This window comes from Sanguibacter sp. HDW7 (assembly GCF_011300875.1).
Taxonomy (GTDB): domain Bacteria; phylum Actinomycetota; class Actinomycetes; order Actinomycetales; family Cellulomonadaceae; genus Flavimobilis.
This window is the reverse complement of record NZ_CP049862.1, coordinates 567,740-623,667: the sequence shown is the minus strand read 5'-3', so window position 1 is coordinate 623,667 and position 55,928 is coordinate 567,740. Positions and strand designations below refer to the sequence as shown.

Below are 55,928 nucleotides of genomic sequence, written 5' to 3'. Positions count from 1 at the left end.
GAACAGCGCGGACTTGCCCTCCTTGAGCTTCATGACCTTCTCCTCGATCGTGTCCGTCGCGACCATCCGGTAGACCATGACCTGCTTCGTCTGCCCGATGCGGTGCGCGCGGTCGACCGCCTGCGCCTCCGCCGCCGGGTTCCACCACGGGTCGAGAAGGATGCAGTAGTCCGCCGCCGTGAGGTTGAGGCCGAAGCCGCCCGCCTTGAGCGAGATGAGGAACACCTGCGTCTCGCCGCGCGTGAAAGCGTCGATCTGCTCCTGGCGTCGGCGCGTGCGCCCGTCGAGGTAGGAGTGCTGGACGCTGCGCGCCTCGAGCCCGTCGCGCACGCGCCCGAGGAACTGCGTGAACTGGCTGAAGATCAGCACCGAGTGCCCCTCGGCGAGGATGTCCTCGAGCATCTCGAAGAGCACCTCGAGCTTCGAGGACGGCACCGGCCGCGCGACCCCGCCGGGAGGCACGGACGTCGAGCCCGGGTCGTCCGCCCCGACGAGCGAGACGTCGAGCGCCGCCTGCCGCAGCACCGTGAGCGAGCGCAGCACCTCGAAGCGATGCCCGTCGAGGTCCTCGACGAGCCCGAGCACCCGGGTGCGCTCACGCGCGAGCAGCCGGTCGTACACCGCGCGGTGGCGCGGCAGCAGCTCGACGTCGAGGACCTGCTCGATCTTCTCGGGAAGGTCGGCCGCGACCGACTCCTTGGTGCGGCGCACCATGAACGGCGCGACGCGGCGGCGCAGCAGCGCGAGCCGCTCCGAGTCGCCGTCGCGCTCGACAGGCTTCTGGTAAAACTCCGCGAACCGCCCCGGGTGCCCGAGCAGGCCCGGGCAGACGACCGAGAGGATCGACCACAGCTCCATGAGGTTGTTCTCGAGGGGCGTGCCCGTGAGCGCGATCTTCGTCGGCGCGTCGATCTCGCGCACCGCCCGGTAGCCGACGGACTTGTGGTTCTTGACGAACTGGGCCTCGTCGAGGACGAGCGCCGACCACGCACGGTCCGCGAACGCCTCGGTGTCGAGGCGCAGGACCGCGTACGACGTCACGACGATCTCCGCGTCGCCGATCTCTGCCGCGAGCGATGTGCCGCGGCCCGACGACGTGCGCGCGACGACGGCGCAGCGCAGGTCCGTGAACCGTGCGACCTCGGCCGCCCAGTTGCCGACGACCGACGTCGGCGCGACGACGAGCATGGGTGCGGGACGCGAGCCGTCGGACGCCGGGCGCCGCAGCACGTGGAGCGCGAACGCGAGCGCCTGCACCGTCTTGCCGAGACCCATGTCGTCCGCGAGGACGCCGCCGAGCCCGTGCTCCTCGAGGAAGCACAGCCAGTCGACGCCCTCCTGCTGGTAGGGCCTCAGCTCGGCACGCAGGCCGCTGGGCGCGCCGACCGGCTCGGGGCGCGCACCGTCCGCGAGCGCCGCGAGCGAGGACCGCCAGGCTGTCGCCTGCACGCCGTCGACGTCGAGCCCCTCGAGGTCGTCGAACAACCCCGACTGGTAGCGCGAGACGCGCAGGCCGCCGCCGCGAGTGTCCTGCATGGCGCGGGCCTCGGCGATGAGCTCGCGCAGGCGTGCGAAGCGCGGGTCCTCGAGCGCGAAGTACGTGCCGTCGTCGAGCAGCAGGTACTCGTCGCCCGCGGCGATCGCGCGGAACACCTGCTCGTACGGGACGGTACGGCCGCCGACCTCGACGGTGACGGCGAGGTCGAACCAGTCGCGGTCGCCCTCACGCGCGGTCGTCGACAGGGCGACGCGGACGTCGTCCTCGAGGTGGTACGTGACCGTGCTGCCGTGCTCGTCGACGGCGAAGGCCTCGACCTCGCCCGCAAGCTCGCGCAGGCGCGGGATCTCCCCGGTGAGGAGGCGAGCCGCCTCGATGCCGCGGACGACGCGTGCGCCGACCGGGCCGGCCTCCGGGTCGCGCGCGAGGTCGCCACCCGCCGCCTCGTGCGCACGCAGCGCCGCATCGAGCGCCGCGATGTGCGGCCGCACGCGCGCGAGCACCGCGCGCTCGGCCTCGCGGTCCCGCAGCGGGCTGCGCGACGGCGTGCCGAGCGGCACGGTGAGCGCCGGAACGCCCGGCCCGTCGGTCTCGAGGCCCCGCGAGAGGTAGCGCCACTCCCAGCGCAGCACGACCTCGTGCCCGCCACGGTGCTCGACGTCGCACACGAGCGTCGGCGCGGGGGCCTCGGGCAGCTCGACGCCCGACGCCCGCACCTCGTCGACACGCCCCCGCAGGCCGGGCAGCACACGCCCGAGGAACAGCGGGACGTCCGCCGCCGGCACGGCGAGCGGCTCCGGCCGGTCGAGCAGGTCGCGCACGGTCGCGTCGAGCGCGCGCGTGAAGATCGCGAGCCGCAGCCCGTCGTCGCGCGCGGGGCGTTCACCGCCCGTCCGGGCGAGCACGCCGGCGGCGGGCGAGCCGAGCGGCAGGTGCACGTCGTGCCCACCCCAGCCACCCTCGGGCTCGAGCGTCACCCGCACCCGCAGCGACCCGCCACGCACGCGGTCGAGATGGAGGACGACGAGCGCCGGCTGCTCGTCGAACGGCACGGGCGAACGGTCCGGGTGGAGGAACGGCACACCGAGCGCGTACGCGTCGCGCAGCGCCGCCCACAGCGCAGGGCCCGGGAGCGAGTCGAGGTAGACACCCATCGCGGAGGAGTGCCGCGCGTCCGTCTCGCCGAGCGCACCGAGCGCGCGCAGCGCCGCCAGCTGTGGCGTCGGCAGCGCGACCGGCGGGAACCCGTGCCGGAAGTCCGACCACGACACGCCCTGCCGCACCCACGCGCCCGTGCGACCACGCACGAGCGGACGGAGCGTCACCGACTCGGCCGCACGGTCGTCGCGCCGCGCGGACGCGAGGACCTCGACCATGAGCGCAACCTCGGCCGGGACCTCGGGCACGAGCGCCGGGGCGTCGTCGACCGGGAGCGTGTCGAGGCCCGCGTCCGTGAGCATGCCCTCGAACGTGCGCTGCCACTCGGGGGTGCGCGCATAGTCCTTGGCACGGCGCGGCTCAGGGCGCGCAGGCGCCGCGAGCGCGGTCCGCGCCGCGCGCTCGTCGCGCTCGATGAGCGCGAGCAGCGTCGCCGCGCAGTGCTTGCACGCGAGGCGCACGGGGCACGTGCACCTTCCGAGCGTCGGCCGGGCGTCCGCCGAGGCCGAGCTCAGCGTGATCGTCACGACGTAGTTCTCGTCGCGCGTCCCCAGGACGTGCCCGACGACCTTCGCGCCGTTGCGCGCGACCGACACGACTCTCTCGGCCTCGAGCACCTGCTCGCCCCGCGCATAGACGGTGCGCCCGACGAACGTCGAGACCTGTGCGCGGGTGAGCATCCGATCATTGTCCCACCGTCCGTGACCCCGTGTGCACAGGCCGCTACGCTCGGCGCGTGACCATCGAGCCGTCCGACTCGTCCCCGACGCCTTCTGGCCGCGCACGACCCGGCGCAGACCTGCGCCGCACGGTGAGCCTGCTGCGCTCCGCAGGTCCCCGCTGGGTGCTCGTCGCCGCGGCGGTCGGCGCCGCTGGGCTCGTCGTCGTCCCCCTCGTGGGGCTGCTGCTCGCTCTCGCGGTGAGCGCCGCCGGGCTGCCGGCGCTCACTCACCTCGACCTCGGCACGCTCCTCACGACACCTGCGTCGGTCGCGCTCGTCGCGCTCGGGATCGTGCTCGTCGCGGTCACGGTGCTCGTGCAGCAGGGCGTGCTCGTCCGGCTCGTCGCGGACGCGCTCGCGGGTCGTCCGGCGCGGCTTCGCGACGCGGTCGGCGGCCTGCGCGGACCCGTGCGACGCCTGCTCGGCCCGGGAGCGCTGCTCCTGCTGCTCTACGCGATGGTGCTCGTGCCCCTCGGCGCGGTCGGCGTTGGAGCGGCGCTCGCGCGCGACGTCGACGTGCCCGAGTTCATCACCGGTGAGCTGCTGCGGAACGACGGCGGGTGGGTGCTGCTCGCGGTCACGGTCGCGCTCGTCACGTGGGTCGACCTGCGGCTCGCGCTCACGGTGCCGACGCTCGTCCTCACAGGCCGGGGCGTGGGGGCGTCGCTCGCCGCGAGCTGGCGTGCGACCCGACGCACGTGGTGGCGGATCGGGCTCACGCTCGGAGCCGTCGGCCTCACCGTCTCTGCGCTCGCGGCTCTCGTCGCCGCGACCGTTCTCGTGCCGACGCGGCTCGCGGACGCGTACGCACCCGCGATCGCGACGGTCGTCGCGGGCACGTCGCTCGCGCTCACGTCGTGCGTCGGGGTGCTGCTCGCTGCGGTCGCGACGACCGCGACCGCGACCGTCACGACGGCCGGGACGCTCGCGTCGGTGCCGGGGGCGGCCGACGACGTGCCCGACGCTCCTGTGACTGGCGCTGCCACGGCCGACGGGGATCCGGCCGGCGCTGCCCCGGCGGGCCGGCGGTCCGACCGCGTGTCCGGCCGACGCGCCGTCGTCGTCGCCGTCGTCGCCGTCGTCGGGCTCTCCGCGGCCGGGACCGCGGCCGTCGCGGCCGTCACCGAACCCCGCGCGTCGCTCGTCGCCGCGCACCGCGGGGAGTACTCCCGCGCCGTCGAGAACACGATCGAGGCCCTCGAGGCCGCTGCCGCCGCAGGCGCGGACCTCGTCGAGCTCGACGTCCTGCAGACCGCCGACGGCGGGCTCGTCGTCTTCCACGACCTCACGCTGCGCCGCCTCGCGGGCGACGGCCGCGCCATCGCCACGACGACGGCCGCCGAGCTCGAGGATGTCCTCCTGCGCCAGGCTGGCAGCACGGGCCGCATCCCGACGTTCGAGGCGTTCGTGCAGCGCGCGGCCGAGCTCGACGTCGACCTGCTCGTCGAGCTCAAGGCGCACGGCGACGAGACGCCGTCGTACGTCCCCGACGTCCTCGAGGTGCTGCGCACCGCGGGCGCCGGGCGGGAGGTGTGGGTCCAGTCGATCTACCCAGGGCTCGCCGACGAGGTCGAGCGCCTGGCGCCCGAGATCCGCACGGGCTACGTCGTCGCGTTCGCGCGCGGCGTCCGGGCTCGACCGCCCGTCGACTTCGTCGCGCTCGAGCAGTCCTCGGCGACGCCGTCCGTCCGGGCGCGTGCCCGCGCCGCGGGGCTCGACGTGCTCGTGTGGACCGTCGAGCGCCCCGAGGCGATGCGGTCGCTGTTCCGCGCGGGCGTCGACGGGATCATCACCGGGGACGCGCCGACGGCCGCACGGATCCGCGACGAGGTCGCCGCCGAGGACGGGGTCGCTCCGCGGCTCGAGGAGCTCGTCCGTCAGCAGCTGCGGCGCTGACCGGCGCTCACAGCTCCTCGTAGACCGCCGGGTCCTGGCCCTTGAGGCGGCCGTCGGCCCGGCCGAGCGCCGTGATCGCCGCGACCTCGTCGTCCGTGAGCGTGAAACCGTAGACGTCGAGGTTCTCTCGCTGCCGGCCCGGGTCCGACGAACGCGGCAGGGGCACGACGCCCCGCAGCGTGTGCCAGCGCAGGACGACCTGGACGGGCGTGACGCCGTGCGCCGCAGCCGCGGCCTGGACCGTGGGCTCGGTGAGGCACGCGTTCGCGCGCCCGATGGGGCTCCACGCCTCGGTGACGACGCCGAGCCGCGCGTGCGCCTCGAGCGCGTCCGCCTGCGGGAAGTAGGGGTGGAGCTCGATCTGGTTGACAGCCGGCATGACGCCCGTCGCCTGCGCGACCGCCTCGAGGTGCTCAGGCAGGAAGTTGCTCACGCCGACGGTGCGGATGAGCCCTTCCTTCTGGAGGTCGACGAGCGCGCGGAAGCACTCGACGTAGAGCCCGCGGCCCGGGTTGGGCCAGTGGATGAGGTAGAGGTCCCAGCGGTCGAGGCCCGCGCGGTAGAGGCCCTCGTGGACGGTGCGGACGGTGGCCTCGTACTCCTGATGGCGGCCGGGAACCTTCGACGTGAGGACGAGCTCGTCGCGCGGGACGCCGCTGTCGCGGACGGCCCGGCCGACGGCACCCTCGTTCTCGTAGCTGAACGCCGTGTCGAGCAGGCGGTAGCCCTGCCGGATCGCCGAGGTCATTGCGGTGACTCCTCCCGGCCCGTCGAGCTTGTACGTGCCAAGCGCGATCGCCGGCAGCGTCGTGCCGTCGTTGAGCGTGAGCAGCGGTGCCGTCGTCATGCTTCGATCGTAGGCACCCGGTCGCCGCCATGGCCCATCCACAACGTACCGTTGTGACATGAGCGTCCCCCCGCCGCCCGACCTCGTCGCTCTCCGGCTCCTCGTCGACGTCGCCGACGGCGCGAGCCTCACGACCGCCGCCCGCAGCCAGGGCTTCACGCAGCAGGCCGCGTCCGCGCGCGTCGCAGCGCTCGAGCGCCGCCTCGGCGTCACGCTCCTCGAGCGTTCGACGCGCGGAGCGACGCCCACGTCGACGGGCCGCGTCGTCGCCGGCTGGGCGCTCGACGCCCTCGGCGCGGCCGACCGCCTCACCGCCTCGCTCGCGACGCTGCGGGCCGACGCCCAGCTCGCGGTGCGCATCGCGGCGAGCATGACGGTCGCCGAGCACCTCGTCCCCCGCTGGCTCGTCTCGTGGCGCGCCGAGCGCGCGGCGGCCGGGGACCTCGCGCCCGACGTCACGCTCACCGCGACGAACTCCGCCGGGGTCGTCGACGCGGTGCGGCGCGGCGACGCCGACCTCGGGGTCCTCGAGACGCCGAGCGTCCCCGCCGACCTCGATGCGCGGACCATCGGGCACGACGAGCTCGTGCTCGTCGTCGCCCCGGAGCACCCGTGGGCCACCCTGCGGGGGCCCCTGCCCGCGGCCGAGCTCGCCGCGACGCCCCTCACGAGCCGCGAGCGCGGCTCCGGGACGCGCCTCGCCTACGAGCAGGCCCTCGCGCGGCTCGACCCGCCGCTCACGGCGAGCGTGCCCGCCGCCGAGCTGCCGACGGGCGCAGCGATCCGCCTCACGGTCGCGACGGGCGGCGCGCCCGCGGTGCTCAGCAGGCTCGCGACGGCCGACGACCTCGAGGCCGGACGGCTCGTCGAGGTGCCCGTCGCCGACGTCGACCTCGTGCGGCCGCTCACCCTGGTGCGGCGGCGCGGGACCGCCCTCACGGGGGCCGCGCGCGAGTGGGCGCTGCACGTCATGCGCGTCCAGGGGACGCTGCCCGGGGTGTGAGCGCTTCGTCCGCGGGACAGCGTCGGGCGTCGGGCGGCCGTCGAGCAGTCGTCGGGTGTCGAGCGGGTCGTCGGGTGTCGAGCGGTCGCGGCCGTCAGGCGGTCGCGGCCGTCAGGCGGCGGGCGCGACCCGTGTGAGGAAGGCCGAGACGTCCGCAAGCATCTCCGCGCTCACGCCGTGCGCGAGGCCCGCATAGGTGCGTTCCTCGAGCTCGACGTGCGTGGCGAGCCATACGGCGGTGCGCTCGACCGTCGCGGGCGTGATGACCGCGTCGGCGTCGCCGCGCGCGTAGAGAACAGGCGTCGCCGCGAGCGCGTCGTCGCCGGGGAGCTCGGCCGCGAGCGTGAAGCCCGCGAGGACGACGCCTGCGGGGAAGCGTGCGGGCTGGGTGCGCAGGAGCTGGGTGACCATGAGGCCGCCCTGCGAGAAGCCGACGGGGACGACGGTGCGCCCGGGGAGCTCGGCGTCGATCCAGGCGACGAGCGCGTCGGTCGCGTCCGTCACTGCGGCCGCGTCGGGCAGGCCGGGCGCGGCGAGCGGGAACCAGGCGAACGCCGTCGGTCCCATCTGCAGGGGCGCGCGGAGCGAGACTGCGTCGTACCCGGCCGGCAGGTGCGGGGCGAGCCCGACGAGGTCCCGCTCGTGGGAGCCGTACCCGTGGAGGAGCAGCAGGACGGGCGTGCCCGGCTCGGCGGGGGACGCGTCGGGTCCGGTCGTGGTGCGGACGGCGGTCGTGAGACGCATGAGGCTCCTTCGTCAGTTGTATCTACAACTGTACGCTCACGCCGACGCCCGCGCCCCACCCGGACTAGGCGCCTCGTCCAACGAGCGCCTCGCCCACCGGGCACCTCACTCACCGAGCGTCGTGGCCCCGCAACCCGAGCCCCCGGACGAACTTGTCACCCGGCCACCCCTCGTCAGGCTCGGCAGACTGCTCGCCGGGCACAGCCTCGTCGCCGGCGGTCCCGCCAGCGGTCTCGCCGCGCCCGTCACCGAGCTCGCGCGACGCCCTGGACGGCGCGTCAGAGGCCGGCACGTCCGGCGTCGGCGCAGGAGACGGCGCGACGACGCTCGGCGCGGACGACGCGGCGTCGTCGCACGCCGCGAGCACGAGCGTCCCGGCGCAGGCCGTCAGCATGAGCGAGAGAGCCACGGCGCGCCGCGGCAGCCAGCGGACTCCGGGAGCAACAGTGCGGATAGGCTTCTTCGGCGAATTCATCATCATGCCCCCATGAAGCCACGCCGCGCATCGCGCTGCAGTCCCTTGAGGAGATCTGTGGACAACTCCCGCGAGCGACCTCAGCCCCTGTCGCCCGACGCTCTGACGTGCCACTGTGGTCCCACGATCGCAACGAAGGGATCACCATGACCGAGCACGACCTCCACATCGTCGACGCGCTCGCCGACGACGCCGTCCGCCGCATCGCCCGCGCCTACGGCGAACGCGCACGCGCCCGCGACATCGACGCGTTCTGCGCGCTCTACGACCGCGACGTCACGCTCTTCGACACGTTCGCCGAGGCCCCCATCGTCGGGCTCGACGCCTGGCGCGCACAGGTCACGGGGTGGTTCGGCGGCGTCGAGGAGTCCGACACCAACATCGCCGACGTCACCGACGTCGTCGTCATCGGCGACGGCGTCCACGCCTCGGCGCACGCGCTCGTCCGCTACGCCGTCATCGAGCCGGACGGCTCCGAGCGCTACGGCATGACGAACCGCCTCACGTGGGTCGTCCACCGCGACGACCGCGACGTGTGGCGCATCGTCCACGAGCACACCTCGCTCTCCGTCGACGAGGCGACGGGCAAGGCCCGCCTGGGCTGACCCCGTGGGACGACGACGGACAGCGCTGACAGCACTCGTCGTCGTCGGCGCGTTCGGGCTCGGCGCCGCGACGGGCGTCGTCGTCGGGCGCGACGACGACGCAGCTCCGGCTGCTCCGCCGACCTCCGCACCCTCCGTGACAGCCCCGCCACCGGCAGCGCCATCACCGACAGCGGACGTGCCTCGGCGCCCGCGCAACGTCGTGCTCATCGTCGGCGACGGCACGGGTGACTCGGAGATCACGGCCGCCCGCGCCTACGCGTACGGCGCCGGCGGGCGCCTGCCGGGCATCGACGCGATCGACCGGACCGCGTCCGTGACGACCTGGTCGCGACTTCCCGGCTCGGGACTGCCCGACCTCGTCCCCGACTCGGCCGCGACCGCGACCGGGTGGGCGACAGGAGTGCGGACGTACGACGGCGCGATCGGAGTCGACCTCGACGGCAAGGCACGGCCGAGCCTCCTCGAGCTCGCGCAGGCCGACGGCCTGCGCTCGGGCATCGTCACGACGGCACGCGTCCAGGACGCCACCCCCGCCGCGCAGCTCGCGCACGTCGCGCGCCGCGAGTGCCGCGGTCCCGAGGCCACGACGCAGCAGTGCCCCGACGACGCCCTCGAGAACGGCGGCGCCGGATCGATCACCGAGCAGATCCTCACGCGCCGCGCCGACGTCGTGCTCGGCGGCGGGGACGGGCACCTCGACGAACGCGCGACGGCCGGGGCGTGGAAGGGTGCGACGCTCCGCGAACGCGCGAAGGACGAGGGCTTCCGTCTGCCCACGGACACCGACGGTCTCGCCGCGCTCGTCCCCGCGTCGTCTCCCGTGCTCGGCCTGTTCGCCGACGCCGACCTCGCCACCCGCTGGTCAGGACCGCCCTCAACACGCACCGGCGGCGCCGACGAACCCGTCCGCTGCACGCCGAACGACGCGCTGCCGGACACGCAGCCGACGCTGCGCGACATGACGACCGCAGCGCTGCGGCTCCTCGACGACCCCGCCGCACCCGAGGGGTTCTTCCTCCAGGTCGAGGGCGCGAGCATCGACAAGTCCGCGCACGGGGCCGACCCGTGCGCACAGATCGGCGAGACCGTCGACCTCGACGAGGCCGTCCGCGCCGTCCTCGACTTCGCGCGGGACGACGGGTCGACGCTCGTCGTCCTCACGGCCGACCACGGGCAGGCTGGGCAGATCATCGAGGCGGGCACGACGACACCTGGCCTCACGCGGTCGCTCCTGACCGCCGACGACGCGGTGCTCACACTCTCCTACGGGACGTCTCCGGCCGAGGTGAAGCAGCGGCACACGGGCGTGCAGGTGCCGCTCGCCGCGACCGGTCCGGGCGCCGAGGGACTCGTCGGGGTGCTCGACCAGACGGAGATCTTCACGATCCTGCGGGACGCGCTCGAGCTCGACGGGCCGTAGAGGACGGGTGGCGCGTCGCGCCTCGTGCGGCATTGTCCGTGGCTCCTGCCACACTCGGCGCATGCGGATCCTCGACGATGCCCTCGTGCTCAGCGCGAGCGACGTGACGCTCGGTGCGACGTGCGAGCTGGCTCTGTGCGACCTGCTCGACCGGCGGCTCGGACGCGCGCCCGCGCTTCCGGGCTCGGAGCCTGCCGACGCGGACGCGATGATGGCGCGCGCTGCCGTGCTCGGTGAGGCGCACGAGCAGCGTCAGCTCGAGCGGCTGCGCGCCGAGCACGGGGCGTTCGACGCGGCGACGGGGCGCGGGGTCGTCGAGCTGCCGGGCATGCCCGGGCGCACGGCCGCGGAGCTCACCGAGCGGCGCGAGGCGTCGTTCGGCGCGCTCGCCGGGGGCGCCGACGTCGTCTTCCAGGCGGAGATGTTCGACGGCACGTTCTCGGGCCGCGCCGACTTCCTCGTCGCGTCGCAGGACGGCTGGGTCGTCGTCGACACCAAGCTCGCCCGGCGCGCCAAGGTGACGGCCGTCCTCCAGCTCGCGGCGTACGCGCACGCGCTGCAGACGGCGGGCGTGCGCGTCGCGCCCGAGGCCGTGCTGCTGCTCGGCGACGGCACGGAGTCGCGGCACCGCGTCGACGACGTCATTCCCGTCTACCTGCGCCGCCGCGCACGCGTCGAGGCGCTGCTCGCGGAGCACCGCGCAAGCGGCATCGCCGTGACGTGGCAGTCGCCCGGCCTCACGCGCTGCGGCGCGTGCGACGTGTGCGAGGCGTGGGTCGCGCACGAGCGTGACCTGCTGCTCGTCGCGGGCCTGCGCACGACGCAGCGTGCGCGGCTCGTCGCGGCGGGCATCACGACGATCGACGAGCTCGCGGCGTCCGACGGCCCCGTGCCCGGGCTCGCCGCAGGCATGCTCACGACCTTGCGCGCGCAGGCGCGCCTCCAGGTGCAGCAGACCCCGCCCGACGGCCCGGGACCCCTCCTGCCCGACGGCCGGCCAGCCGTCGTCGCCGAGGTCTTCGACCCAGCCGTCCTCGCCCAGATGCCGCCGCGCTCCGCAGGAGACCTCTACTTCGACTTCGAGGGTGACCCGCTGTGGGTCGGCGACGAGCCCGACGACTGGGGCCTCGAGTACCTCTGGGGCATGGTCGCCGAGCCCGCCACCGACGGCGAGGCGCCGCCGTTCACCGCCCTGTGGGCGCACGACCGCGCAAGCGAGAAGAAGGTGCTGATCGACTTCCTCGAGCTCGTCACCGCGCGCCGCGCCCAGTACCCCGACATGCACGTCTACCACTACGCGCCGTACGAGCCCGCCGCGCTCAAGCGCCTCGCCGGCCGCCACGGCGTCGGCGAGGACATGCTCGACGACCTGCTGCGCGCGGGCGTGCTCGTCGACCTCTTCGCGACCGTCCGTGGCGCACTGCGCATCTCCCAGCCGTCGTACTCCATCAAGAAGCTCGAGCCGCTCTACACCCCCGAGGGCCGCGAGGGCGTGACGAACGCAGCCGACTCGATCGTCGAGTACGCCGAGGCCTGCGCGCTGCGCGAGGCCGGCCAGACCGAGGCCTACGAGCACCGCCTCGACGCGATCGCCGAGTACAACGCCGACGACTGCGTCTCCACCCGCGACCTGCGCCTATGGCTCGACGCGCGCGCCGCCGAGCACGGCGTCGTCCCCTCCGGCGGACAGGTCGCCGCGCACGAGGGCGCGGAGCCCGTCGAGCCGACGCCCGAGGCCCTCCACCTCGCCGAGATCGAGGCGACGCTCCTGCGCGCGGCGGGCGACGACACCGCGCACCGCACCCCGGACGAGCAGGCGCTCGCGATGCTCGCCGCGGGCCTGCGCTTCCACAAGCGCGAGGTCCGTCCCGCCTGGTGGGAGCACTTCGACCGGCTCCTCACGCCCGTCGACGAGTGGACGTCACGCTCCGTCGTGCGCCCCGGCTCCTACGACGGCGCGCCCGCCGTCATCGCAGAGCCCTGGATCCCGCCGGAGGGACGCAAGCGGACCTCGACGCGCCAGGTCGTGCTGCGTGCCGAGCTCGAGCCCGGCTCCGACGTCCGCCCCGGCACGTCGCTCTGGGCCGTCTACCCTCCCGGCGTCGATGACTCCTTCGGCACCGCGGGCGACGGCACCCTCACCTGGCACACCAAGGTGAGCGTCGACGACGTCGAGACGCACGGCGCGATCTCGACAATCACCGTCACGGAGACGACGAAGGCGAACGTCGAGGGCTGGTCGGAGAACCCGCTCGCGCTCGTCCCCGAGGTCGTCGACCTCGGCAAGCAGCCCGCAGCCGCGATCCTCCGCCTCGCCGAACGCGTCGTCGCCGGCCTCGGCTCCACGGGCGACGCCCCTGTCCTGCCGCGCCTCGCGGTGCTCGACCTCCTGCGGCGCGTCCCCCCGCGCCTGCGCGCGGGCGCTTCCTTCCCGACCGCCGCCGAGCGCGAGGTCAACCTCGTCGACGCCATCACGCGCACCGTCCTCGCGCTCGAAGACTCCCACCTCGCCGTCCAGGGCCCGCCCGGCACCGGCAAGACGTACACGGGGTCCCGCGTCGTCGCACGGCTCGTCGCCGAGGGATGGAAGGTCGGCGTCGTCGGCCAGTCGCACGCCGTCGTCGAGAACATGCTCGCCGGCATCGTCAAAGCCGGTGTCCCGCGCGAGGACGTCGGCAAGAAGAACGCGACCGGCGACTCGGACGAGCACCCGTGGACGCGCCTCACCGACTCCGCGTCAGCGTCCGTCGAGGCGTTCCTCGCCGACCACGAGGGACGCGGCTACGTCGTCGGCGGCACGCAGTGGACGTTCTGCGCCGAGAAGAACGTGCCCCACGGCGGCTACGACCTGCTCGTCGTCGACGAGGCCGGACAGTTCGCGCTCGCCGGGACGCTCGCCGTCGCGGGCGCCGCCCGCAACGTCATGCTGCTCGGCGACCCCCAGCAGCTGCCCCAGGTCACGCAGGGCACGCACCCCGAGCCGGTCGACACCTCCGCGCTCGGCTGGCTCATGGACGGGCACGCGACGCTGCCCGACCACCTCGGGTTCTTCCTCGCCGAGTCGTGGCGCATGCACCCGGCTGTGTGCGGGCCCGTCTCGCGACTCTCGTACGAACGGCGGCTGCACTCGCGTCCGGACGTGCCCGAGCACCGCTCGCTCGTCGGGACAGCGCCCGGCGTGCACCTCGTCGAGGTCGAGCACTCGGGGCGCGCGACCGCGAGCCCTGAGGAGGCCGCGGCCGTCGTCGACGTCGTCCGTGACGTCGTCGGGGCCGTGTGGATCCCCGGCAAGGACGACGACGGGCGGGCGGCCACCGACGCCGACGTCATCGTCGTCGCCGCGTACAACGCCCAGGTGCAGCTCGTCCGCGAGGCCCTCGACGCTGCGGGGTTCTCCGGGACGCGCGTGGGCACTGTCGACAGGTTCCAGGGCCAGGAGGCACCCGTCGCGGTCGTGTCGTTCGCGACGTCGAGCGCCGAGGAGGCCGCGCGCGGCATGACGTTCCTGCTCGACCGGCACCGCGTCAACGTCGCCGTCTCTCGCGCGCAGCATCACGCGGTGCTCGTGCGCTCGCCCCACCTCGTCGACCACCTGCCGACGTCGCCCGCGGCACTCGCCGACCTCGGCGCGTTCCTCGGCCTCACCGACCCGCTCTGACCTGGGCCCGCGCGGGGACGACCGCGTGCTCCTGACCTCGGGTTATTACCGTCACACGCCGTCCGAACCGGGACCTACGTCCGGCGCTCGGCGCGGGTTGCCCTGCTTACGGTGGGTCTGACACCCCGGCCCCCCTCCGGGACGTCGCCCGCGTCGGAGACGACGCCACGGACGCGCGCGGGCTCGGGTTGCCATCCCCTCGGCGACCCCGGCCCGCGCGCTTCCTCTGTCTCCTGCCCCGAGGCCGCAGGTCAGGCCCGGACGCGTCAGAGCCAGGGCGCGTGTGACAGGTGATGCCGGCAGCGCGCGACGTACGACTCCGCGCCCCCGACGAGCTCGTGCTGCGCGTCCTCGGCACGACCCGTCACGGCCGGCGCGACCTCGACCCGCTCGTGAAACGCCGCGTCCGCGCCGCACACCCCGCACACCGCGGTGAGGCGCGTGACGCGCTCCGCGAGCGCGCACAGGCTCGGCAGCGGCTCGAAGGGCCGCGCCTCGAACGTCACGTCAAGCCCCGCGACCAGGACGACGAGCCCCACACCCGCGAGCCGCTGCACGGTCCCGACGAGGTCAGGACCGAAGAACTGCGCCTCGTCGACGGCCAGCACGTCGAGCCCACCGGACGCGCTCACGTCACGCACGTGCCGCTCGAGCGCCTCGACGTCCGCCGCGACGGCCGCCTGCAGCGCGAGCCCCGAGTGCGACGACACCGAACCCGTCCCCCGGCGGTCGTCGACCGCATGGCTGACGACCTCGGTCGAGAGCCCCGCGAAGCGCGCGCGACGCACCCGCCGCAAGAGCTCTTCGGACTTGCCGGCGAACATCGGACCGCACACGACCTCGACGTGGCCAGGCTGCTGCGGGGCGCGCGGCCCCCTCGTCGTGCTCATACGGCCCATCCAAGCACCGCGGACACCTCAGCCACCGCCCGCCCCGCGGCTCTGTGCGCCACCCGCGAGTCTGGACCTGCGGGTAGCGCACAGAGCTGCGAGCAGTGCGCTGAGCCGCGGGTAGCCGAGCGAGTGCCGCGAACGGTCAGAGGTCGAGCATGCCCGCGTCCGCGTCGACCGCGGCGCCCGTCACCTGCCCGACGACCTCGAGCACGCCCGCGCCGAACTTCTCGAGCTTGCTCGCTCCCACTCCGCCGACGGAGCCGAGGTCGGTGAGGTTCGTCGGGCGACGCTGCGCGATCTCGCGGAGCGTCGCGTCGTGGAAGACGACGTAGGCGGGCACGCCGAGCTCCTTCGAGGTCGCGCCGCGCCACTCACGAAGCTCCTCGAAGAGCGCGGTCGCGGCCTCGTCGAGGCCCTCGGTCGCGGCGGCCGCGCGCGCCGCACGTCCGCCCGAGGCCCCGCGCCCACCGGCGTCCGCACGCCGCCCGGTCCGCGGCTCCTCGTGCCGCATGAGCACGGTCCGCTCCCCCGTGAGCACACCCGCCGACAGGGGCGTGAGCTCGAGCGTCGAGTAGCCGCGCGTGTCGACGCCGACGAGCCCCTGAGCGAGGAGCTGACGCACGACGCCGCGCCACTCGGCCTCGGACGTGTCCTCGCCGATCCCGTACGTCGAGAGCGTCGTGTGCCCGAGCTCGCGCACGCGTGGCGTCTCCTTGCCGCGCAGGATGTCGATGACGTGGCCCGCTCCGAAGTGCTGGCCGCGCTCGCGCTCGAGGCGCACGACCGTCGAGAGCAGCTTCTGGGACGCGACCGTGCCGTCCCACGTGCGCGGCGGCTCGAGGCACGTGTCGCAGTTGCCGCACGGCTCCGACCCCTGGCCGAAGTAGCCGAGGAGCTGGACGCGGCGGCAGCCGACGGTCTCGCACAGCGCGAGCATCGCGTCGAGGTGCGCGGAGAGCTGACGGCGGTGCGCCGCGTCGCCCTCGGAGGAGTCGATCATGCGGCGCTGCTGGACGACATCCGCCAAGCCGTACGCGAGCCACGCGGTGGCGGGCGCCCCGTCACGGCCCGCACGCCCCGTCTCCTGGTAGTAGCCCTCGACGGACTTCGGCAGGTCGAGGTGCGCGACGAAGCGGACGTCAGGCTTGTCGATGCCCATGCCGAACGCGATCGTCGCGACCATGACGAGCCCGTCCTCGCGCAGGAACCGCGACTGGTTGCTCGCCCGCACGGAGGCGTCGAGCCCCGCGTGGTACGGCAGCGCGGGGATGCCGCGCTCGACGAGGTGCGCCGCGGTCTGCTCGACGGACGCCCGCGAGAGGCAGTAGACGATGCCCGCCTCACCTGCGTGCTCGGACGTCAGCAGGTCGACCAGCTGGGCGCGCGGGTTGTCCTTGCCGACGATGCGGTAGCGGATGTTCGGCCGGTCGAAGCTCGCGACGAAGTGCCGGGCGCCCGTGAGCTCGAGGCGCTCGGCGATCTCGGTGCGGGTCGCGGACGTCGCGGTCGCGGTGAGCGCGATGCGCGGGACGTCCGGCCAGCGCTCGTGGAGCACGGACAGACGGAGGTAGTCGGGCCGGAAGTCGTGCCCCCACTGGGAGACGCAGTGGGCCTCGTCGATCGCGAAGAGTGCGATCCGCGCGCGGCCGAGCAGATCGAGCGTCGAGGGGACGCCGAGCCGTTCGGGCGCGAGGTAGAGGAGGTCGAGCGTGCCGTCGAGCAGGGAGCGCTCGACGTCGCGGCGCTCGTCGGATGTCTGCGTCGAGTTGAGGAAGCCTGCACGGACGCCGAGAGCCGCGAGCGCGTCGACCTGGTCCTGCATGAGCGCGATGAGCGGGGAGACGACGACGCCCACGCCGTCGCGCACGAGCGCCGGCACCTGGTAGCAGAGGGACTTGCCGCCGCCCGTGGGCATGAGGACGAGCGCGTCCTCGCCCTGCACGAGCGTGTCGATGATCTCCGCCTGGTCGCCCCGGAACGCGTCGTAGCCCCAGACGCGACGCAGGACGTCGAGGGGGCGGGGATCGGCAGGGGTGTTCGCTGTCACCTGAGCCACTGTAGGCGGGACGGCGGACACCGGCGGGTCGTGCACAGGGTGCCGCCGGGACCCAGCGGCACCCTGTGGATCGGTCAGGCCTTCGAGCCGCGCAGCCGGAGGTAGACGGTGATGAAGAGGACCGAGAGCACGATCGAGATGACCCAGCGGATCCAGTCGATCCCCGAGGTGTCCTTGACGCCGAGGAGCCCCGCGACCCAGTAGCCAGCGAGCGCCCCGAGCACGCCGAGGATGATGGTCCACAGGACACCGATCCCCTGGTCGCCCTTCATGAAGAGCCGTGCGAGGGCACCGATGACGGCGCCGAAGATGATGAGACCGATGAGCTCACCCATGGCGATTCTCCTTCCGTTCCCTGGTCGCGCCACGCGGTGCGACCGCTCTCAGCCTGCCACCGCGCGACGGGATGCGCATCACAGCCTGGGCGGGGAGGTGGGAGGTTCCGCATGCGGTTGGACGTGGCCCGACGTCGTGCGGGACCATGCCGGAGGACGGCATCGACGCCGCGGCGACAGGGGTGAGGCATGACGCAGGGGACGGGACCGGCACGGCGAGACCTGTGGGGCGAGCAGGGCCTGCGCCCCACCCCGGTGGCGCCCGCACCGGTCGCGCCCACCCCCGGGCAGGCAGTCGCGCCGTCGACGTCGTCGTCATCGGCTCCGCACACCGCCACCGGCACCGCGCAGGCACCTCCGCCCCCTGCGGATCCCGCCTCGCGCGGCGCCACAGGCCCCGACGCTCACCCAGCTTCTGCCCCTCCCGTCCCTCCCGACGACGAGAGCACGCGCATCGACGGCGACGTGCTCGACCGCGCCCGCGAGCACCGCGACCGCCCGCGCCGACGACGGCTCCGACTGCTCGGCGCGGGGGCTGCCCTCGCCCTGGTCGGCGGCGGAACGTGGGCCGCGCTCCGCGACGACCCCGCTCCCGGCCCACCGCCGCTACCCGCCCCGACGCTCGAGGCCGAGCAGCTCAGCTCGATCCTCGCGTCGCTCGAGCGCGCAAGCACGTCCGACGGTCTGGCGGTCCTCGGCGCCGCGACCGACACCCACGGCATCGACCCCCGCCGCGCGGACCTGCTGCAGCCCGCCGAGCCGGTCGACGTCACGCTGCGGTCTGCCGCCGTCCTGTGGTCCGCGAGCGCCGCCGACCTGCTCGGCACGATCGCGCAGGACGTCGGCGTGACGGACACGGAGCTCGATGCCGTCGCAGTCCTCCCGGCGCGTCCGTCCGCGACCGTCGCGAGCCCCTCCTCGACGACGGCCGTCGCCGTCGTCCGTCGCGGCACCCTCGACGAGGACCTGTGGCGCGACCTCCTCGACGAGGCCGGATCGAAGACTGCTCTCTCGCCCAGCAGCGCGCTCGTCGTCGGGGTCGACGTGACGTCGGGGACCGCGCGCTGGGTCCGCCCCCTGCACCTGTCCCAGGGCACCGCCTGCCAGTCGCTCGACGCCGGGACGTTCGTCGCGTGCGACTCCGCGGAAGTCACCGACGAGCTCAACGCCCTCTCGCGCGAGGTCGTCGTGCTCGAGGCCGCGACCGGCAAGGTCGACACGAGCGTCGAGATCTCGACGGGCTGCCCCCTCACGTCGATCGCCCAGCACGCAGGCGTCCTCTACTGGGCAGGACGTGAGGGCGACAGCGTCTGCGTCGGCTCCGGAACGTCGCTCATGGGAACGTGGATCAGTCCCGACGCCCCGGTGATCAGCGTGACGACCGACGGGCGGATCCTGTTCAGCACCGTCGCGCGGGCTCTCGTGCGCAGCGTCGACGGCACGTGGCGCGCGTTCGCCGGCACCGTCGAGCCGGGGCCCGACAGGACGGTCCTGCGGACGTTCGCCCGTGACGAGCTCACGGGCCTCAGCCCGCTCTCCCTGCGCGACGTGAGCGCGGACGGCACCTCGTTCGCGCCCCGGTTCGTCACGCTCGTCACCGCGGAGGACGGCACGACGATCAGCGCGCTGCCGGGCGCCGCGTGGCACCGCGACGACCTGCTCATGGGGAGCGGCGTCACGACGCCGGACTTCCTCGAGGGACGATCCGGGGTGGGCGACTGGATCGTCTCCGCGGACGGTGCCCGCGAGCGGCTCGTCCACGCGGGCGACGAGCGCTTCGCGGACGAGATCGCCCCGTGGGTCGTCGAGCGCGGGGTGGCCGGGGTCTCCGCGTCGCTCGACGAGACCGCACCGGTGCTCGTGGTCGACGCCTCGGGCCAGCCGGTCCCGCAGGAGGTCAGGGACTTGCTGCTCTCGCACCCGTACGGAGGTGGCCAGGTCGGCGCCGGCCAGGACACGGCGAAGGCCGAGCCGGTGCCGGGCGTCAAGGTTCCCGAGCGGCCGGAGAACGAGGAGATCATGGCCTGGAGCGAGAACGTCACGGTCGTCGGCGCCGACGGGACGAGCCGCACGACGACGGCCGTCGCCCTGCTCGCGGAGTCGACCAGCTCCCCGGTGACAGAGCGACCTTCGACGTGGCTCGCGACGGGCGGCGTCGTCGTCCTGCCGCTGGGGTCCGCGCTCGTCGGCATCGGCTGACGCACGCGGCACCGCATCAGCCCGCTCGCGGGCCCGGCCGTGGTGCCGCGCGGCTCAGCCGTCGAGCGCTGCGCGCAGCGTCGCGACGAGCTCGAGGTCGTCGGTCCATCCGCGCGCGCCCGGGTGCTGCACGGACGCTGTTGCGACTCGCGTCGCGACGGTGAGGACGGAGAGCGCGCCGACGAGCACGAGCCCCGCGTCCGCGGGCTCGCCGCCGTGCCCACCGCCGGGCAGTGCGAGCGACGTGCGCGGCAGGCGGGCGAGGCCCGCGAGCGCGGCGCCGTGGAGGACGTCGCCGGCGCCAAGGGTGTCGACGACGGTGTCGTCGTCGACCTGCTGGACCTCGACCCTGCCGCGCTTGCTGCGCCCGCATGCTCGGACGAGGACGTCGACGGGACCGGGACCGCTCGAGCGGGCCACGACCGCGGGGCCGAGGTCGGCAACACCCGCGAGGAGCGCGTCGACCTCGTCGTCGTCGAGGTCGCCCTGGGGGCCGTCCGGCAGGCGCAGGTCGGCGGAGAGGACGGCGACGTCGACGAGCGCGAGCAGGTCGCCCAGGCCCGGCTTCCACGAGCCCCCGTCGAGCAGGACGGGCACGCCCGCGGCACGCGCGGCCGCCGCCGCGCCGAGAGCGAGGTCGACGTGGTGGCCGTCGACGAGCACCGCGGCGGTGCCGTCGGGCAGGGTGACGTCCATGGGCGTCGGCGCCACCGCCGCGCGACCCGTGTCGTTCGTCGAGACGACGGCCCGCTCCCCCGTCGCCCGCGTGACGAGCACCGTCGAGACGGGCAGCGTCCACACGTCGTCGGCCGCGTCGAGCAGCGCGACGCCCTCCGCGCCCAGCTCGGCGCGCACCGCGGCCGCAGGGCCGCCGGCGCCGACTCGCGTGAGGAGCGTCGCGCGGCATCCGAGCCGCGCCGCGGTGATCGCCGCGTTGAGCGCGGGCCCGCCCGCAGCGACCGCGAGCGAGCGCGCCGTGACCTTCTCGTTCGGGCCCGGCACGCGGTCAACGACCTGCGTGACGTCGAGCGTCGCGAGGCCGCACGCGAGGACGGTCGGGGGCTGGGTCATGCCACCGGTCTACCAGAGGTGCACACTGCAGGAGTGACTCCGACCCGCTCCGGCCCCGGCCTCGCGCGGACGACGGCGACGCTCGGCGAGGTCGACGCGCTCGTCGCCGGTTGCTTCGCGTGCCCGCGGCTCGTCGCGTGGCGCGAGCAGGTCGCGCGCGAGAAGCGCGCGTCGTTCGCGGACCAGACGTACTGGGGTCGGGGCGTGCCGAGCTTCGGGGACGAGCGCGCGCGGACCGTCGTCGTCGGGCTCGCGCCCTCCGCCCACGGGGGCAACCGCACCGGGCGCATGTTCACGGGCGACCCATCGGGCGACGTGCTGGTCGCCGCGCTGCACCGCGCCGGGTACGCGAACCAGCCGACGTCGCGGTCCGCGGACGACGGGCTCGTCCTCACAGGTCTGCGGCTCGTCGCACCCGTGCACTGCGCGCCTCCCGACAACAAGCCGTCCCCCGACGAGCGGCGTGCGTGCGCTCCCTACCTCGCGCGCGAGCTCGAGCTCCTCGCCCCTACGCTCCGGCACGCCGTCGCTCTCGGCGCGTACGGATGGCAGGCGCTGCTCGCGACGCTCGGCGAGCAGGGCTGGCAGGTGCCGCGGCCCCGGCCGCGGTTCGCGCACGGTGCGAGCCTAGATCTCACGCACGACGACGGACGGAGCCTGCGCGTCCACGGCTGCTTCCACGTCTCCGCGCGCAACACGTACACGGGGCTGCTCACCCCGGAGATGATCGACGCCGTGCTCGTGGCGACCCTCGCGTGAGGGGTCAGCGGCGGTAGGTGACCGTCGTGACCTTCGACGCCACGGCCTTGTGCGTCGTCGTCTGCGGCGCGTAGACGCGGAAGGATGCACTGCCGACCTTCGACGACCTGGGGAGCGTCACCGTGACGCGACCCGTGCGGCTCGTCGTGTACGTCTTCACTGTCTTCCAGCTGCCGCCCGAGCGCTTCTGCAGCTTGACCTTGCGGGGCGCGACCGCCGACACGACGATCGCGTCCTTCTGCGTGCGACCGACGGTCTGCGAGCGCTTCGTGGCCCAGCCCGCGACCTTCGACGACGTGCGCGCGCAGCCGGACGCGAAGCGGATCGTGTTGAACGTGATGCCGTTGCGGACGACGGTGCCCGAGCCGACGTGCGTGAAGCGCGTGGCGAGGACCTTGTCGCGGTGGCCCGACGAGGCCAGGTAGCTCGAGACGATCTTCGCCGCCGACGGGGCGGGCGTCGCCCACAGTACGATCTCCGCGTAGCGGCCCGTGCAGCCCGCGTCGCGCGCGTCCTTCTTCATCGTCGCGAGCGACTGGTGCTTGAGCCGCTTGCCCTTCGCGACGGTCGTCGACCGCTTCGCGAGGTAGGACGACCAGCCGCGCGCGTCCGTGCGCAGCGCCGGCAGCTCGAGCAGCGACGGCAGACCGTCCTTCGCCCGCGCCGCGTTGACCTGCGCGACGACCGACCTCTCGAACGACACCGGCCTGGCCCCGTCCTTCACGACGGCCATCGCGCTCGGCGCGGCGACGAGCGGGAGGACGAGCGCCGTCGCGAGAGCGACGACGAGTGAACGGCGGCGGGGCGTGGAACGCATGTCACCAGCATCGGCAGTGCGTCCCTGCAACTTCAATCCTCGGACGCGAGACCTTCGACACGCGGTGACGCTTCTCGGACACGGCGGGCGATCGCTACTGTTCACTCATGACGCGCCTTCCCGCCGAGACCATCCCGCCCGGCTTCGAGGACTTCGTCCCAGGCTTTCCCGGGGAGTCCGACTTCGAGTCGATCCAGACGACCGCCGTCGGGATCTCGGCCGCGGTCGGGATCTTCTGGGTCATCTTCATCGGCGTCGCCGCCTGGGGCATCTATGTCGTGGTGAAGAACTACCGGCTCGCGAAGAGCCGCGGCTACGACCCCGTCACCATGGAGACCGACATGGCGACGCGACTCATGGACTCCCAGATCATGCAGCCCGCCGCACCCACGGCAGCCGCGTCGGGCGCCGCTCCAGCAACCGTCGAGGAGCGCCTTGTCGAGATCGACGGGCTCCACGAGCGCGGCGTCATCTCGGCCGAGGAGCGCGCCGCGGCGCGCGCCAAGATTCTCGGGAGCTGAGCGCCAACCCGGACGTCCGACGACCGTTGCGCCGCACGTCACCCGCTGCGATGCTGGGCACGACACGGCATTGGTGCCGGTCAGACTCGGGGAGCGCACATGGCCAAGGGAACGAGCTCGTCCGCGCCTGGCAACCGTCGCGCCCTCACGGGCCCGAGGCTCTTCCCGATCCTCGCAGCCCTGAGCATCGCGGCGGCCGTCACCGGCTGCTCCCCCGACGAGCCGAAGGACCTCACAGGACTGACGGTCGACGACCGCGCAAGGGGACAGGGTCAGCCCGACGCGCTCATGGCGGGACAGCTCGTCGAGATCGACGGATGCGTGTACCTCGACGACGCGCTGGGAGCACGCTGGATCATCTCCTTCCCCCGGGGCTCCGTGGAACGGACGCCCACCGGGATCCGGGTCAAGGGCACGGATCACGAGTTCGGCGACGACTTCTCCGTCACCGGCCAGACGTTCCCGACGCGCGACGGGTCGACCGCCCCCACGTCGTGCGAGACCGAGAACGTCTGGATGGCCTTTCCCTAGCCGGCACGGCCTCCCAGGAACAGCGAAGGCCCCGTCCTCATGGACGGGGCCTTCCGCATCGGTGGCAGCTGAGGGATTCGAACCCCCGTAGCATGACGCGGCTGATTTACAGTGGGCCTGCCGCTGTTGCGTCGAGAGCGCCTAGTTCTGGAACCGCGTGATTCTGCGGTTCTTGATCGCGGTGACGGAGCGTGGAGAGCGTCTGGGCGTGTGATCACTCGGAGAGTGTGACAACACGGTGACAACGTCAGCGCCGGCCACGCCTGCGCTTCAATCCGGGCCCCGAGACGCGAGTGGGGGCACCATCGCGAGTCGCCTTCCACCGATTACCAGCTGAGTCTGCGAACGTCAGCGCCTCGAAGCCCTCACAGTTGAGCGGGAGCGCCCCATCCCACTCATCGCCGGGTCGAAGTACACGATGCACGAGCACCCCCGTCTCGGATTCGCCCGCGGGAGTTTGGAACGGCGCCTCCACTCTCAGGTCTGTAATCGCCTCAGCGGTTCCATTTGTGACAACCACTGACTCCATCCACGGGGTCCCCGGACCCCTAGTCTCGATACGCACTCCCGCGCCACGCAGGTCGGCCGCACGGATCTCCTCGATCCTGCCCGCCTTATTGGCGAGGAACATCGCAAAGGCGCTCACGACGATCGCCCCGAGACCGCCGAACCATTCCCCTGCCGTGCCCCATTCGATACGGCCGATCAACTCTTCGATCCACTTCATGCTCGGATGCTGCCACGACACGCTTCATCGGCGATCAGAACCTCAAGCCATGGACAACTAGATCCCGCGGTTGAAGTCTGCGATCGCCTCATCCACGCGTCGAAGAACGAGCTCCTCGAGCTTGTCCTGCCCCCAATCCGCGGCCGGACCCCAGTGCGGATACGGCGGCTGGTTGTAGCGCCTGCCGAGGGAGTCCATGCCGCTGAACCCGTACTCCAGGCGCCTCGCCTGCGCCGCGTTCGTGTGCACGTACCCGACGGGGATCACGCCCTCATAGCCGGTCGTCGCCTGGATGCTTCGCCGGTAGTCACCCGTGCGGACGTTCGGGCCGTCCGGGTCCTGCGTCGTCACGTGCGGCGCCGAACGCTTGTCGCGAGTCGAGCCGTGCGTGTACGTGGACGCGCCGGCGCGGACCTTCGTCTGGATGAGCGCCGTCGTGTCGCGCACTGCCTTCGCGATGTCGACGTCGTACGCGGCTGCCATGCGCATGAGGTCTTCGGAGAGCTCGGCGAGGTTGTGGTCGATGCGCATTGGGTCTCCTAGGCGGCGTCGGCCATGGCTCGCTGGTAGCGGGCCTTGCGAATGGCGGTGATCTTCGAACCCTTGATGACCTCGCGTCGGAGGTAGTCAACGGACTCTGCGGACGCCTCGTCGGGGAACCAGTCCGCGATCTCCTGCGCGGTCCATCCTTCGTCCGTCATGCGACGCACTAGCTCGATGAAGTCAGGAGTGAACTTCCCGTTGCGCGTCGGCGCACGGCGTGGCTGAGCGTTCGGGTCGAACAGCGTGAGCCCCGCGACGTCTTCTCTCGTGAGCTCCTCGACCGGGATGGAGTCCCAGGGCATCTCGGTGGAAGTTGTCTCGCTGTGGTCGGTCGAACCTCGACCGACATACTTCTTGACAAGTCTCGCGGCGACGGGGGGTGGCAACACGTTGTCGCCGAAGAACTCCGCGATCTGCCCCGCCTCCCAGCCGGCGTCTAGTCGCATCCGGAGCAGGAGGAGAACGAAGTCTCCAGTCGGCCGTGGGAGCGGCACAGTGGTGACTGCGGCGGTGGGCACACGCACGGTCAGGCCTTCAACGTCCGCTGGCGTCAGCTCCGCGATCGGCGTCGTCGCCCACACCGGCAGCGGATTCGGAGAACGCTCGAGGCCCTGACGTGCACGCCACTCCTCGCGCTCCGCGACCGTCATCCCGCCAGCGATCCCGGCAACCTCGACCTTGCGCAGGTACTCCAGGCACTGAACCATCACCGGGCACTCAAGGCAGATCTCGACAGCGCGTGCAGCGTCACGGTCACTGAGGTCATCTCCCGTGAAGTCGATGTCAGCCGTTGCGCACGGCGGTTTCCCGTTGTGCCCGATCACGTGCTGCCCGCCTCTCCCCGTCGCTTGCGACGGATCATGGCGGGCAGCATGTGAGCCGTCGTCAGAGTCGCGGACCGCTGGTCTGCGCGGTCATCGCCGTCATGTAGAGGAGCGTCACCTCGGTGTTGTTCCACGTGTCGCCCTCGAAGATCTCGTGGATGTCGTCGTCCGAGAGGACGGGGTCGACGGACGCGGCCTTGACGAGCGCGGGCGCGAACGTCTCCTCGTGGTACGGGGCCTTCGCCTTCTCGTCCTCGAGGGTGGCGCGCACGTTCGCGTGGTCCTCGTCGGTGGGCGGGTGAGCGGCGTAGAGCTTTCGCATCGTGGTTCGGCCGATAGATCGGAAGACGAACGTCTGCGACGACTCGTTGAGCCGCTCGAGGGCCTTCTCTGCGGTGTCCTGCAGGTCGCCGATCGTCTTCTCGTCCTCCGCCAGGACGGTCGCTGCGATCCTCGCCCTGCCCTCGGGGTCGTCGCGCATCACGCCGGCACGAGCCGCTGCCTGGTCGACCCGTGCGGGGTACGTGGCCAGGAGGTGCTCCGCGACGCTGTCGAGCGCCTGACGGGCCTCGAGGAACGTCGTCTCGTGCGCGGAGTCCATGGGGATGGTCACGGACGTGGTGCGTGCTGTCTTGGTGATCATTGCTGCTCCTGGAGAGGTTGTGCTGGTAACTGGCGGTGGATGGTCGGTGGCTGAGGGGTAGCCGCCCGTCATGCGGCGTTGTGCCACGCATCGTCGAGGCCGGGGTCCCTCATGGCCTACCTCCTGTCCATGCGGCACGTCTTCGCGCCCGCATCTGACGAGCGAAATCGTCGGGCGACGCGACCTGCAGGTTCACGTTCTCGACTGTCATGGGGTATCCGACGGTCTGTGACTCGGTCACTCGGATGACCTGGGGCTGCGCGTGCGAGAACCGCGGCGCGGGAATGCCGCCGTTGGCGAAGCCGCCAAGGAACCTCTGCATCTCCTTCTGCACGCCGCCAACGCCCGTCGTACGAGCGAGAGCGTTCATGCGGTGGATCCAGTCCGCGCCCATCGCCCGCGTGAACTCGGGCCGCATGATCGCTTCCCCACCGCTGACGCCGATGAACCCGATGTCCCGACCCGGCGTGTACCCCGGGTAGATGCCACCCGTCGCATACCCGGGGATCATCGGGAACCCCGCCTTCTGCGGCGCCGGCGCCCAGGGCACACCTGCGTCCTTGAACCCCTCCGTGAACGCGAGGCCCATCACCCGCCCAACCTCGCGCATCGTCGCCGGATCCGAACCCAGCTTGTCCGCGAGCTCCTTCAAGGAGTCCACCGACCCCTCGAGAAGACCCGCCTTCAGCCCGAGATTGAACTCTTCCGCCGTCAGCTGGCCACCGAAGTGCAGCCGAGCAGCGTTGGCCTTCGCCATCCACTCGATGTCCTTCGTGTAGCCGTCCATCGTCTCCTGGAAGGCGTTCGTCTCACCGATGAGGCTCTTGTCGCCCAAGAGGGCCTTGCGGGCATCCGCCGAACCCTCCGGGCCCTTGAGAAGCAACTCCTGGAACGTCGTGCCGTTAAGTCCCTGCTCGGCGAGCTTGATCATGTCCGCACGGAATGTCTCAGCGGTCTTCTGCTGCTCCTTGAGCTGCTTGCGGTACTGAGCCACCGGGTCACGTCGCGCTTCCACGTCGGCGAGGCTCTTCGCGGCCTCCTCTGCGCGCTTGCGCGCAGCCGTCACCGCGTCCTCAGCGGCGGCGATCGACGAACCCTTGACGTCCTTGCGGCCGCGAGTCTCAGCGAGCTGTTGCTCTTCGCGACGCACGTTCTTCGTCGCCTCCGCGACCGCCTCACGAGCCTTCGTGACGTCGTCCTTCGTCGACAGGTTGAGCTTGAACGTGCCGACACCGGTCGCACCTGAGAACGCGCTCGCGGCAGCGTTCGCCTGCTCCTGAATCGCCTTGACGACAGGGTCCGTCGTCGAGGTGAAGTTGAGGGCCTCGCGCCTCGCCCGCGAATACGCGTCAGCGACACCGTTCGTCGCCTCCTCACGCAACTTCGCAGCCGCGACGGCATCGTCGTACACGGTGAGGATCTTCGCGAGCTCCGCCCGAGCCTCCGCGTTCGCGTCCTCGTCCTTCCACGACCCGTCGAACAGCATCTGCAACGCGGACTTGTCCTTGGTGAGGCCCTTTGTTGCGTCGGGCATCCCTTCGAGCACCTTGCGCACACGCTCAGCAGCCTCGGCATCACCGATCCGCGCGGATGCCAGATCCTCCACCGCTCCACCCATGTCGCGGTAGAACTCGAGGAGGTTCGTTCCGTTCTTGAGCTGCACCTCCTCGATCGCGGCAACGGCGCTCTTCCGGCTCGCCTCTTCATCGAGAAGCCGCCCGGTCCGGTCGAGTTCATCGGCAAGCGCACCGATCGCGTCCTTGTGCGATCGTGCTTCCTCTGCAGCCGCGGCTTGCTTGCTTGAGTACGCCGACAGCGCCATGGTCACGCCCATGACCGCGATGCCGACAGGGCCACCGAACGCACCCATTAGCGCTGTCTTGACTCCCTTGGCGCTGCTCTTCATAGCGTCGAGACCTAGACGCATCGTCGACGCTTGCCGGCCTGCGGAATGCATGGCGACGCGGCTCGTGTCGAGGCCACGCACGAAGCCCGTGAAGACCGCCTGCGAACGTGGGCCGAGTTCGAGGTTGAGGGCCTTGTTCGCGACCGCGAGCGCGGCGAGCGCAAGCGCCGCATCGCGGAGCGGCTTCGGAAGGCCGTTGAACTGGTCCGCGAGCCACTTCACGACCTTGAGAACATCGGTGCCAGCGTTCACGAGCGACAGCAGCGACGGCACAAGCGACTTCATCAGTTCGCTCGACGCCTGCGTGAACGCGGACCGCGCCGCGTCCATCGTCGCGGTGATCCCGCCCGACTCCTTGAGAGCCTTCGACAGCCCCTCATACGCGGGCGTGAACCCGTTGATGCCGTCAGTGCCCTTCGCGAGCCCGTCGATCAGCCAGTCGATCGCCTGGTTCGAGTCGATGAGTCCCGCTGAGACGTCCTTCTGGAAGTCCATGACGGTCTTCCCGGCCTTGTTCGCCAGGACCGCCATCGCCGGCACCCCACGTTCCGCGAGCTGCAGAATCTCCTCCGTCTGGAGCCTGCCCTTCGCGGAGATCTGCCCGAGGACGGTCGCCATGCCGTCGATCTCCTGGATGCCCTTGCCGGCGCCGATGGCGGTGTCGGTGAGGGTCCGCATGATCGGGATGACACGTTCGGCATCGACGCCGAAGGAGATGAGGTTCTGCGCGCTCGAGGTGAGGTCCTTGAACGAAAACGGGGTCTCCTTCGCGAACGCGTACACGTCGGCAAGGAACGTCTTCGCCTTGTCCGCGCTGCCGAGCATCGTGGCGAACGCCAGCTGGGACTTCTGCTGGAAGTCCTGGAAGCCGAGACCTGCCTTGCCGATCGCGAGGGCGAGCCCTCCGATGCCGGCGGCGCCGACGAGCTTGCCGATGCTGCCGGTGACCTTCGTGAAGGAGCCGGTGGCGACGTCGCCCATCTCCTGGGCGCGGCGCTGCATGCGTGTCATCGCTTCGCCGGACTTGCCGAACGATTCTGTGACCTTGAAGCCGGCGCGTTGCGCTTCGATGCCGAGTTCGCGGAGTGCCCGCTGGGCGGCGATCGAGTCGCCGGCGATGCGGATCTGGAGTGATCTGCCGTTCATGGCTTCTCCTGTCTGCCGGTGGCCGGCGACTCGATCGGGTGGGTCAGATGTTCTGGAAGAACGTGCCCGGGTGGGTGTGCTTGCCGCCGTTGGCGACGTCGATGAGAAGCTCCGTCGACATGTGCGGCGACGTCTGCGGCACCGACACGTACTGGTCACTGACCCTCTCGATCCACGTGACGTCGCGGATGAGAGCCTGGACTTCCTCACCAATCTCGGTGAGGCGTGACGTGATCTCTCGGACCTCAGCGAGAAGCTGGGCCTCACGCTCTCGGTAGTCCGAGGCGAGGTCCGCGTGCGCAGTCGCAAGAGCCGCCTTGAGCGTGCTGTCGGCCTCGGTGACGACGATCTCCGCGTGCCGAATCTCGCCCTCTGTGGGCGTCGCGGACGGCTCGGCCGGTTGGACGCTGCCGACGGGGAGCTTGGCGACCGCGTCACGCCAGGCTGCGTGCCGTCCCTTCGCGTACTCATGGATGCCGGTCTTGATCTGGTACTCGGCGCGGCGGAGGGCGTCGATGGCGTCCTTGACCTCGGGGTGACCGTCCATCACGGTCGTCGGGGAGAAGTGGAGCGCGATGGGCTGACGCACGTTGTGGTACTGCATGTGGCTGGTGATCATGTGTCCGCTCCTCAGCGGTAGGTGGGGTTGGGTTCTAGCGGTTGGTCAGCGTCCGGTGCGCTTCTCAGCGGCCGTACGCGTGGATGCCCGGTTGGCGGCAGCCTGATCGCTGAGGGTCGTGCCGTAGCGTGCGCGGACCATCTCCGCAGCGGCTTCCTTCGCTGCGTTCCGACCCGACGACTGCCGGCCGGGGATCGCGGAGGCCTCAGCGAAGACGCCAGGGACCTCAGTGCGGAGGCTCGCAACGGCACGCTGGATCTCCTCGTCCGTCGCACCCACCGGTGCCTCGACGACGGCCGCGAGACGGTCGACGATCACCGGAGACACTCCCTCACGGGAGAGAAGACGCTCAACCCGGGCGAGGTGCCGGTCTCGTGCGGCCTCGGCCCGGAGCTGGTCGATCTCGTTCATGCTGCTGCCTTCCCGGACGCGAGAGCGTCCACCTGGTCTGCGTCGGTGACGTAGTTCTTGCCTCGCCATGCGGCACGGAGCGTGCCGTGGAGGATGCGACGGCGCACTGCGCGTGGCGTGATGTCGAGCCTGCGTGCGGCGCCCGCGACGCTGTACGTCCGCGCGAATGCCTCGGTGGTGTCGAGGTCCGGGTCGAGGGCGTGAAGGATCTGATCGCGGAGGTCCGTCGGGAGTGCGACCCCGTAGGCGGGGTGCGTGTGCTGACGGATGGATGCGCGGATGGCGTGGTCGCCGGCGCGGATGGCGAGCGCGAGGATCGGCGCCCACGTGGTGGGGACGGCGATGGTGGTGGCGGGCTCGTTCATGGGTGCATAGTTCCCAGTGGGGTGTCACAGGGAACTCGCTCCGGTAATGTCGTCGCATGCATCCAGGGGTTACGCGAGAGACGCCCAAGACCTGCGTCGAGATCGCGGCGCGCCGCGGCGTCAGCGACCTCCCCGACACCAGCAGGGTGGGCGAAGAGAACCAAGACCCCGGGGGAGACGAGCCAGTATGACGGCTCATCGCCCTGGTCTCCGGGTCACGCTCCGCGGCGAACCCGAGATCACCGGCACGACAGACGCGGTCTGGGGTCAGGCTGAGGTCCTAATCAAGAAGGACTGCACTGAGTCGCCCAACCTCGTCGTCAACGAGTTCGTCGCCAACCGGCTTGCCCAGGCTATCGGCCTACCCGTGCCCGCAGGTGACATCTGGTTCGACGACGACATGACACGCCACTGGGTCATCGCAGCCGTCCGTGACCGAGGCAAGACACTGCCCCCGTCCCTGATCCAGGACGTCGCGTTAGTCGACGACGACCTTAGGGCGCAGATGTACTGCTTCGACGCACTCATCAGCAACATCGACCGGCACGAAGACAACATCCTCGTCGATTCGAAGGGGAACGCCTGGCTCATCGACCACGACCAAGCACTATTCGGGAACATCCCCCGGGAGACTCGTGCGGAAGGTCTCCTAAGTACCAGCGACCGCCCGTTCACAGACCCCGGTCACCTGTGGAGCGGGCCCGCCGCACCCTCACCGGCGGCCGTGCTCGGCGCCATACGGCAGTTCCAGCTCCTCCCAAGGCAGGCGCTCACAGCGCCCAGCCGTGACGCACACGCACGTGGACTCATCACCGACATCGAGCGCCGAGCGCTGGACAGGTACCTGTCACACCGGCAAGGCAACATAAGGAGCCTCCTCGACCCGAACCGCACCCGGGCCGCAGCGCCCACCCCCACTGAGGGAGACCTCTTGAGCTCTCTCGCACCACAACCGGAAGGAGAGTCCCGTGATTGAAGTCTTCGCTATCAAGCACATCTCCGACCATCTCCGCCGCGAGCCTCGCAATGTAGGAGTCATCGTCCGCGACGACTCTGGCATCGAGTCGCGGTTCCTCGGCGAACGGCAAGACGGCACCATCGACGGCAGACGCGTGCAGATGCCGCGCGACATCTACCGGCGCTGGATCAACTACTACCGCCACCAGATCGGGGACCGGAAGGACGGGGACATCGCCCGCCTCAAGGCAAGGCGTCCGCTCGAGTTCTATCCCGACCTTGTGGCCACCCTGCATGAGAGAGTCGACCTCGCCTCAGCACTCGAAGAGATGTACCCGAAGATCGTCTCGGGCGCCGCAACGACTACTGGGCGGACTCAACTCGAGATAGCGGTGGACCGAGTCTTCTCCCAACTGGGCGTCATGCCTTCACGAGAGGTCGAGGTTGCGGGCCTCGTAGGTGGGGAAACGTTCGTTTGCGAGTTCGAGTATGCCGTGCAGGGCGCCAAGCCGTGGCTCATGGACCGCATCACGCTGCACGGCGGTACGAAGGTCGCGCGGCGTAACGTCAACGACTTCGCCTTCCGTGCACGGGCTGTCCACGAGTCAACCAGTGGCGCAGAACTCGCCGCGTTCGTCGACACGAGCCAGTTGCGAGTCGCTGAGGAGCACCTTGTGGTTGTCGAGCAGTACGCCGCCGTCATCGACCTTGCCGACGGCTTCGCTGCGGCGGATCGAGTTGGAGAGCTGCTGCAGCTCTAGTTGTCCAGTCGTGCCCGCCATGATCTGGGGCGTGTTCCGTCCTCGGCGCGCTCCACGCAGGGTGAACTACCTCGAACTCGACAGCCGAGAGACAAACAGAACCTCGGCGCCGACTCCTGCGCCAGTTGACTCCTGGTCAGGCGCCGCACCGCTGACCTGCAATGACACCGGTCGTTGTCACAGCGTTGTCACACATCACGAACCGCCACGAGACCCGTGCCCTCGAACGACCCCGCCGGCACCGGTACGCGAAGCCGGTCGGCGCGCACCGGACCCCGCACGAGCACCTCGCACCGCGCTCTGTCCCGGCCTCGCACGTGCTCGTCGCCACGGACGAACCCGAACAGCACCTCCCGACCGTCGGATGCCTCCGGGTCGAACGGTCCGAGCCGGCCGCCACGTGTCACCCGGCCGACGGGCGTCCCGGACAGGATCACCTCGTGCGGGCTGAGCCCGGCGTCACGGAACAGGCCGACGTCGAGCTCGCCACTGTCGAAGCCGAGCACCTTCGAGTTCGCTGTCCCTAGCCATGAGTAGTCGCTCTGGCCGAGGTACGTCGTGCGACCGAGCATCTGGTTCATCGCGCACCTCCGTTGCGTCGGAGCATCGCGAATCGTTCGAGGATCGCTTGGTGGGAGGCGAGAGCGCTGCCGACAGTCGCCTCATGGGTGCGGGACGCGGCGCCCACGGTGTCGGCGTGCCGCTGCGCGATGGCCGCTCTCGCTCGCTCGGTGTGCGTCTGCGTGCGGGTGGCGACCGTCGGAGCCGTCCTGGCGCGCATCGCCGCGACGTCAGCCGGCGTCGCCACGACTCGCGGCATGGGTCCACCGATCACCTCGGCCGCTGCCCGCTCCTGGATCGCGGCGAACGCCTCCGGGTTCATCGGCTCCGCAGCCTCCGCCTGCGCGACCGACTCGATGTCAGGTCGAGGCGAGGACGCACGCAAGCAGTTCGGATGCGAGCTCGGATGAGCGCGGGCGACGTCGAGCGTGACGATCATGCCGTTCGCCTTCACGGGATCGTCGTGACTCGTCAACCCACAGTCAACGCCATCCATGAGTTCCCACCACTGCCAGCCGTTCTCCTCCCCCAGGTCGAGCATGCCCGCCTGGTAGGCCTCGGCCGTCTTCGTGCGGAGCAGCATGTCGGTGTACTGCGGGAGCCCGACCTTTCGGCCGTCGGCGTACGTGACAGCGTGGATGCCGAAGTGGTCGAGGACGGCGCGCAGGTCGGCGCCGGCCTTGGTGGCGGTGGTGCCGGTGTAGACGGCGCGGAGGATCTGGTCTCGTCCGAGTTCGCGGATGAGTGCCTTGACGCTCTCGTCGACGCCGCGGGTGGCTGCGAGGACGTCGCTGAGGGTGTCCCGGGCGAACGCAGCGGCGACGGAAGGGGACGCTGAGGAGAAAGTGGCTTCGGCGCCTCCGACGAGCGCAGCGGTCCATGCACCGGTGCGGTACGCGGTCGACAGCGCCACGTCGATGTCAGCGGCCGCTTGTACGTCGAGGCGTCGCATGGCCGCGAGCGTGCGGACCTGGAAGACGGTGAGGCGTTGGGCGCGGACGGGCGCGAGGATCGTCGGCCATTCGCGGGCGAGGATCTCGAGCTCTTCGTGGATGAGTGCCCAGGCGCGGTGGATGTCTTCGCGAAGTGCTGCGGTGAGGTTGGTGATCGGGTCGGGCTGGCTCATGCGACCCTCGCGTCACGTCGATCGAAGCGGCCGAAGGAGACGCCACTGCCGGGAGCCTCGCCGTTCTCCGTGGCCCACAAGGCTTCGAGACGCTCGATCTGGCTGTCCAGAGCAGCGAGGTTGCCCTTGCCGAGGCTCACGGAGAGGACCCCGGACAGGGAGAAGGACGATGCGGCCTGGCCGCCGCCGGCGATGTCGGCTCGGCGTCGCTTGAGGACGCGTAGCGCCGTGAGGATCCAGTGGCCGGTCTCGCCGTGGAGTTCTTCGAGGGTGTCGTCGTCGGGGTCGGCGCCGATCTCGTCACGGGTGTTCGCGAGGTCGGTGGGGTTCATTGGGCCTCCTTGGGTGGGGCCCTGAGAGTGGCCGTCGCAGTGTCAGCGACTCACGTTGGGTCGCCGCCATGGTCTGGGGCACTGCGCGATCTGGCAATCGACGCGGCGCTTGTCGGCACGCCGCTGGTGCCGCAGCAAGCAACTGGTCGCTCTTCCTCTCGCCACGGACCGATGCGGCTGACTTTGTCTCAGACTGCACCGCGCTGACCAGCAACGACACGCCTTGTTGTCACGCTGTTGTCACACGCTCGACGTCACGCACTCCCGACGCCAGCAACCTCGCGAAGACGCCGCGGCACGACCTCGCTCACCATCGCCTGCTGCTCAGGAGACAACCGAAGATCCTCGAGAATCGCACGGATCACCGTCGCGATCCTGGCGCCCTGCTGCTCCGAGACCCGCACCCGCCGCTCCTCGATGCCCGCGTCCAAGATGATCTTCTGCATCCGACCAGACGCATCCGCCTGAGCACGCAGCTCACGGATCGCCTCCGCCGTCACCACTCCCCCGGCCTCGACGAGATCCGCTATCGCCTGCAAGCCAGCGTCCAGCGCCGAACCCGCAGCCATCAGCGCCTCCGCCGGCGTCCGCTTCTCCCGACCCCCGAGAACCGCAGCACGCGCCTGCACCAGTCGAGCCTCTCGAGCAGCAACAGCGTTCGGCGACCGCCCGCCGTGGATCCGGCACACGCCACCACCGAGCACGAGCTTCCCGCACCGCACTCCCGTGCTCTTCGCGGTCGCAGTGCACTGCGACGCCGCCGGCATCGCACGCCTGAGGTCTTCCATGAGGTGACTCCACTCCTTGAGGTGCACCGAGGATGCCCCAACCCGTGCGAGGCGACCTGGTGACGGAATGGGTGCGGCCTCCCCCGGAGGGCGCCAGGGGAGGCCGCGGTGCCGTGAGGAGCACGGTCGGGTCGAGTGTCGGTGCCGGGGTGCGAGCGGGTCAGTACCGTCGCGTCTCAATCGCCGCGAGCGCGGTGAGGTGCTTGGAGACGATCGGGTTGACGGTGTCGCGCATCTGTTCGGGGGTGAAGCCGACATCGGCGAACACGGCGTCCATGACCCGCACCATCTGGTCCGCCATCTGTTCCGCGATCATCGTGTTCTTCTCGGCGATGCCCGTGTCGAGGATCGCCTTCTGCAGACGGCCGGACGCTTCGGCCTGGGCACGTAGTTCACGCACAAGCTCCGCAGTCAGCACGCCGCCATCGCGAGCAAGCTGCTCCAGGCCCTGCAGCGCGGCGTCCAAGGATGCACCTGCGGCGCGGAGCGCTTCGTAGGGCGTCCTGGTCTCAGCGTTCGGGTAGAGAGCCGTCCGACGCATCTCGACGATCCGCGCCTCACGCGCCTTCCGGGCCCGCGGCGACGCACCACCATGGAAGCGACACACGCCGCCACCCTGCACCCGGTTCCGGCACCGCTCCCCCGACTGCTTCGACAGCGCCGTGCACTGCTCCGCCGGCACCCGACGCCCTCCAAGAGGTTCCATCGCCAACACTCCGCTCCATGAGGCTGAACACGCCCCATGAGGTCACACCGTCCATGAGGTCCCCCCGGATGATGCCGCGGAGGGTGCGAGGACGCCTGTGCGAACGCGGGAGCGTTGCCCCTAGCAATGTGAGTCGTTGCACAGCAGTCCAGTCGCCACTTGACGCGACGCTTCCGCGTACGCCAAGATCGAGTCAATCCACCCAGCCGTCCAGACATCGTCTGCACGGCTGGGCTTTTTTCAGGGGGTTTCGGTGGGAGCGAAGCGAGTCGCCGTCTTCTTTGACTGGCAGAACGTGTACATGCGGGCCAGGGAGTCGTTCCACTCAGCGCACGGACCAGCTGTCGAAGGCCAAGTTGACCCAGTGGACTTGGCTCACATCCTGTTGAAGAAGACTGGAGAGCGTAACGAGTGCGAAGTTGCACTTGACGCGATTCACATCTATCGAGGGCGGCCTGGACAGAAGCAAGACGAGCGAGCGTTCTCGGCGTATCGCCGACAGACCTCCCAATGGGCGCAGAACCGGCTCGTGTCGCTTCATGCCCGCGACTTGAGGTACCCCTATGGCTGGGGCACTGACGCATGCGTCGACAGGCCGCGTGAGAAGGGCGTCGACGTTGCACTAGCGATCGATGTCGTGACGATGGGGCGTGACGAGAAGTACGACATCGGCATCGTGATGTCGGCTGACTACGATCTCGTCCCGGCGCTCGACTACATGGTCAGGCGCCATGAGGTAGATGCGAGCAGGCCCACTGTCGAGGTCGCGGCTTGGAAGGGCGAGTCTGACGGGCGGCCGCTCCGGATCCGGCTCCAGGGCAAGCCGCTCTGGTGCCACTGGCTCGGGTCCAGCGACTACTGGGGCGCTGTAGATGAGACTGACTATGCGCTGCCTGCCGACGCTCCGCGACGCGTCGGTCCACCGAAGCCGGGGATGTGGCTCAAGCGGTAGCGATCCGTAAGGGGCGATGCGGCACTTCCACCGCAACTCCACCGCCGATTGCCGGCAGATCTCGCAGATGCCGTACGCATCGGGCCGATGGAGGGTCAGGACGGCGTTGAGGGCCGTGAGAAGTGCTGCTGCGTCGTTGGCGAGCTGGCGCGTCGCTCGTCGTCCCAGTGGGGCAACGCGAGCTGTGCGGCGGGCAGCGTGGATGCGGTTCGCGATGTCGTTGAGGTTCATCACCCGGCTCTCCTCGCGGCGCCCTCGCGCAGGATCGCCAAGATCGCGTCCCGTGCTGCGGCCGACGCGCGCTTCGCCGTCTCCGAGGACCGCCCGCTCTCGATCTGCAGAGGCATCGCACCGTGGTACTCCTCTAGTGCCCGATGCACCGGCGGGATGCCAGCAGCGTGCGCGGCTGCGATCTCCGCATCCACGAGCGACATGCCGTCGCCGAGAGCGAGCTTGAACGCCTTCACCCACGCCATGTACGGGCCGACGTCGTCCGGGTCGATCTCCCGAGGCGGCACCGGCAGGGACCCTGTGGTCACTGCGCGGATCCGCTCACGACGCACGAGCGCCACCTCCGCGATCACGTCGGCGGGGACGATCCACGTGTTGCCGTCGCCTCGGGTAGCGATGATGCGCTTCACGGCCTCGACCACGTCCTGGGCGCGGAGAGGTTCGAGGACGAGCATCCACGCGTCCTCCATGCCTTCGCGGGCCTTCGTGAGGCCAGCACGGTCGAGCATCGCGATGAGAGCGACAGTCTCCTGCTTGTTCATGCGGGACCTCCCAGGTGAGCGAACGCGGCGAACGGACTCCCCTCCAGCTCGGGGACGGCGGTGCGGGCCGCTTCCTCGGCTGCGTCGTCGGCTACGGCCTTCGCCATGGCTCGCTTGAGGACGTCACCGCTCGGGTCCGCCGCTCGAGTCGTGAGCTCCGGGAGTGGGTCGTCCTCCCAGCGTTCGGCGTTGAGCCACGTCGTGGGGTGAGGGATGTACCGCCGTTCAGGCAGGTTCGGGTCGTCGCTGAGTGCTTGCGCGGCATGGATGAGGGTCTGGGCGTCGGTCTTGCGGAGGGCCTTCGTCCAGGCGGTGCGTGCGGTGCCCTTCCCGACCTTGTGCGGGTAGGCAGCCCAGAAGGCGTCGAACTCGGCCGTGGTGTGGTCGCTGTTCTCGAACTCGATGGCCTTGGTGATCCAGGCCGTGAACGCGGAGTTCCAGTTCTTCGCTCGGCGGTTCTGCTCGCGTGCGTGGTCGCGGAATGCGGCCTCGAGGTCGTCGAGGTTGAGGCCCGCTTCTTGGGCTCTGCGGGTGTGGTTGTCGTTCGGTCGCCAGTCGTCGGGCAGGGGCCGATCCGACGTGTCCTTCCCTCCTTCCTCACCTTCGTTACGGGTCGGGTCGGGACGGGACGGGACGGGACGGTGAGACTCCCCGAGAGAGTCCCCAAGGGTGTCCCCCGGGGACACTTCGGGGGACAAGGCGTCAGAGGTGAACCGCCCGGAGCCTCCATCTCGGCGCTGGTTCCGCTTCTTGTCGCGCCAGAAGTCTCGCTGCTTCACGACCTCATCACGCGTCGGCTGTCGTCCCCCTTCGCTCCACTCGTGGAACCGATAGCCGCCGTCCTCGACGTGCCAGAGGTTGACTTCGACGAGCTTCCTCGCCTGCGAGAGCGTGCCGAGCGTCTGCGCCATGTGTGTCGGAATGAAGCCGTCGGTGAGTTGCTGCGCCGACCAGGCACCCGCACGGACCCACAGGCCGATAGCAGGGTTGCCGGCGCGGATCACCTTCTCGTGGAACGCGAACGTGTCGTCGACCTTGAACCAGGTCACGTCACGCCTCCACGTAGGGGCCGAGGAAGCCGAGCGTGCGGTGCTCGGTGCACTCGTGGCAGGAACGCGCCATGACGACGCCCACGACGTCGTCAGCGAGCGTCACCGGGTGAAGGCAGACGGTCTTCGCGGGACGGTCGCAGAGCGCGCACGTGCCAGACGGCTCACGGTCCTCCCGCAGGTCCGCGAGGAGACCTTCGATGCAGCACTCGCGGCAGCCCCACACGTCGGCGCGCAGGTCGACGACGAGCGTCCCGTCGTCGTGCGTGCACAAGCTCGGCACGTCGTTGATGACGTCGACTGCCCTCAGCTCGAGACGAATGTCAATCTCGCCGGCGTGCATCGCGGTGCACAGTCCCTTGACGGTCTTGAGGATCATCGGTTGCCTCCGGGGTGGTCGAAGTCGTGGCAGGAGTCGCAGCGGGACACGGTGGCGGTCGCGCTGATCCAGATGTGGGATGCGGCACCGAAGGTGCCGGCGTAGGCGACGAGCGTGCACAGGCGGGTCGCGGGTTCGGCCTGGCACGCGTCGCACGTGCGGGAGGCGACCGGCGACGTGACGAGGGAGTTGGCGACGCGGTCGGTGTGGCATGCGCTGCAGGTGACCTGCATGTGGCTGATGTCGATGGAGGGCTCTTCGGTGCCGTCCCACGTGAAGTGCTCGCAGGAGGGCGTGAACGCGCCTCGGTGGCCTGCCGCGGTGAGGGCGTCGACCTTGTCGCGCCAGCGCTTGGGCATGACGTGGAACGTGTCGCAGATGGGGTAGGTCACGCTGCCTCACCGACCTCGGGAAGCTGGCCGGTGGCCTTGAGGTGCCGGAACAAGGGGGTGGGGCGCCAGACGGCCTGGATGCCGCCGCGGCGCTGCGGCCGGGTGGACTGCTGGTAGCCGGCGATCTCGATGAGCCGCTGGTTGCGGAGCCTGGCGAACACTCCGCCGACGTGGTTGGGGTGGGCGACGTCGAGTTCGCCGAGGGTCGCGTCGAGCTTGTCTGCGGTGCAGGTGCCGTCGCGGTCGAGCAGGTAGAGCGCGGCCCGGTAGGGGCCGTCGACGAGGTGAGCGGCCGGGACGCCAGTCTGGCCGTCGTGCTCGTGATACGGGGGGCAGATCATGGGGTTACCTCCGTGAGGCGGTTATCGGGTTGTGGTGCAGGAGAGCGGTCCTTGGCGGGGCCGCTCTCTTGCGTTGTGAGGGTGCTGGCGTCCCTTTCGGTGTGCGCCTGGTGGCGCGGGGTTGGGGTCAGGCTGCGGTGCGGATCGGGTCGAGGCCCAGGTACTCGAGGAGGTCGTTCCTGCGCCATCGTCGAGATTTGCCGAATGTGAGGACCTCGAACGGGAACGTGCCCTCGCGGGCCATGGCGTAGACCGTGGAGGTCGAGCACCTGAGTGCGCGGGCGACGGTGTCGACCTCGACGAGCGGCGGGAGTGCGCGGAGCTCGTCGTCGGTGATGGCCGGCAGCCGCCGAGTGCTCGCGGCGGTCATGCTGCGGCCTCCTTGAGTGCGTCGAGGAGGTCGCAGTAGGCCTTGAGGTGCTGGACGGACGGGGTGCGTCCGTCTTCCCAGAAGCCGACGGCGTTCGCGGTAACGCCGAGCTCTCGTGCGAGTCGGGCGCGAGAGACGCCGGCTCCCTCGCGGATCGCTCGTCGCATGGTGGGCGGGGGAAGTCGCTTGATGGTCGCGACTTCGTTCATGAGTGCTGACACTTGCCTTCTCCTTCCGTTCTTGCGGCGTGACGATGATGCGTCCGGGGGTGTGATTGGTCAGTCGTTCTGCCGGGAGTAGGCGACGCCACGGTGCAGCAGGTCGCCGGTCGCCTCGATCCGCTCGAGCGTCTCCGGGTGCAGAGCGTTCATCGCCTCCGTGTACGTGCGTCCCTCCGCGATGAAGGACGCGAAGACGGTGATGTCGTCAGCGTCGAGCGACCCCTCGTAGGACGCGCCGCCGATCATGCGCGTGCCCTTCATGTCGGTGATCGCGTAGCGGGGCTCGGGGCCGTCGACGTGGCGGATCCGGTAGCCCTTGGGCAGGAGGATGCGGGACGCCAGGTAGGCGATGGCGGCGGTCACGCGGTCACCTCGAGGAAGACGCGGTTCTCGCCCCACTCGCCCTCGGCGGTGGCGTCCGGGTTCGTGATGAGCTCGAACAGGTCGTGGGCGATGCCGGCGAGTTCCTCGGCGTTGCAGTCGTCGAGGGGTCGGGCGATGGAGACGTCGGCGTAGCGGGTGCCGTCCTCGCGGGTGTGGATCGTCGTCGCTGCGAGGACGTCGGCGCCGAGCGGCTTGTTCTCCAGGCTGAAGCTGGGCGCGTTCCAGATGCGGGCGTGGTCGAGGCCGGTGGCGCCCTCGAACGCGACTGCGAGGAACTTGCCCGTCGTCTCGTCGTACCGGGAGACGCCGATGCGTCGCATGATGCGGTTCGTCTTCGGGCAGCGGAAGATCTCGACTGGTCGGGGGTCGTCGGCGATCTCGGCCTTGCCGTCGAACTGTGCCTCGTCGTGGCAGTGGAACATCAGGTCGACGTCGTCCTGGGTGATCGTGTTGACGAGGACGCCCTCGGACTCGATGGGGTCGATGAACGGGGCAACGGTCCGGGGCGCGGTGGGAAGGTCGACGTTGAAGACTTCGTGGATGCGGAGGTCGTCGAGCGGCCGCGCAATCCGGTAGAACAGGAACGGGAAGCCCTTCGGAGTGACTCGCTTGTTGCACTCGCTGTCCGACTCCTGCGGACCGCCGCGACGCTGAAGCCTGCGGAGAGCCTGCGACGCCGCCCGGTGGTCCTCGGCTGACCATGCGCCGTAGCGGGCGAGGTTCCACTTGCCAGTGTCGGGACGGTACGCGAGCGAGCCGATGGAACGGCATGCCTCGGAGTCGAGGATGTCGGTGAAGATCTCCGCTGGTTCGGGGTCGTCGATGAACCGCGTGATGTTGCGTTCGAGGTGGTCCATCGCCTCCTCCTCGGAGACGTACTCCCCGTCGACTACGGCAACTTCCTTCATGTAGTAGGTGATCGTCGTTGCGTTGGCGATCCGCATGGCGCGGTCGCTGACGAGCTTCATCGCGGCGGCGTACTCCTGGGCGTCCTCGCGCTCGCCTCGAAGGGTGAGTGCTGCGACCTCGTGTGCGAGACCGGAGGCAGCGGCGCGGAGGGACGCTGCACCGCGGACCGCCTCCTTGCGGCGGTGCTCGCGGATGTACTTGGCGGCGATGCTGCGCTGGCGCGCTGTGCTCGTCGTGACGTCGGGGAGGGTGGCGGTGCTCATGGGTGTCTCCTTGCTGCGTTCGTGGGTGTGTTGACTGGGGTGGAGGACTAGCCGCGACCGCGGCTGACGCGCGTGAAGTAGTCCTCGATGTCCTGCGCCGTGAAGAGGCGCTTGGCGGTCTTGGCGCGGGAGGTGCGGACGCACTTGATCTCGCCGCGGCGGGCGATCTTCGCGAGCGTCTTGGGGTGGATCCGCATGAGCTCCGCGGCTTCGTCGATCGTGTAGTAGCGGGGTGGCTCCTTGTCGGTGGGCATGTCTGGACTCCTTCGTGCTAGTGCGTGGGGCGGGAGCTGTTGGAGGCGGTCGCGGCCTCCTGCTCGGCTAGCCAGGCCTCGACGGCAGTTCTGCGGTACATGACGCGCCTGCCTCCGACCTTGAAGCCGACAGGCCCTCGTCCGTGCGTTCGCCAGGTCCGGAGGGTTGCCTTCGAGATTCCGATGACCTCGGCGACCTCTGACATCGAGAGCAGCTGTTCCATGTTGTCGACTCCATTCGATTCTGAACTTACTTGCGCGACTTTCAACACCCTGACAGACTCAACCCATGATCGTCAACAGACGCGCCGACTTCGATTGGGTAGGCTTCCCAGGTGACCACCGACGAGCGACCTCGCCAGGACAAGCGGGACGCACTCATCGGCGCGAACATCGCGAAGTTCCGACGCCTTGCGGGCATGTCTCAAGCGGCGCTCGCAGAGAAGCTCGAGGAGCGCGGCCTTCCTCTCGCACAGTCGGCAATCGCGAAGGTCGAGCTAGGGAAGCGGTCACTTCGCGCCACGGAGGCGGTCGAGATCGCGGCCATCCTCGGGACAGATCTCAATGCGCTCTTCGGTTCACCGCTCGAGGAAGCGATCACTCGATTGCGGCGCCTCGAGGCCGAAGCCGGGAGGACCGTCGAGCGTGCAACCGAGGACATGAACCGCGCCAAGGAGGGTTACACGACCCTCTGGGAAATCAAGCGTGCGGTCGACGGCGAGACCGTGAACTGGGGTCCATCCCCCGAGTTCGGAGGGCCCAACGCGTTCCGGATGCTGAAGTGGCCGGAGATTTCAGCGATCCTCTCAGAACTTGGTGTTCCAACTGCCCAGATCTCCCGCCTCGAACGTTCGTTCAGGGCGCCGAAGTCTCGAGGCGACACGTTCATGCGCGCCCTCTGGAACGCGCTGCACGCTGCAGTACCCACCCTCGTGTCCGAACCGGAGTAGTTCGTTGAGCGGGTCCGTGCGGCGCGTCTGCGCATGCCGCGACCCCCACACCGGCAAGCAGTACGGCATCCGCTGCCCCCAGCTCACCAACCCCCACCACGGCACCTGGCAGTACGTCACCTCACTCCCCGCCGTCCACGGCAAGCGACGCCAAGCCCGCAAGGGCGGCTTCGCCACCAAGCGCGAAGCACAAGCCGCACTCGCCGCACTCGTCGGCCAAGTCGCCTCAGGTGACTACCGCGACGACCAGAAGCAGACCCTCGCCACCTACTTGCAGTCGTGGATCACCCGCCAGGTCGAGGACGGACTCAGGCCCTCCACCGAACGCGGCTACCGCTCCTACATCAACAACGACATCACCCCCGCGCTCGGGCACGTCCGCCTCGGCCAGCTCACGCCCACGCACGTCGACTCGTTCATCCGGCAGATGCGCCGCGACGGTCGCGGCACCACCACCATCCGCCGCATCCACGCCGTCCTGCGCTCAGCCCTGTCCGACGCGAAACGGCGCCGGCTCGTCGCCTACAACGCGGCCGTCGACGTCGAGATCCCCACAGACAACGCCGCGCACGTCTCCCCGTGGGAGCCGCACGAGCTCGCAGCGTTCCTCGATGCCGCGTCACGCGACCGACTCGGAGCGCTCTATGAAGTCCTCGCGTTCACCGGCCTACGCCGCGGCGAGGCGTGCGCGCTGCGCTGGACGGACATCGACCTCGAACGTGGCGTCATCGTCGTCCGCTCCAACCTCGTGTCCGTCGCCGGCAAGGCCGTCGAGGGTGCCCCGAAGACCCGCAAGGGTGAACGTCGTGTCGACATCGGCGACCGCACCATCGGCGCTCTCATGAGTCACCGGCTCGTCCAGCAGCGTGAGATGGACTACCTCGCGTCGGGGTGGATGGGCACCACGGACCGGGTGTTCACGAAGCCCGACGGCTCCGACCTCTCCCCCGACCAGGTGTCGCGGGTGTTCGCGCGGATCATCGACCGCGTCCGCTTCCCCGAGGACGCCGACAAGCCAGACGAGCAGAGACGCCGACTGCGCGTCGTCCGGCTCCACGACCTTCGCCACGGCGCCGCGTCCATGGCCCTCGCCGCCGGCTTCGACATCGCGACCGTCTCCAAGCGCCTCGGGCACTCGACGATCGCCATCACGGCGGACACCTACAGCCACCTCATCGGAGGCGTCGGGCGTCGCATGGCAGACGCCGTGGAGAGCCTCCTGCCGGCGTCGGCGGATCAGCCCGTCCGCAGAGTGTGACAACCCTGTGATCACCTGGGGCCGGAAACAGGTCCGCGGTCCTTCCCCCGGAGGGGAAGAACCGCGGAATCCTGCATCGGTGGCAGCTGAGGGATTCGAACCCCCGTAGCATGACGCGGCTGATTTACAGTCAGCTCCCTTTGGCCGCTCGGGCAAGCTGCCGATGCGCCGCAGGCGTGGACCAGGTCCGCACCTCGCGAGCGATCACACGATACTAGGGGAAGTGCCCTGAGCGGAAATCGACTCCTCCGCGCAGGCTCCGACCTGCTCGCGAAGGAACGATCGCCACGTCCACGTCACCCGCTCCGACACCGTCAGCGCAGCCCCGCGGGCTCGACCGCACCGGGCTCGCCCTCGGCCTGGGCACCTACCTCCTGTGGGGCTCGTTCCCCATCTACTTCAAGCTCTTCACGCGCACGGACGCGGTCGAGCTCGTCGCGCAGCGCGTCGTGTGGGGGCTCGTCGTCTGCCTGCTCCTCCTCGTCGTCGCACGCCGCTGGCGAGCGTTCGTCGATGTGTGGCGACGGCCCCGGCAGGTGGCGATCCTGGCGACGGCGGCACTCCTCGTCGGTGGCAACTGGCTCATCTACGTGTGGGGCGTGCAGAACGGGCACGTCGTCGACGCGTCGCTCGGCTACTACGTCAACCCGCTGCTCACGGTGCTGCTCGCCGTCGTGCTGCTGCGCGAGCGCCTCACGGTGCCGCAGTGGTGGGCGATCGGCGTCGGCGCGGCCGCGGTCCTCGTCGTGTCGTTCGGGGGTCACGGCGTGCCGTGGCTCGCTCTCTCGCTCGCACTGACCTTCGGGCTCTACGGCCTGCTGAAGAAGCAGCTCGGCACGTCGGTCGACGCCCTCGCAGGGCTCGGTGTCGAGACGGCGGTCCTCGCACCCCTCGGCCTCGGGTACCTGCTGTGGCTCGGCCCCGACGGGTCGACGACCGGCGGCGGCGCAGGCTACGTCGTGCTTCTGGCGACGCTCGGCGTCGCGACCGTCGTCCCCCTCGTGATGTTCTCCGCCGCCGCACAGCGGCTGCCCCTCAGCATCGTCGGGCTCCTGCAGTACGTCACGCCGACGCTCCAGCTGGGGCTCGGCGTGCTGCTGTACGACGAGCCGATGAGCCCCGCGCGCTGGGCCGGGTTCGCGCTCGTGTGGGTCGCGCTGACGATCCTCACCGTCGACGCTGTCCGGTCGCTGCGCCGCCCGCGCGACCGCGGGCCTCGCGGCTAGGCTGGACCCAGAATCTCGTCCCCCCACCGAACAAGGAGAACACCGTGGCCGACTCCTCCATGGACATCGTCAGCAAGGTCGACCGCCAGGAGGTCGACAACGCGCTCAACCAGTCGATCAAGGAGATCGGGCAGCGCTACGACTTCAAGAACGTCGGCGCCTCGATCGCCTGGTCGGGCGAGAAGATCGTCATGATCGCCAACTCCGAGGAGCGCGTCCTCGCCGTCCTCGACGTCTTCCAGACCAAGCTCATCAAGCGCGGCATCTCCCTCAAGGCCATCGACACGGGCGACAAGGGCCCGCAGGCCTCCGGCAAGGAGTACCGCCTCGAGGCGACCCTCAAGGAGGGCCTCGCCGGCGAGAACGCCAAGAAGGTCACGAAGATCATCCGCGAGGAAGGCCCCAAGGGCGTCAAGACGCAGATCACGGGCGACGAGGTGCGTGCCACGTCGAAGTCGCGCGACGACCTCCAGGCCGTGCAGGCGCTCCTCAAGGGTGCTGACCTCGACTTCGCGGTCCAGTTCACGAACTACCGCTGATGACGGTCCCCCCGGCGACGGCCGCCACGGCGACCGTCCTCGGTGCCGTCGGCGCGCTGCACGTGCTGTGGGCGACCGGTTCGACGTTCCCGCTCGCCGACCGCGAGGAGTTCTCGGCGACGTTCCTCGGCGTCGACGGCCTCGGAAGCCCCGGCCCTGCGGCGTGCCTCGCGGTCGCGGGCGCCCTCTCCGCGACGGCGTGCGCGGCGGTCGTGGGCTCGCAGGCGAGCCAGGTGTCGGGCGTCGGGTGGCTCGCGCGCCTCGGCGCCCGCACTGCGGCAGGTGTGCTCGCGGCACGCGCGGTCGCTGGCGTCGCGGTCTCGGGCCTCGGCCTGCGCGAGACGACCCCGCGCTTCAGGAGGCTCGACCTCGCCGTGTACTCGCCGCTGTGCGCCTCGCTCGCGGTGGGGCTCGCGCGCAGCGCACGCACCGCCCGCCCAACCTCGTGAGGCGTGTACCCCGCGTCGTCGCGACGGATCTTGACGGGACGCTGCTGCGCTCCGACTACGCGGACTCTCCGCGCACGCGGGAGGTCCTGCGCGGTCTCGACGACGCGGGGGTGCACGTCGTCTTCGTCACGGCGCGCCCGCCGCGCTGGCTGCCCGTGCTCGCAGACCTTGCGGGCGGGCACGGCACGGCCGTCGTCCTCAACGGGGCGGCCGTGTACGACTTCGCGTCGGGTGCGCTCGAGCACGTGCACGCGTTCGAGCGCGCGGCCGCAGCCGCGATCGTCGACGACCTGCGGACGGCGATCCCGGGACTCGCGTTCGTGCTCGAACGCATGGACGGTCCGGTCTTCGACCCGGGCTTCGTCAGCACTCATCCCGTGCCCGACGACGCCCGCCGCGTCGACGTCTCCTCGACGCTCCGCGACGGCGACGACCCGCGTGACACGGGGCCGGGCGCGGCCGTCGGGAAGATCCTCGCGCGGCACGCGAACCTGGGTCACGACGAGCTCTACGCGCGCGTCGCCGACATCGTCGGCGAGCGTGCGGTCCTCGCGTACTCGGGCGCGGCAGCCCTCGCCGAGCTCACGGCGCCCGGCGTGACGAAGGCTGCGGGCCTCGCCCGCTGGTGCGCCGCGCACGACGTCGCGCCGAGCGACGTGTGGGCGTTCGGCGACATGCCGAACGACCTGCCGATGCTCGCGTGGGCCGGCCGCGGCATCGCCGTCGCCAACGCGCACCCCGACGTCCTCGCGGCCGCGGACGACCGCACGACCTCGAACGACGACGACGGCGTCGCCGTCTACCTCGAGCGGATCCTCGGGTGACGGGCGCGGTGACCGCCCACCAGGCGAAGGGGCCCCGCCCCAGCCGACGCGACCAGCTGAACGAGGCTGTCCCCGTGGCGGCGATGCTCGTCTCCGGCGCGATCGGCCTGCTCGTCTGGCACTCGGGCCTCACCGGCGGCTGGGACGCCGAGACCGTGCCCGAGGTCCTCGACCCGCGCCACATGCTGCTCGCAGTCGTCTCCGGGTTCCTCGCGTGCACGCCCCTGCTCGCCGGGGTCCTGCCCCGGACGACCGCGACGCTCGCGCTCGCCGCGACCGCGTCCCTCGCGTTGACCGGGCAGGCGTCGGACCGGATCCTCGCGGCTCCGCTCGTCGCGCTCGTCGTCGTCGTTCTCTCCACCGCGGCCCGGAAGCGTGCGCAGCGTCCGCCGACCGCGTCCGCGTTCCACCCCGGCGACGCACATCGCGCCCCCGCACCCCGGGTGCCGCTCGCGACCGCGCGCCAGGAGGTCCAGCTCGTGGTCGGGCTCGGCGTCGTCGCCGTCGCGCTCGTCGCCGGCGGCGTCGTGTGGACGGTCACCGACGTCCCTGCCGTCCGCGCGCTGCGCGCCGAGGGCGTCGTCGTCCGCACGGACATCGTCGACGTGACGTCCGGCAGCCGCCGGAACCTCACCCGGCGTGCCCACCTCGTCATGCCCGACGGCACGCGCGTGACGCTCGACCGCGCCAGCGCGCGGCGAGGGCTCGAGCTCGAGGTGCGCTGGCAGCCCGGCACGACGCACGTCGAGGAGACGTCAGCCCCGGAACGTCCGACGCGACCGCTCGGCCTCAGCGGAACCGGTCTCGCTCTCGCGCTCGGCGCCGGGGCGTTCGTGCGGCGCGCCGCCGTCGCGCGACGTCGCGACGCGTGAACCTCAAGGCTCTCGGACCGATAGGGTTCGCCCATGCGCGCTGCGTACGCACCGGTCCCGCCCGTCCCCGACCGACGATGGCACCTCCTCGGCCCTGCTGTCGGCGCTGCGCTCGTCGTCACCGCCGGCGTCCTCGCGGACGAGTCGCGCGCCCTGCCCGCGCCCGTCGTCGCGCCGCCGACGATGCTGCTGTCGAGCGTCGTCGAGATCCTCGCGATCGGCGCGATCGCAGCGTCGCTCCTTCTCACGTGGCGGCGGCCGGTCCATGCGTCAGTTCTCCAGGCGGTCGCTGCCGTCGTCCTCGTGGCCGTCGCATCGATCGAACCGTGGGGGGTCGCTGGGCCGGCCGTCGCGCTGCTGCTCGCGGTCGGGCTCCACACCGCGCAGAAGGCGCGGACCCAGGCTCTCGGCACATGGCCACGCACCTCCACGGCCCGGCTCGACGCGGCTGACCGCCGCGCCGTCGACGACAGCACCCGGACCCCGACATCCGTCTCGGTCGTCGTCCGTGTCCTCGGTGCGGCCCTCATCGTCGTCGGCCTTGTCTGGACCGGCGTGGACGTCGCACGCGTCCACGCGTACCGCACCGACCCTGCCACCGTGACGACGGAAGGGACCGTCCTCGACCTCCTCGAGGACGACCTGTACGCGACCCTCGACGTCGACAGCACCCACGTCGTCGTCGAGATCCTCACCGCACCGCCCGCGATCGGCGACGTGCTGCCGGTCCGCTTCAACAGCGCGCGCAACCGTGCCGAGCTGCTCGGCACACCGTTCGACCCGGTGGGTGCACTCTTCTGGACGGCGCTCGGGATCACCGTCCTCGTCGCCATGCGTCACCGCAGCCGCGACATGCACGCGCTCGCCGGAACCGCACGCGGCCCCGGCACCTCGCTCACCTTGAGCAGGGTCGGCGAGGAGCTGCTGCTCGTCGCTCCCGCCGGCACCCCCGTAGCACGGCTCGACGCGCTCACGCTGCTCCATGACCCCGACGGACCCATCGAGGACCATGACGCACCAGTCAATCCTGAGGCCGCCGCCGAGGCTGACGCCCTCATCGCGCGGCTCGAGACACTCAGCGAACGTCCGGTCGCCGAGCTCGACGATCATGAGCTCCTCGAGCTCTACAGTGCCGAGACCCGCCTCGAGGAGCTGAGCGAGGCCCTCGACCCCGCGCTCGAGCAGATCATCGACGACGGCGCCCGCACCGCGGTCGTCGCGACCGTCGTCCCGTCGACGGGTGACGTCGTCCTGCACGGTGAGGGGGTCCTGCTGCGGAGCACAGTGCTCGCGCCACATGGGCGGACCCGCCGCACGAAGGACTCCGTCGGTGTCAAGCACCCGTGGACACCCGCACCCGCGTCCCAGCCCGAGCCCGCAGCCAGGACTGCCGGGCTGCTGATCGCCCTCTCCCGCTGGATCGGAGACCGCGACGCCCTGCCGATGCTCGCCGTGCACGCCGCGGTCGCCGGTGCCGTCTGGTGGGTGCTCGACGAGCCCGACAACGGATGGTGGGCCGCGCTGCGGATCGCCGTGGTCCCCGCCTACCTGCTCCACCTCACCTGGCTCGTGCAGCCGTCGATCGCGGTCCGCCGGTCTCACCTGCTTACGCGCGAGCGCCTCCGCGTGACCCGCACGCCGTGGAGCGAGGTCACCGGGATCAACGTCCACGACGGGACCACCATCGTCCGGACCCTCACCGACGGGACGAGCGACGCCATCGTCATCCCCGCCGACCCGGGACTTGCGGGCGTCCCTGTTGCGGGTTGCCGCACCCCGGGGGACATCGCGGCGCGCCTGCGCGACGCCTGGGTCGCCGGACGCACGGTCCCGGCGAGCGGCGCACGGACGATTCCGTCGTTGTCCCTGCTGCTCGGATGCGCGTGGGCCGTGCTCCTCGTGGCGACCGTGCTCGTTCCGTAGCGCCAGCCTGCGCAACTCGACGCGTGCGCAACGCAGCTCTGCGCGACCACCTGGACGAGGCATGACGACTGATGTCGGACACACCCGCTATCGTCGCGCCCATGTCGATGACAACAGCGCGCCCACGGCCGACCTGGTCGAACCGGGGCGGTCGCATCCCGCTCAAGGTGGTCGCGCTCCTCTGCTGCGTCGCGGTGCTGAGCGCCGCATCGGCAGCCGAGCAGTCCGGGCGCGTCGACCCGGCGACGGCCTCGGGGCTCACGTCGACCACGTCCCTAGGCGTACTCCTCGCGGGCATGGTGCTCGTCATGACGACGCCGCTCGCCGGGCTGTGGCTCGTCGCGGTCGGCGCGTGGCTCATGTGCGTGTGGTCGGGTGCGCCGTGGCCGCTCCTTGCGCTCGCCGGCGTGCTCACGGTCATCGCGGTGCGTGTGACCGTCCCGGTGCTGCAGCAGCTCTCGGCCTCCCGACGCGTCCTCGCCGACCGGAAGGTCGTCACGCTCGACGCCGCGTCCGCGGACGCCCTGCGGAGCGAGCACCCGGGCAACGGCCCACGGACGATCCGCCTCGTCGTCGCGGCCCTCGCTGCCGGTGTCGCGGCGTTCGCCCTGACCATGTCCGACTCCCTGGCTGGGCAGCCACTGCCCAGGCACCTCGCGTGGGGCATCCCTGCGACGCTCGTACCGCTGCTCACCCTGCGCTGGCGCGCGTCGCGCCGACGACGCGTCCTCCGTCTCGCGGACGAGGGCGCCCCAGGGCTGCCCGTGACGCTGCGCGGCGCGGGCGACCGGCGGCTGCTGCTCGACGGCGGCCCGCACCTCGCGGCCACGACAGGATTCGCCGACGAGACGATGCACCTCGTCGGGTTCCCTCCCGGGCACGACGTCGCCGCACCGTCCAGCCGAGGGAAGCTCCGCTCCGACGGCGTGCTCGCGGGCGGCAGGCCCGAGCCCGGCGTCGTCCTGGGCCTGCGCACCGCCGACGACATCACGCTCGTGCGCACGTCTCTCGGCTGGCTCGCAGGACCCGCGCCGCGGGACGTCGACCGCGAGATGGCCACCGGCCAGATCGTGCCCGCGAGCGCGGTGGCCGGGGTCGAGGCGCCGTCGGCCGTCGACCCGTCGGGCCCCGGCACGTCGTCCACCGGCCCCGGCACGACGGGATCCTGACCACGGCACGACGGGCTCCTGGCCCCGGACGCGCGACGGCCCGTCACCACGCGTGCGGTGACGGGCCGTCGTCGCTGGTGTCAGAGCGCCGTGAGGATGCGCGGTCCCTCGTCGGTGAGCGCGATCGTGTGCTCGACGTGCGCGGCACGCTGGCGCGAGCGCGAGTAGAGCGTCCAGCCGTCGTCGCCGTACGTGTAGCGGCCCGAGCCGCCGTGGATGAACATCGGCTCGAGGGCGATGACGAGTCCCGCCTTGAGCTCCATGCCCTTGCGGGCGCGGCCCTCGTTGGCGATGAACGGCTCGCCGTGCATCTCGCGGCCGATGCCGTGGCCGCCGTGGTCCTCGAGGTTGCCGACCTTCGCCTTGCGTGCGACCCGGCCGATCGCGGCGGAGATGTCGCCGAGGCGCCCGCCGACCTGCGCGGCCGCGATGCCCGCGTCGAGGGCGGCGCGCGTCGTCGCGATGAGGTCGAGGTCCTCCTGGCGGGGCGTGCCGACGACGAAGCTCGTCGCCGAGTCCGCGGCCCAGCCCTTGAGGATGGCGCCGCAGTCGATCGACACGAGGTCACCGTCGGCGATGCGCAGGTCGTTCGGGATGCCGTGGACGACCGCGTCGTTGACTGACGCGCAGATGACGCCCGGGAACGGGGTGGGTGCCCAGTCGGGGTGGTAGTCGAGGAACGGCGAGGTCGCACCTGCGCCGAAGATGACGTCCTTGGCGACCTTGTCGAGCTCGAGGAGGGACATCCCGACGACGGCGGCCTCCTCGACCGCCTTGAGGGCCTGGGCGACGATGCGTCCGGCCTCCCGCATCTCGTCGATCTCGGCAGGTGTACGCAGCTCGATCATGCCCCCATCCTACCGAGGCGACCCGCCCCGAAACCCGCCAGAGGACGTGTCCCCCACCACCCCGCGCGTCGCCGCCACGCTTGCGAGGCGGTCCTGCGGCGCCGAGATAGTCCCCTGCACGCGAGATAGTGCCGCACAGCGACTATCTCGCGTGCAGGGGACTATCTCGCGGAAGACGGCCGACTAGCGGCGGTCGGGTGGGCGGCGGCCAGGTGGGTGGCCCACCGGCCGAGGGGGTGGGCGACCGACCGGCCGAGGGGGTGGGCGACCGACCGGCCGAGGGGGCGGGAGGGCGGCCGACGGTGGACCGAGGGTCAGTCGTTCGTCGCCATGCGCTGGAGGCGGGCGATGCGCTCGGCCATCGGCGGGTGCGTCGCGAAGAGCTTCGCGGCGCCACCCTTGAACGGGTTCGCGATCATGAGGTGCGAGACGTTCTCGAGGTTCTGCGTCGCCGGCAGCGGCGCCGCCTGCGTGCCGTGCTCGAGCTTGCGCAGCGCCGACGCGAGCGCGAGCGGGTCACGCGTGAGCCGCGCACCGTCCTCGTCGGCGTCGTACTCCCGCGTCCGCGAGATCGCCATCTGCACGAGGGCCGCGGCGAGCGGCGCGAGCAGGGCGAGCGCGATCCCCGCGATCGGGTGGACGTTGCGCCGGTCGTCGCCGCCCCCGCCGAAGAACATGAGGAACTGCGCGAGCGACGTGACGACGCCCGCGACGGCCGCCGCCATCGACGACGTGAGGATGTCGCGGTTGTAGACGTGCATGAGCTCGTGCCCGAGGACGCCCCGCAGCTCGCGCTCGTCGAGCAGCGTGAGGATGCCCTCCGTGCAGCACACCGCCGCGTTCTGCGGGTTGCGGCCCGTCGCGAAGGCGTTGGGCGCGGCCGTCGGCGAGACGTAGAGGCGCGGCATGGGCTGGCGCGCCTCCATCGAGAGCTCGCGCACGATCCGGTACATCGCGGGCTGCTCGAGCTCGCTCACCGGGTAGGCGTGCATCGAGCGGATCGCGATCTTGTCCGAGTTCCAGTATGAGACCGCGGTCGAGACGACGCCGATGCCCGCGAACACCCAGAGCATCGTCGGGCTGTTGCGGAAGAACACCGCCCACAGGCCGAGCAGAACCGCCCACAGGACGCCGAAGAGCATCGCCGTCTTGAGGCCGTTGAAGTGCTTGTGCATGTGCGCCACTCCCGTGCGACGTCGTCGGGCGGTGGAGCCCCGAGCTACCGACGTCGCTCTATCCCGTTCAACGCGGGGCGAGCCCGTGCCGTTCCAGAGAACCCCACCACATCACCCGTCGCCGCCCCGCACGCGACCCGGTCCTCGCCGCCGAGCTAGTCCTCTGCGCGCGAGACAGTCCCCCGCAGCGGCTATCTCGCGTGCAGGGGACTATCTCGCGGCAGACGGCGGACGGCGAAGCGCCCGTCAGGCCGGGAGGTCGACCGACGGCGGGAGGTAGCGGGCCTTGAAGGCCGCGCCCGACGCGAGCTGCTGCGTGCGCGCCCAGGCGGCCTCGTCGACACCGTCCGGCCGACCGGCACCGGCCGCGAGCGCGCGCAGCGCCGCGTCGAGCACCGGGTACGGCGGGAGCGAGTCGGAGTCCTCCTGGTCGTCGGCGAGCTCGGCCGACGGCGGCCTCGAGACCGTGTACGCCGGGATGACCTCGGCGTCGCGGTTGATCCACGCGGCGAGCTCCTGGACCTCGGTCTTGTAGAGCTGCCCGAGCGGCGCGACCGCGCCGATGCCGTCGCCGTAGAGCGTGAAGTAGCCCGTGCGCACCTCGGAGAGGTTGCCCGTGTTGAGGACGATCCCGCCGGTCGCGTTGGCGATCGCCATGAGTGTCGTGCCGCGCAGGCGCGCCTGGATGTTCTGCTCGGTCACCGACGTCGTCGCGTCGGTGAACCCGGGCCACGCGGGCGAGCCGGCCATCCCGTCCTGGACGGCGGCGCGGAGCACTGCGTAGGACTCGTCGATCGAGATGACGTGGTGGTCCGTGCCGAGGTTGCGGCCGATCGCCGCGGCGTCGTCGTGCGACGCCTGTGACGAGTGGCGCGTCGGCATGAACGCCGTGAGGACGTTCTCGCCGCGCAGGGCGCGCGCGGCGGCGACGGCGACGACCGCGCCGTCGAGCCCGCCCGAGACCCCGACGACGACGCGCCCGACGCGCGCGTCCGACGCGGTGCGGGCGATGCCGTCCGCCATGGCGTCGAGGACGCCCTCCCAGTCACGCGTGCTCATCACTCGTCCTCCTCGTCGTCGGTGGGTCGCAGGATCGCGGGGTGCAGGACGGTCGCGTCCCCCGTCTCGTAGAGGGCGCCCACACGGCCGCCCTCGAACTGGCTCGCGCCGCGCACGTCGAGGCTGCGGACGAACCCGGGCGTCGAGAGCACCTTGCGCGCGAAGTTCGACGGGTGCAGGCGCGTGCCCCACACGCACTCGTACACGCGCCGCAGGTCGCCGAGCGTGAAGGGCTTCTCGACGAATGCCGCTGCGAGCGTCGTGTACTCGATCTTCGAGCGCGCGCGCTCGACGGCGTCGGCAAGGATCTGCTCGTGGTCGAACGCGAGCGTCACCTCCCCGGCGGCGATGTCGCGCAGCGCGAAGAAGCGCGCGCGGGCAGCGTCGTCGCCCGCGACGGGCGCGGGGAGGTCGGGCAGGAACGCGAGGTAGGCGGTCGAGACGACGCGCATGCGCGGGTCACGGCCGGGCGCCGAGTACGTGCGGAGCTGCTCGAGGTGGTAGGTCGAGATCTCGAGCCCCGTCTCCTCTACGAGCTCGCGGCGCGCGGTCTCCTCGCCGGGCTCGTCGATGTCGACGAAGCCGCCGGGCAGGGCCCACGAGCCCGCGTAGGGCTCGTTGCCGCGCTCGACGAGCAGGACGGAGAGCTCGCCGCCACGGATCGTGAGGACGACGATGTCGCTCGTCACGGCGAACGGCGGGTAGGCCGACGGGTCGTACCCGGCGGGGGCGACGGCGTCAGACAAGACGCACCTCCTTCTCGCGGAGCAGGTCGAGCGCGGCCTGCGTGGTCTCGGGGGCGACGCCGGCGGTGAGGCCGACGAGGACGGTCGTGTCGATCCCTGCTGCGCGGGCGTCGAGCGCGGTCGCGCGCACGCAGTGGTCGGTCGCGATGCCGACGACGTCGACCGCGTCGACACCCGCCGCGGCGAGGACGCCCGCGAGCCCCGTGCCGTCGGCGTCGACGCCCTCGAAGCCCGAGTACGCGGCCTCGTAGGCGCCCTTGCGGACGCCCGCGACGGGCATGTCCGTCGCGGCGAGCGCGGCGGCGACGTCCGCGTGGACCTCGGCACCCGGGGTGCCGGCTTCGCAGTGGACGGGCCACGTGTCGAGGAAGTCGGGTGTGGTCGACCAGTGCGTGCCCGGGTCGACGTGCCAGTCCTGCGTCGTGACGACGAGGTCGTAGCCGCCCTCCGCGATGCGCGCGGCGACGCCGCGGGCGACGTCGTGCCCGCCCTCGACGCCGAGGGCGCCGCCCTCGCAGAAGTCGTTCTGGACGTCGACGACGATGAGTGCGCGTGCCATGTCTCAGCTCCTTGCCGTGAGGTAGGGGGTGCCCGCGACGACGTCGAGGGCGCTCGGGGGCAGCTCGGCGAGCGCGGCACGGTGGTGGGCGCGCACCTCGTCGAGGGTCGGCAGCGACGCGGTCTCGCCGTCGCGGACGTAGGTGACCTGGAGGTCGCGGGTCGTCGTGCCGGCGGGGTGCTCGTCGACGGTCCCCTGGGCGCGGGGCACGGCGAGCTCGGCGACGGCGACGCCGTGCGCGTCGAGGACGCGCGTCGCGTCCTTGAGGCCGCCGACGGACGCCTTGTCGGCCGACTTCTTCGCGACCGGACGCATCTGGCCGTCCGCGCCCTCGATCTCGACGAGCTTGTAGACCATCGAGGCCGTCGGTGCCCCCGAGCCGGTGACGACGCGCGTGCCGATGCCGTAGCCGTCGATGG

60 protein-coding genes and 1 tRNA gene (2 of these 61 running past the window's edge) are annotated in these 55,928 nt (G+C 71.2%); 21 read left to right on the top strand and 40 right to left on the bottom strand.

Features of this window, described 5'->3' with window-relative positions:
- Positions 1-3,336, bottom strand: partial view of an SNF2-related protein gene (locus tag G7063_RS02860; protein ID WP_166413005.1) — the 5' portion only. Its footprint begins 75 nt before the window's first position; only the first 3,336 of its 3,411 coding nucleotides appear in the window; the start codon lies at positions 3,334-3,336; the stop codon falls past the left edge of the window.
- A 56-nt stretch (positions 3,337-3,392) separates the two neighbouring features.
- On the opposite strand from G7063_RS02860, the gene G7063_RS02855 reads away from it, so the two are divergent.
- Entirely contained in the window at positions 3,393-5,273 is a 1,881-nt protein-coding gene (locus G7063_RS02855; RefSeq protein ID WP_166413004.1) for a glycerophosphodiester phosphodiesterase family protein, read from the top strand.
- A gap of 7 nt (positions 5,274-5,280) precedes the next feature.
- Here G7063_RS02855 and G7063_RS02850 read toward each other — a convergent pair whose 3' ends face one another.
- Entirely contained in the window at positions 5,281-6,120 is an 840-nt protein-coding gene (locus G7063_RS02850; protein ID WP_166413003.1) for an aldo/keto reductase, read from the bottom strand.
- Positions 6,121-6,178: 58 nt separating this feature from the next.
- Between G7063_RS02850 and G7063_RS02845 the strand changes: the two genes are divergently transcribed.
- Positions 6,179-7,123, top strand: coding sequence for a LysR family transcriptional regulator (locus G7063_RS02845; RefSeq protein ID WP_166413002.1), 945 nt, complete (start codon positions 6,179-6,181; stop codon positions 7,121-7,123).
- Between the two features lie 111 nt (positions 7,124-7,234).
- Here G7063_RS02845 and G7063_RS02840 read toward each other — a convergent pair whose 3' ends face one another.
- Together G7063_RS02840 and G7063_RS02835 are read right to left on the bottom strand one after the other, a co-directional pair.
- Positions 7,235-7,867 (bottom strand): alpha/beta hydrolase, encoded by a 633-nt coding sequence (locus G7063_RS02840; RefSeq protein WP_166413001.1) that lies wholly within the window; start codon positions 7,865-7,867, stop codon positions 7,235-7,237.
- Between the two features lie 109 nt (positions 7,868-7,976).
- Positions 7,977-8,348, bottom strand: a complete 372-nt coding sequence (locus tag G7063_RS02835) for a hypothetical protein (protein ID WP_166413000.1) — start codon at positions 8,346-8,348, stop codon at positions 7,977-7,979.
- Between the two features lie 140 nt (positions 8,349-8,488).
- On the opposite strand from G7063_RS02835, the gene G7063_RS02830 reads away from it, so the two are divergent.
- From G7063_RS02830 to G7063_RS02820, 3 genes are all read left to right on the top strand, one after another.
- Positions 8,489-8,947 (top strand): nuclear transport factor 2 family protein, encoded by a 459-nt coding sequence (locus G7063_RS02830; protein ID WP_166412999.1) that lies wholly within the window; start codon positions 8,489-8,491, stop codon positions 8,945-8,947.
- Between the two features lie 4 nt (positions 8,948-8,951).
- A complete protein-coding gene (locus G7063_RS02825; protein ID WP_166412998.1) occupies positions 8,952-10,370 on the top strand; it encodes an alkaline phosphatase in 1,419 nt (472 codons plus the stop codon).
- A gap of 61 nt (positions 10,371-10,431) precedes the next feature.
- On the top strand, positions 10,432-14,028 hold the full coding sequence (locus G7063_RS02820) for a TM0106 family RecB-like putative nuclease (RefSeq protein WP_166412997.1): 3,597 nt from the start codon (positions 10,432-10,434) through the stop codon (positions 14,026-14,028).
- Between the two features lie 266 nt (positions 14,029-14,294).
- Here the strand turns inward: G7063_RS02820 and G7063_RS02815 are convergent, their stop codons facing one another.
- From G7063_RS02815 to G7063_RS02805, 3 genes are all read right to left on the bottom strand, one after another.
- A complete protein-coding gene (locus G7063_RS02815) occupies positions 14,295-14,918 on the bottom strand; it encodes a thymidine kinase (protein ID WP_166412996.1) in 624 nt (207 codons plus the stop codon).
- Positions 14,919-15,063: 145 nt separating this feature from the next.
- Positions 15,064-16,977 (bottom strand): DNA helicase RecQ, encoded by a 1,914-nt coding sequence (recQ, locus tag G7063_RS02810; protein ID WP_370520731.1) that lies wholly within the window; start codon positions 16,975-16,977, stop codon positions 15,064-15,066.
- A 74-nt stretch (positions 16,978-17,051) separates the two neighbouring features.
- Positions 17,052-17,312 (bottom strand): GlsB/YeaQ/YmgE family stress response membrane protein, encoded by a 261-nt coding sequence (locus tag G7063_RS02805; protein ID WP_166412995.1) that lies wholly within the window; start codon positions 17,310-17,312, stop codon positions 17,052-17,054.
- 189 nt (positions 17,313-17,501) lie between these two features.
- Between G7063_RS02805 and G7063_RS02800 the strand changes: the two genes are divergently transcribed.
- Entirely contained in the window at positions 17,502-19,511 is a 2,010-nt protein-coding gene (locus G7063_RS02800) for a hypothetical protein (RefSeq protein ID WP_166412994.1), read from the top strand.
- A 54-nt stretch (positions 19,512-19,565) separates the two neighbouring features.
- Here the strand turns inward: G7063_RS02800 and G7063_RS02795 are convergent, their stop codons facing one another.
- Complete coding sequence (locus tag G7063_RS02795) at positions 19,566-20,582, bottom strand: PfkB family carbohydrate kinase (RefSeq protein WP_166412993.1); 1,017 nt, start codon at positions 20,580-20,582, stop codon at positions 19,566-19,568.
- Between the two features lie 33 nt (positions 20,583-20,615).
- Here G7063_RS02795 and G7063_RS02790 point away from each other — a divergent pair, with 33 nt between their 5' ends.
- Positions 20,616-21,341 carry a uracil-DNA glycosylase gene (locus tag G7063_RS02790; protein WP_166412992.1) on the top strand — a complete coding sequence of 242 codons (726 nt, stop codon included), beginning with the start codon at positions 20,616-20,618 and terminating at the stop codon, positions 21,339-21,341.
- A 4-nt stretch (positions 21,342-21,345) separates the two neighbouring features.
- On the opposite strand, the gene G7063_RS02785 is transcribed toward G7063_RS02790, so the two are convergent.
- The gene (locus tag G7063_RS02785) at positions 21,346-22,158 is read right to left on the bottom strand and encodes a CAP domain-containing protein (RefSeq protein WP_166412991.1); all 813 of its coding nucleotides are present in this window, start codon (positions 22,156-22,158) and stop codon (positions 21,346-21,348) included.
- 107 nt (positions 22,159-22,265) lie between these two features.
- On the opposite strand from G7063_RS02785, the gene G7063_RS02780 reads away from it, so the two are divergent.
- Together G7063_RS02780 and G7063_RS02775 are read left to right on the top strand one after the other, a co-directional pair.
- Complete coding sequence (locus G7063_RS02780; protein WP_166412990.1) at positions 22,266-22,679, top strand: hypothetical protein; 414 nt, start codon at positions 22,266-22,268, stop codon at positions 22,677-22,679.
- 99 nt (positions 22,680-22,778) lie between these two features.
- Positions 22,779-23,210 (top strand): hypothetical protein, encoded by a 432-nt coding sequence (locus tag G7063_RS02775; protein ID WP_166412989.1) that lies wholly within the window; start codon positions 22,779-22,781, stop codon positions 23,208-23,210.
- A gap of 247 nt (positions 23,211-23,457) precedes the next feature.
- On the opposite strand, the gene G7063_RS02770 is transcribed toward G7063_RS02775, so the two are convergent.
- The 8 genes from G7063_RS02770 to G7063_RS02740 form a co-directional block, all read right to left on the bottom strand.
- Positions 23,458-23,937 carry a hypothetical protein gene (locus tag G7063_RS02770; protein ID WP_166412988.1) on the bottom strand — a complete coding sequence of 160 codons (480 nt, stop codon included), beginning with the start codon at positions 23,935-23,937 and terminating at the stop codon, positions 23,458-23,460.
- A gap of 57 nt (positions 23,938-23,994) precedes the next feature.
- Positions 23,995-24,468 (bottom strand): HK97 gp10 family phage protein, encoded by a 474-nt coding sequence (locus G7063_RS02765; protein WP_166412987.1) that lies wholly within the window; start codon positions 24,466-24,468, stop codon positions 23,995-23,997.
- A gap of 8 nt (positions 24,469-24,476) precedes the next feature.
- Complete coding sequence (locus tag G7063_RS02760) at positions 24,477-25,304, bottom strand: WhiB family transcriptional regulator (protein ID WP_166412986.1); 828 nt, start codon at positions 25,302-25,304, stop codon at positions 24,477-24,479.
- A 61-nt stretch (positions 25,305-25,365) separates the two neighbouring features.
- Positions 25,366-25,947, bottom strand: a complete 582-nt coding sequence (locus G7063_RS02755; protein ID WP_166412985.1) for a hypothetical protein — start codon at positions 25,945-25,947, stop codon at positions 25,366-25,368.
- Between the two features lie 109 nt (positions 25,948-26,056).
- A complete protein-coding gene (locus G7063_RS02750) occupies positions 26,057-28,834 on the bottom strand; it encodes a tape measure protein (protein WP_255454249.1) in 2,778 nt (925 codons plus the stop codon).
- Between the two features lie 208 nt (positions 28,835-29,042).
- Positions 29,043-29,618 carry a hypothetical protein gene (locus G7063_RS15200; RefSeq protein WP_240916166.1) on the bottom strand — a complete coding sequence of 192 codons (576 nt, stop codon included), beginning with the start codon at positions 29,616-29,618 and terminating at the stop codon, positions 29,043-29,045.
- Positions 29,619-29,663: 45 nt separating this feature from the next.
- A complete protein-coding gene (locus G7063_RS02745) occupies positions 29,664-30,029 on the bottom strand; it encodes a hypothetical protein (RefSeq protein WP_166412983.1) in 366 nt (121 codons plus the stop codon).
- Positions 30,026-30,394, bottom strand: coding sequence for a hypothetical protein (locus G7063_RS02740; protein WP_166412982.1), 369 nt, complete (start codon positions 30,392-30,394; stop codon positions 30,026-30,028). The genes G7063_RS02745 and G7063_RS02740 overlap by 4 nt, the downstream gene beginning before the upstream one ends.
- Positions 30,395-30,581: 187 nt before the next feature.
- On the opposite strand from G7063_RS02740, the gene G7063_RS02735 reads away from it, so the two are divergent.
- Positions 30,582-31,370, top strand: a complete 789-nt coding sequence (locus tag G7063_RS02735; RefSeq protein WP_166412981.1) for a HipA family kinase — start codon at positions 30,582-30,584, stop codon at positions 31,368-31,370.
- Positions 31,363-32,112 carry a hypothetical protein gene (locus tag G7063_RS02730; protein ID WP_166412980.1) on the top strand — a complete coding sequence of 250 codons (750 nt, stop codon included), beginning with the start codon at positions 31,363-31,365 and terminating at the stop codon, positions 32,110-32,112. The genes G7063_RS02735 and G7063_RS02730 overlap by 8 nt, the downstream gene beginning before the upstream one ends.
- A 188-nt stretch (positions 32,113-32,300) precedes the next feature.
- Here G7063_RS02730 and G7063_RS02725 read toward each other — a convergent pair whose 3' ends face one another.
- The 5 genes from G7063_RS02725 to G7063_RS02705 all read right to left on the bottom strand — a co-directional run bounded on the left by G7063_RS02725 (position 32,301) and on the right by G7063_RS02705 (position 35,385).
- A complete protein-coding gene (locus G7063_RS02725; RefSeq protein ID WP_166412979.1) occupies positions 32,301-32,693 on the bottom strand; it encodes a hypothetical protein in 393 nt (130 codons plus the stop codon).
- On the bottom strand, positions 32,690-33,799 hold the full coding sequence (locus tag G7063_RS02720; RefSeq protein ID WP_166412978.1) for a hypothetical protein: 1,110 nt from the start codon (positions 33,797-33,799) through the stop codon (positions 32,690-32,692). Before G7063_RS02720 ends, G7063_RS02725 begins: the two co-directional genes overlap by 4 nt.
- Entirely contained in the window at positions 33,796-34,131 is a 336-nt protein-coding gene (locus G7063_RS02715; RefSeq protein WP_166412977.1) for a hypothetical protein, read from the bottom strand. Before G7063_RS02715 ends, G7063_RS02720 begins: the two co-directional genes overlap by 4 nt.
- 254 nt (positions 34,132-34,385) lie before the next feature.
- Positions 34,386-34,946, bottom strand: coding sequence for a hypothetical protein (locus G7063_RS02710; protein ID WP_166412976.1), 561 nt, complete (start codon positions 34,944-34,946; stop codon positions 34,386-34,388).
- 133 nt (positions 34,947-35,079) lie between these two features.
- Complete coding sequence (locus tag G7063_RS02705; RefSeq protein WP_166412975.1) at positions 35,080-35,385, bottom strand: hypothetical protein; 306 nt, start codon at positions 35,383-35,385, stop codon at positions 35,080-35,082.
- 493 nt (positions 35,386-35,878) lie between these two features.
- Here G7063_RS02705 and G7063_RS02700 point away from each other — a divergent pair, with 493 nt between their 5' ends.
- Positions 35,879-36,577, top strand: a complete 699-nt coding sequence (locus G7063_RS02700; protein WP_166412974.1) for an NYN domain-containing protein — start codon at positions 35,879-35,881, stop codon at positions 36,575-36,577.
- A gap of 230 nt (positions 36,578-36,807) precedes the next feature.
- On the opposite strand, the gene G7063_RS02695 is transcribed toward G7063_RS02700, so the two are convergent.
- The 11 genes from G7063_RS02695 to G7063_RS02645 form a co-directional block, all read right to left on the bottom strand.
- Positions 36,808-37,350, bottom strand: coding sequence for a hypothetical protein (locus tag G7063_RS02695; protein WP_166412973.1), 543 nt, complete (start codon positions 37,348-37,350; stop codon positions 36,808-36,810).
- Complete coding sequence (locus G7063_RS02690) at positions 37,347-38,399, bottom strand: hypothetical protein (RefSeq protein WP_166412972.1); 1,053 nt, start codon at positions 38,397-38,399, stop codon at positions 37,347-37,349. Before G7063_RS02690 ends, G7063_RS02695 begins: the two co-directional genes overlap by 4 nt.
- A gap of 1 nt (position 38,400) precedes the next feature.
- Positions 38,401-38,778, bottom strand: coding sequence for a hypothetical protein (locus G7063_RS02685; RefSeq protein ID WP_166412971.1), 378 nt, complete (start codon positions 38,776-38,778; stop codon positions 38,401-38,403).
- On the bottom strand, positions 38,775-39,170 hold the full coding sequence (locus G7063_RS02680) for a hypothetical protein (protein ID WP_166412970.1): 396 nt from the start codon (positions 39,168-39,170) through the stop codon (positions 38,775-38,777). Before G7063_RS02680 ends, G7063_RS02685 begins: the two co-directional genes overlap by 4 nt.
- On the bottom strand, positions 39,167-39,511 hold the full coding sequence (locus G7063_RS02675) for a hypothetical protein (RefSeq protein WP_166412969.1): 345 nt from the start codon (positions 39,509-39,511) through the stop codon (positions 39,167-39,169). The genes G7063_RS02680 and G7063_RS02675 overlap by 4 nt, the downstream gene beginning before the upstream one ends.
- A 127-nt stretch (positions 39,512-39,638) precedes the next feature.
- Positions 39,639-39,881, bottom strand: coding sequence for an AlpA family transcriptional regulator (locus tag G7063_RS02670; RefSeq protein WP_166412968.1), 243 nt, complete (start codon positions 39,879-39,881; stop codon positions 39,639-39,641).
- Positions 39,878-40,102, bottom strand: coding sequence for a helix-turn-helix transcriptional regulator (locus G7063_RS02665; protein ID WP_206188198.1), 225 nt, complete (start codon positions 40,100-40,102; stop codon positions 39,878-39,880). The genes G7063_RS02670 and G7063_RS02665 overlap by 4 nt, the downstream gene beginning before the upstream one ends.
- A 57-nt stretch (positions 40,103-40,159) precedes the next feature.
- Entirely contained in the window at positions 40,160-40,465 is a 306-nt protein-coding gene (locus G7063_RS02660; RefSeq protein ID WP_166412967.1) for a hypothetical protein, read from the bottom strand.
- Entirely contained in the window at positions 40,462-41,658 is a 1,197-nt protein-coding gene (locus G7063_RS02655) for a hypothetical protein (RefSeq protein WP_166412966.1), read from the bottom strand. Before G7063_RS02655 ends, G7063_RS02660 begins: the two co-directional genes overlap by 4 nt.
- A gap of 47 nt (positions 41,659-41,705) precedes the next feature.
- Positions 41,706-41,912 (bottom strand): helix-turn-helix domain-containing protein, encoded by a 207-nt coding sequence (locus G7063_RS02650; RefSeq protein WP_166412965.1) that lies wholly within the window; start codon positions 41,910-41,912, stop codon positions 41,706-41,708.
- A gap of 17 nt (positions 41,913-41,929) precedes the next feature.
- Positions 41,930-42,136: an AlpA family transcriptional regulator gene (locus G7063_RS02645; RefSeq protein ID WP_166412964.1), complete on the bottom strand. Its 207-nt coding sequence runs from the start codon at positions 42,134-42,136 to the stop codon at positions 41,930-41,932.
- A 111-nt stretch (positions 42,137-42,247) separates the two neighbouring features.
- On the opposite strand from G7063_RS02645, the gene G7063_RS02640 reads away from it, so the two are divergent.
- Positions 42,248-42,862 (top strand): helix-turn-helix domain-containing protein, encoded by a 615-nt coding sequence (locus tag G7063_RS02640; RefSeq protein WP_166412963.1) that lies wholly within the window; start codon positions 42,248-42,250, stop codon positions 42,860-42,862.
- 4 nt (positions 42,863-42,866) lie between these two features.
- Complete coding sequence (locus G7063_RS02635) at positions 42,867-44,120, top strand: tyrosine-type recombinase/integrase (RefSeq protein WP_166412962.1); 1,254 nt, start codon at positions 42,867-42,869, stop codon at positions 44,118-44,120.
- A gap of 80 nt (positions 44,121-44,200) precedes the next feature.
- Here the strand turns inward: G7063_RS02635 and G7063_RS02630 are convergent.
- Positions 44,201-44,282, bottom strand: a tRNA-Tyr gene (locus tag G7063_RS02630).
- Between the two features lie 119 nt (positions 44,283-44,401).
- Here G7063_RS02630 and rarD point away from each other — a divergent pair.
- From rarD to G7063_RS02595, 7 genes are all read left to right on the top strand, one after another.
- A complete protein-coding gene (gene rarD, locus G7063_RS02625; RefSeq protein WP_166415165.1) occupies positions 44,402-45,346 on the top strand; it encodes an EamA family transporter RarD in 945 nt (314 codons plus the stop codon).
- A 44-nt stretch (positions 45,347-45,390) separates the two neighbouring features.
- Positions 45,391-45,885, top strand: coding sequence for a YajQ family cyclic di-GMP-binding protein (locus G7063_RS02620; RefSeq protein WP_206188197.1), 495 nt, complete (start codon positions 45,391-45,393; stop codon positions 45,883-45,885).
- The gene (locus G7063_RS02615) at positions 45,885-46,334 is read left to right on the top strand and encodes a DUF3995 domain-containing protein (protein ID WP_166412961.1); all 450 of its coding nucleotides are present in this window, start codon (positions 45,885-45,887) and stop codon (positions 46,332-46,334) included. Before G7063_RS02620 ends, G7063_RS02615 begins: the two co-directional genes overlap by 1 nt.
- Complete coding sequence (locus G7063_RS02610) at positions 46,331-47,158, top strand: HAD family hydrolase (protein WP_166412960.1); 828 nt, start codon at positions 46,331-46,333, stop codon at positions 47,156-47,158. Before G7063_RS02615 ends, G7063_RS02610 begins: the two co-directional genes overlap by 4 nt.
- Positions 47,159-47,232: 74 nt before the next feature.
- The gene (locus tag G7063_RS02605; RefSeq protein WP_166412959.1) at positions 47,233-48,030 is read left to right on the top strand and encodes a hypothetical protein; all 798 of its coding nucleotides are present in this window, start codon (positions 47,233-47,235) and stop codon (positions 48,028-48,030) included.
- 33 nt (positions 48,031-48,063) lie between these two features.
- On the top strand, positions 48,064-49,953 hold the full coding sequence (locus G7063_RS02600; RefSeq protein WP_166412958.1) for a hypothetical protein: 1,890 nt from the start codon (positions 48,064-48,066) through the stop codon (positions 49,951-49,953).
- 101 nt (positions 49,954-50,054) lie between these two features.
- A complete protein-coding gene (locus G7063_RS02595) occupies positions 50,055-51,122 on the top strand; it encodes a hypothetical protein (protein WP_166412957.1) in 1,068 nt (355 codons plus the stop codon).
- Between the two features lie 80 nt (positions 51,123-51,202).
- Here the strand turns inward: G7063_RS02595 and map are convergent, their stop codons facing one another.
- The 6 genes from map to G7063_RS02565 form a co-directional block, all read right to left on the bottom strand.
- On the bottom strand, positions 51,203-51,970 hold the full coding sequence (map, locus tag G7063_RS02590; RefSeq protein ID WP_166412956.1) for a type I methionyl aminopeptidase: 768 nt from the start codon (positions 51,968-51,970) through the stop codon (positions 51,203-51,205).
- A 314-nt stretch (positions 51,971-52,284) separates the two neighbouring features.
- Positions 52,285-53,145: a zinc metalloprotease HtpX gene (gene htpX, locus G7063_RS02585; RefSeq protein WP_166412955.1), complete on the bottom strand. Its 861-nt coding sequence runs from the start codon at positions 53,143-53,145 to the stop codon at positions 52,285-52,287.
- Between the two features lie 246 nt (positions 53,146-53,391).
- Positions 53,392-54,204, bottom strand: coding sequence for an NAD(+) synthase (nadE, locus tag G7063_RS02580; protein ID WP_166412954.1), 813 nt, complete (start codon positions 54,202-54,204; stop codon positions 53,392-53,394).
- Entirely contained in the window at positions 54,204-54,950 is a 747-nt protein-coding gene (locus tag G7063_RS02575; protein ID WP_166412953.1) for an NUDIX hydrolase, read from the bottom strand. Before G7063_RS02575 ends, nadE begins: the two co-directional genes overlap by 1 nt.
- Entirely contained in the window at positions 54,943-55,509 is a 567-nt protein-coding gene (locus G7063_RS02570; protein WP_166412952.1) for an isochorismatase family protein, read from the bottom strand. The genes G7063_RS02575 and G7063_RS02570 overlap by 8 nt, the downstream gene beginning before the upstream one ends.
- 3 nt (positions 55,510-55,512) lie before the next feature.
- On the bottom strand, positions 55,513-55,928 hold the 3' portion of the coding sequence (locus tag G7063_RS02565) for a nicotinate phosphoribosyltransferase (protein WP_166412951.1). The gene runs 913 nt beyond the window's last position; the window shows 416 of its 1,329 coding nt (coding positions 914-1,329); its start codon lies beyond the right edge, outside the window; it ends in the stop codon at positions 55,513-55,515.

Bases quoted from the DNA above. Each gene is read 5' to 3' on its own strand.
- G7063_RS02850 (WP_166413003.1), bottom strand. From the start codon at position 6,120: ATGACGACGGCACCGCTGCTCACGCTCAACGACGGCACGACGCTGCCG.
- G7063_RS02845 (WP_166413002.1), top strand. From the start codon at position 6,179: ATGAGCGTCCCCCCGCCGCCCGACCTCGTCGCTCTCCGGCTCCTCGTC.
- G7063_RS02840 (WP_166413001.1), bottom strand. From the start codon at position 7,867: ATGCGTCTCACGACCGCCGTCCGCACCACGACCGGACCCGACGCGTCC.
- G7063_RS02835 (WP_166413000.1), bottom strand. From the start codon at position 8,348: ATGATGATGAATTCGCCGAAGAAGCCTATCCGCACTGTTGCTCCCGGA.
- G7063_RS02830 (WP_166412999.1), top strand. From the start codon at position 8,489: ATGACCGAGCACGACCTCCACATCGTCGACGCGCTCGCCGACGACGCC.
- G7063_RS02820 (WP_166412997.1), top strand. From the start codon at position 10,432: ATGCGGATCCTCGACGATGCCCTCGTGCTCAGCGCGAGCGACGTGACG.
- G7063_RS02815 (WP_166412996.1), bottom strand. From the start codon at position 14,918: ATGAGCACGACGAGGGGGCCGCGCGCCCCGCAGCAGCCTGGCCACGTC.
- G7063_RS02805 (WP_166412995.1), bottom strand. From the start codon at position 17,312: ATGGGTGAGCTCATCGGTCTCATCATCTTCGGCGCCGTCATCGGTGCC.
- G7063_RS02800 (WP_166412994.1), top strand. From the start codon at position 17,502: ATGACGCAGGGGACGGGACCGGCACGGCGAGACCTGTGGGGCGAGCAG.
- G7063_RS02795 (WP_166412993.1), bottom strand. From the start codon at position 20,582: ATGACCCAGCCCCCGACCGTCCTCGCGTGCGGCCTCGCGACGCTCGAC.
- G7063_RS02785 (WP_166412991.1), bottom strand. From the start codon at position 22,158: ATGCGTTCCACGCCCCGCCGCCGTTCACTCGTCGTCGCTCTCGCGACG.
- G7063_RS02780 (WP_166412990.1), top strand. From the start codon at position 22,266: ATGACGCGCCTTCCCGCCGAGACCATCCCGCCCGGCTTCGAGGACTTC.
- G7063_RS02775 (WP_166412989.1), top strand. From the start codon at position 22,779: ATGGCCAAGGGAACGAGCTCGTCCGCGCCTGGCAACCGTCGCGCCCTC.
- G7063_RS02770 (WP_166412988.1), bottom strand. From the start codon at position 23,937: ATGAAGTGGATCGAAGAGTTGATCGGCCGTATCGAATGGGGCACGGCA.
- G7063_RS02765 (WP_166412987.1), bottom strand. From the start codon at position 24,468: ATGCGCATCGACCACAACCTCGCCGAGCTCTCCGAAGACCTCATGCGC.
- G7063_RS02755 (WP_166412985.1), bottom strand. From the start codon at position 25,947: ATGATCACCAAGACAGCACGCACCACGTCCGTGACCATCCCCATGGAC.
- G7063_RS02750 (WP_255454249.1), bottom strand. From the start codon at position 28,834: ATGGGCGACGTCGCCACCGGCTCCTTCACGAAGGTCACCGGCAGCATC.
- G7063_RS15200 (WP_240916166.1), bottom strand. From the start codon at position 29,618: ATGATCACCAGCCACATGCAGTACCACAACGTGCGTCAGCCCATCGCG.
- G7063_RS02745 (WP_166412983.1), bottom strand. From the start codon at position 30,029: ATGAACGAGATCGACCAGCTCCGGGCCGAGGCCGCACGAGACCGGCAC.
- G7063_RS02740 (WP_166412982.1), bottom strand. From the start codon at position 30,394: ATGAACGAGCCCGCCACCACCATCGCCGTCCCCACCACGTGGGCGCCG.
- G7063_RS02735 (WP_166412981.1), top strand. From the start codon at position 30,582: ATGACGGCTCATCGCCCTGGTCTCCGGGTCACGCTCCGCGGCGAACCC.
- G7063_RS02725 (WP_166412979.1), bottom strand. From the start codon at position 32,693: ATGAACCAGATGCTCGGTCGCACGACGTACCTCGGCCAGAGCGACTAC.
- G7063_RS02720 (WP_166412978.1), bottom strand. From the start codon at position 33,799: ATGAGCCAGCCCGACCCGATCACCAACCTCACCGCAGCACTTCGCGAA.
- G7063_RS02715 (WP_166412977.1), bottom strand. From the start codon at position 34,131: ATGAACCCCACCGACCTCGCGAACACCCGTGACGAGATCGGCGCCGAC.
- G7063_RS02695 (WP_166412973.1), bottom strand. From the start codon at position 37,350: ATGAACAAGCAGGAGACTGTCGCTCTCATCGCGATGCTCGACCGTGCT.
- G7063_RS02685 (WP_166412971.1), bottom strand. From the start codon at position 38,778: ATGATCCTCAAGACCGTCAAGGGACTGTGCACCGCGATGCACGCCGGC.
- G7063_RS02675 (WP_166412969.1), bottom strand. From the start codon at position 39,511: ATGATCTGCCCCCCGTATCACGAGCACGACGGCCAGACTGGCGTCCCG.
- G7063_RS02670 (WP_166412968.1), bottom strand. From the start codon at position 39,881: ATGACCGCCGCGAGCACTCGGCGGCTGCCGGCCATCACCGACGACGAG.
- G7063_RS02655 (WP_166412966.1), bottom strand. From the start codon at position 41,658: ATGAGCACCGCCACCCTCCCCGACGTCACGACGAGCACAGCGCGCCAG.
- G7063_RS02650 (WP_166412965.1), bottom strand. From the start codon at position 41,912: ATGCCCACCGACAAGGAGCCACCCCGCTACTACACGATCGACGAAGCC.
- G7063_RS02645 (WP_166412964.1), bottom strand. From the start codon at position 42,136: ATGGAACAGCTGCTCTCGATGTCAGAGGTCGCCGAGGTCATCGGAATC.
- G7063_RS02615 (WP_166412961.1), top strand. From the start codon at position 45,885: ATGACGGTCCCCCCGGCGACGGCCGCCACGGCGACCGTCCTCGGTGCC.
- G7063_RS02600 (WP_166412958.1), top strand. From the start codon at position 48,064: ATGCGCGCTGCGTACGCACCGGTCCCGCCCGTCCCCGACCGACGATGG.
- G7063_RS02595 (WP_166412957.1), top strand. From the start codon at position 50,055: ATGTCGATGACAACAGCGCGCCCACGGCCGACCTGGTCGAACCGGGGC.
- map (WP_166412956.1), bottom strand. From the start codon at position 51,970: ATGATCGAGCTGCGTACACCTGCCGAGATCGACGAGATGCGGGAGGCC.
- htpX (WP_166412955.1), bottom strand. From the start codon at position 53,145: ATGCACAAGCACTTCAACGGCCTCAAGACGGCGATGCTCTTCGGCGTC.
- nadE (WP_166412954.1), bottom strand. From the start codon at position 54,204: ATGAGCACGCGTGACTGGGAGGGCGTCCTCGACGCCATGGCGGACGGC.
- G7063_RS02570 (WP_166412952.1), bottom strand. From the start codon at position 55,509: ATGGCACGCGCACTCATCGTCGTCGACGTCCAGAACGACTTCTGCGAG.